Source organism: Ramlibacter sp., from assembly GCF_050250995.1.
Lineage (GTDB): Bacteria > Pseudomonadota > Gammaproteobacteria > Burkholderiales > Burkholderiaceae_C > Ramlibacter.
Map to the genome: position 1 here is coordinate 1 of NZ_JBFWNP010000019.1, position 56951 is coordinate 56951.

General features: G+C 68.7%; 46 protein-coding genes (1 of these 46 running past the window's edge). 28 read left to right on the top strand and 18 right to left on the bottom strand.

The genetic code is table 11. The features are described 5' to 3' along the window. Window positions 1-355: 355 nt before the first annotated feature. From AB7E83_RS13965 to AB7E83_RS13975, 3 genes are all read left to right on the top strand, one after another. A complete protein-coding gene (locus AB7E83_RS13965) occupies window positions 356-2041 on the top strand; it encodes a type I restriction enzyme subunit R domain-containing protein (protein WP_428570410.1) in 1686 nt (561 codons plus the stop codon). Between the two features lie 115 nt (window positions 2042-2156). Next, entirely contained in the window at window positions 2157-2633 is a 477-nt protein-coding gene (locus AB7E83_RS13970) for a Crp/Fnr family transcriptional regulator (RefSeq protein ID WP_428570412.1), read from the top strand. 119 nt (window positions 2634-2752) lie between these two features. Next, entirely contained in the window at window positions 2753-3529 is a 777-nt protein-coding gene (locus AB7E83_RS13975; RefSeq protein ID WP_428570414.1) for a hypothetical protein, read from the top strand. A 15-nt stretch (window positions 3530-3544) separates the two neighbouring features. Here AB7E83_RS13975 and AB7E83_RS13980 read toward each other — a convergent pair whose 3' ends face one another. Further along, window positions 3545-5530: a monovalent cation:proton antiporter-2 (CPA2) family protein gene (locus tag AB7E83_RS13980; protein ID WP_428570415.1), complete on the bottom strand. Its 1986-nt coding sequence runs from the start codon at window positions 5528-5530 to the stop codon at window positions 3545-3547. An 81-nt stretch (window positions 5531-5611) separates the two neighbouring features. Between AB7E83_RS13980 and AB7E83_RS13985 the strand changes: the two genes are divergently transcribed. The 4 genes from AB7E83_RS13985 to AB7E83_RS14000 all read left to right on the top strand — a co-directional run bounded on the left by AB7E83_RS13985 (window position 5612) and on the right by AB7E83_RS14000 (window position 8657). Continuing rightward, the gene (locus AB7E83_RS13985) at window positions 5612-6610 is read left to right on the top strand and encodes a KpsF/GutQ family sugar-phosphate isomerase (protein WP_428570417.1); all 999 of its coding nucleotides are present in this window, start codon (window positions 5612-5614) and stop codon (window positions 6608-6610) included. Between the two features lie 82 nt (window positions 6611-6692). Further along, a complete protein-coding gene (locus tag AB7E83_RS13990) occupies window positions 6693-7238 on the top strand; it encodes a KdsC family phosphatase (RefSeq protein WP_428570419.1) in 546 nt (181 codons plus the stop codon). A gap of 83 nt (window positions 7239-7321) precedes the next feature. After that, on the top strand, window positions 7322-7879 hold the full coding sequence (gene lptC, locus AB7E83_RS13995; RefSeq protein ID WP_428570532.1) for an LPS export ABC transporter periplasmic protein LptC: 558 nt from the start codon (window positions 7322-7324) through the stop codon (window positions 7877-7879). 4 nt (window positions 7880-7883) lie between these two features. After that, entirely contained in the window at window positions 7884-8657 is a 774-nt protein-coding gene (locus AB7E83_RS14000) for an SDR family oxidoreductase (protein ID WP_428570420.1), read from the top strand. 69 nt (window positions 8658-8726) lie between these two features. Here AB7E83_RS14000 and AB7E83_RS14005 read toward each other — a convergent pair whose 3' ends face one another. Both AB7E83_RS14005 and AB7E83_RS14010 read right to left on the bottom strand, forming a co-directional pair. Further along, window positions 8727-9224, bottom strand: a complete 498-nt coding sequence (locus tag AB7E83_RS14005; protein WP_428570422.1) for an RNA recognition motif domain-containing protein — start codon at window positions 9222-9224, stop codon at window positions 8727-8729. 259 nt (window positions 9225-9483) lie between these two features. Then, complete coding sequence (locus tag AB7E83_RS14010) at window positions 9484-10686, bottom strand: ammonium transporter (protein WP_428570424.1); 1203 nt, start codon at window positions 10684-10686, stop codon at window positions 9484-9486. Between the two features lie 263 nt (window positions 10687-10949). On the opposite strand from AB7E83_RS14010, the gene metX reads away from it, so the two are divergent. Genes metX through otnI form a run of 3 tightly spaced genes read left to right on the top strand, consistent with a single transcriptional unit; the run spans window position 10950 to window position 13460 of the window. Then, complete coding sequence (gene metX / locus AB7E83_RS14015) at window positions 10950-12080, top strand: homoserine O-succinyltransferase MetX (RefSeq protein ID WP_428570426.1); 1131 nt, start codon at window positions 10950-10952, stop codon at window positions 12078-12080. After that, window positions 12077-12661: a methionine biosynthesis protein MetW gene (gene metW, locus AB7E83_RS14020; protein ID WP_428570428.1), complete on the top strand. Its 585-nt coding sequence runs from the start codon at window positions 12077-12079 to the stop codon at window positions 12659-12661. The genes metX and metW overlap by 4 nt, the downstream gene beginning before the upstream one ends. Before the next feature lies 1 nt (window position 12662). Then, entirely contained in the window at window positions 12663-13460 is a 798-nt protein-coding gene (gene otnI, locus AB7E83_RS14025; protein ID WP_428570430.1) for a 2-oxo-tetronate isomerase, read from the top strand. Window positions 13461-13467: 7 nt separating this feature from the next. Here otnI and AB7E83_RS14030 read toward each other — a convergent pair whose 3' ends face one another. After that, on the bottom strand, window positions 13468-14256 hold the full coding sequence (locus AB7E83_RS14030) for a DUF72 domain-containing protein (protein ID WP_428570431.1): 789 nt from the start codon (window positions 14254-14256) through the stop codon (window positions 13468-13470). Window positions 14257-14332: 76 nt separating this feature from the next. On the opposite strand from AB7E83_RS14030, the gene AB7E83_RS14035 reads away from it, so the two are divergent. Then, window positions 14333-15805 carry a M20 family metallopeptidase gene (locus AB7E83_RS14035; RefSeq protein WP_428570433.1) on the top strand — a complete coding sequence of 491 codons (1473 nt, stop codon included), beginning with the start codon at window positions 14333-14335 and terminating at the stop codon, window positions 15803-15805. A gap of 55 nt (window positions 15806-15860) precedes the next feature. Next, entirely contained in the window at window positions 15861-16712 is an 852-nt protein-coding gene (locus AB7E83_RS14040) for an alpha/beta hydrolase (protein ID WP_428570434.1), read from the top strand. On the opposite strand, the gene AB7E83_RS14045 is transcribed toward AB7E83_RS14040, so the two are convergent. The 3 genes from AB7E83_RS14045 to AB7E83_RS14055 are packed head-to-tail and all read right to left on the bottom strand — an operon-like array spanning window position 16684 to window position 19668. After that, window positions 16684-17853 carry an MFS transporter gene (locus AB7E83_RS14045; RefSeq protein WP_428570436.1) on the bottom strand — a complete coding sequence of 390 codons (1170 nt, stop codon included), beginning with the start codon at window positions 17851-17853 and terminating at the stop codon, window positions 16684-16686. The genes AB7E83_RS14040 and AB7E83_RS14045 overlap by 29 nt on opposite strands. Beyond that, complete coding sequence (locus AB7E83_RS14050) at window positions 17850-18560, bottom strand: 16S rRNA (uracil(1498)-N(3))-methyltransferase (protein ID WP_428570438.1); 711 nt, start codon at window positions 18558-18560, stop codon at window positions 17850-17852. The genes AB7E83_RS14045 and AB7E83_RS14050 overlap by 4 nt, the downstream gene beginning before the upstream one ends. Before the next feature lie 7 nt (window positions 18561-18567). Further along, on the bottom strand, window positions 18568-19668 hold the full coding sequence (locus AB7E83_RS14055) for an aminoglycoside phosphotransferase family protein (protein WP_428570440.1): 1101 nt from the start codon (window positions 19666-19668) through the stop codon (window positions 18568-18570). 24 nt (window positions 19669-19692) lie between these two features. On the opposite strand from AB7E83_RS14055, the gene AB7E83_RS14060 reads away from it, so the two are divergent. Genes AB7E83_RS14060 through rsmA form a run of 3 tightly spaced genes read left to right on the top strand, consistent with a single transcriptional unit; the run spans window position 19693 to window position 24230 of the window. After that, window positions 19693-22053: an LPS-assembly protein LptD gene (locus AB7E83_RS14060; RefSeq protein ID WP_428570442.1), complete on the top strand. Its 2361-nt coding sequence runs from the start codon at window positions 19693-19695 to the stop codon at window positions 22051-22053. A gap of 19 nt (window positions 22054-22072) precedes the next feature. Beyond that, window positions 22073-23449: a peptidylprolyl isomerase gene (locus AB7E83_RS14065; RefSeq protein WP_428570444.1), complete on the top strand. Its 1377-nt coding sequence runs from the start codon at window positions 22073-22075 to the stop codon at window positions 23447-23449. A 1-nt stretch (window position 23450) separates the two neighbouring features. Further along, a complete protein-coding gene (rsmA, locus tag AB7E83_RS14070) occupies window positions 23451-24230 on the top strand; it encodes a 16S rRNA (adenine(1518)-N(6)/adenine(1519)-N(6))-dimethyltransferase RsmA (protein ID WP_428570445.1) in 780 nt (259 codons plus the stop codon). Window positions 24231-24466: 236 nt separating this feature from the next. On the opposite strand, the gene AB7E83_RS14075 is transcribed toward rsmA, so the two are convergent. The 3 genes from AB7E83_RS14075 to AB7E83_RS14085 all read right to left on the bottom strand — a co-directional run bounded on the left by AB7E83_RS14075 (window position 24467) and on the right by AB7E83_RS14085 (window position 27823). Next, on the bottom strand, window positions 24467-24895 hold the full coding sequence (locus AB7E83_RS14075) for a barstar family protein (RefSeq protein ID WP_428570447.1): 429 nt from the start codon (window positions 24893-24895) through the stop codon (window positions 24467-24469). Window positions 24896-24933: 38 nt separating this feature from the next. After that, a complete protein-coding gene (locus tag AB7E83_RS14080) occupies window positions 24934-25341 on the bottom strand; it encodes a ribonuclease domain-containing protein (RefSeq protein WP_428570449.1) in 408 nt (135 codons plus the stop codon). Between the two features lie 184 nt (window positions 25342-25525). Then, a complete protein-coding gene (locus AB7E83_RS14085) occupies window positions 25526-27823 on the bottom strand; it encodes an NADP-dependent malic enzyme (RefSeq protein ID WP_428570534.1) in 2298 nt (765 codons plus the stop codon). A gap of 256 nt (window positions 27824-28079) precedes the next feature. Between AB7E83_RS14085 and AB7E83_RS14090 the strand changes: the two genes are divergently transcribed. Continuing rightward, entirely contained in the window at window positions 28080-32888 is a 4809-nt protein-coding gene (locus AB7E83_RS14090; RefSeq protein ID WP_428570451.1) for an NAD-glutamate dehydrogenase, read from the top strand. 75 nt (window positions 32889-32963) lie between these two features. Here the strand turns inward: AB7E83_RS14090 and AB7E83_RS14095 are convergent, their stop codons facing one another. Beyond that, window positions 32964-33239, bottom strand: coding sequence for a hypothetical protein (locus AB7E83_RS14095; RefSeq protein WP_428570453.1), 276 nt, complete (start codon window positions 33237-33239; stop codon window positions 32964-32966). A gap of 183 nt (window positions 33240-33422) precedes the next feature. Here AB7E83_RS14095 and AB7E83_RS14100 point away from each other — a divergent pair, with 183 nt between their 5' ends. From AB7E83_RS14100 to AB7E83_RS14120, 5 genes are all read left to right on the top strand, one after another. After that, a complete protein-coding gene (locus tag AB7E83_RS14100) occupies window positions 33423-34460 on the top strand; it encodes an SPFH domain-containing protein (protein ID WP_428570454.1) in 1038 nt (345 codons plus the stop codon). An 82-nt stretch (window positions 34461-34542) separates the two neighbouring features. Further along, window positions 34543-36021 carry a DUF4178 domain-containing protein gene (locus AB7E83_RS14105; protein ID WP_428570456.1) on the top strand — a complete coding sequence of 493 codons (1479 nt, stop codon included), beginning with the start codon at window positions 34543-34545 and terminating at the stop codon, window positions 36019-36021. Window positions 36022-36033: 12 nt separating this feature from the next. Further along, entirely contained in the window at window positions 36034-36255 is a 222-nt protein-coding gene (locus AB7E83_RS14110) for a DUF350 domain-containing protein (RefSeq protein WP_428570458.1), read from the top strand. 92 nt (window positions 36256-36347) lie between these two features. Beyond that, entirely contained in the window at window positions 36348-37883 is a 1536-nt protein-coding gene (locus AB7E83_RS14115) for a polyamine aminopropyltransferase (RefSeq protein WP_428570460.1), read from the top strand. Beyond that, window positions 37862-39430, top strand: coding sequence for an FAD-dependent oxidoreductase (locus AB7E83_RS14120; RefSeq protein WP_428570462.1), 1569 nt, complete (start codon window positions 37862-37864; stop codon window positions 39428-39430). Before AB7E83_RS14115 ends, AB7E83_RS14120 begins: the two co-directional genes overlap by 22 nt. A 15-nt stretch (window positions 39431-39445) precedes the next feature. On the opposite strand, the gene AB7E83_RS14125 is transcribed toward AB7E83_RS14120, so the two are convergent. Genes AB7E83_RS14125 through AB7E83_RS14135 form a run of 3 tightly spaced genes read right to left on the bottom strand, consistent with a single transcriptional unit; the run spans window position 39446 to window position 41983 of the window. Further along, entirely contained in the window at window positions 39446-40843 is a 1398-nt protein-coding gene (locus AB7E83_RS14125; protein ID WP_428570464.1) for an aminopeptidase P N-terminal domain-containing protein, read from the bottom strand. After that, window positions 40840-41547 carry an N-acetylmuramate alpha-1-phosphate uridylyltransferase MurU gene (murU, locus tag AB7E83_RS14130; RefSeq protein WP_428570466.1) on the bottom strand — a complete coding sequence of 236 codons (708 nt, stop codon included), beginning with the start codon at window positions 41545-41547 and terminating at the stop codon, window positions 40840-40842. The genes AB7E83_RS14125 and murU overlap by 4 nt, the downstream gene beginning before the upstream one ends. A gap of 58 nt (window positions 41548-41605) precedes the next feature. Beyond that, complete coding sequence (locus tag AB7E83_RS14135; RefSeq protein ID WP_428570467.1) at window positions 41606-41983, bottom strand: S-adenosylmethionine decarboxylase family protein; 378 nt, start codon at window positions 41981-41983, stop codon at window positions 41606-41608. A gap of 107 nt (window positions 41984-42090) precedes the next feature. On the opposite strand from AB7E83_RS14135, the gene tkt reads away from it, so the two are divergent. From tkt to AB7E83_RS14150, 3 genes are all read left to right on the top strand, one after another. After that, window positions 42091-44127, top strand: a complete 2037-nt coding sequence (tkt, locus tag AB7E83_RS14140; protein WP_428570469.1) for a transketolase — start codon at window positions 42091-42093, stop codon at window positions 44125-44127. A gap of 20 nt (window positions 44128-44147) precedes the next feature. Next, window positions 44148-45146, top strand: a complete 999-nt coding sequence (gene gap, locus AB7E83_RS14145; protein WP_428570471.1) for a type I glyceraldehyde-3-phosphate dehydrogenase — start codon at window positions 44148-44150, stop codon at window positions 45144-45146. A gap of 273 nt (window positions 45147-45419) precedes the next feature. Beyond that, a complete protein-coding gene (locus tag AB7E83_RS14150; protein ID WP_428570473.1) occupies window positions 45420-46607 on the top strand; it encodes an AAA family ATPase in 1188 nt (395 codons plus the stop codon). Here the strand turns inward: AB7E83_RS14150 and AB7E83_RS14155 are convergent, their stop codons facing one another. Genes AB7E83_RS14155 through AB7E83_RS14165 form a run of 3 tightly spaced genes read right to left on the bottom strand, consistent with a single transcriptional unit; the run spans window position 46608 to window position 49336 of the window. After that, complete coding sequence (locus tag AB7E83_RS14155) at window positions 46608-47612, bottom strand: pirin family protein (protein ID WP_428570475.1); 1005 nt, start codon at window positions 47610-47612, stop codon at window positions 46608-46610. A gap of 36 nt (window positions 47613-47648) precedes the next feature. After that, window positions 47649-48125, bottom strand: coding sequence for an FKBP-type peptidyl-prolyl cis-trans isomerase (locus AB7E83_RS14160; RefSeq protein WP_428570477.1), 477 nt, complete (start codon window positions 48123-48125; stop codon window positions 47649-47651). Further along, window positions 48122-49336: an MFS transporter gene (locus AB7E83_RS14165; protein ID WP_428570478.1), complete on the bottom strand. Its 1215-nt coding sequence runs from the start codon at window positions 49334-49336 to the stop codon at window positions 48122-48124. Before AB7E83_RS14165 ends, AB7E83_RS14160 begins: the two co-directional genes overlap by 4 nt. A gap of 125 nt (window positions 49337-49461) precedes the next feature. Here AB7E83_RS14165 and AB7E83_RS14170 point away from each other — a divergent pair, with 125 nt between their 5' ends. After that, window positions 49462-51360, top strand: coding sequence for a DUF6600 domain-containing protein (locus AB7E83_RS14170; RefSeq protein ID WP_428570480.1), 1899 nt, complete (start codon window positions 49462-49464; stop codon window positions 51358-51360). Between the two features lie 60 nt (window positions 51361-51420). Here AB7E83_RS14170 and fusA read toward each other — a convergent pair whose 3' ends face one another. After that, window positions 51421-53475: an elongation factor G gene (gene fusA, locus AB7E83_RS14175; RefSeq protein WP_428570482.1), complete on the bottom strand. Its 2055-nt coding sequence runs from the start codon at window positions 53473-53475 to the stop codon at window positions 51421-51423. 258 nt (window positions 53476-53733) lie between these two features. Between fusA and AB7E83_RS14180 the strand changes: the two genes are divergently transcribed. The 3 genes in view from AB7E83_RS14180 to AB7E83_RS14190 are tightly spaced (at most 22 nt apart) and all read left to right on the top strand, a layout consistent with a single transcriptional unit that may run on beyond the window. Beyond that, window positions 53734-55092, top strand: a complete 1359-nt coding sequence (locus tag AB7E83_RS14180) for a glutamine synthetase family protein (protein ID WP_428570484.1) — start codon at window positions 53734-53736, stop codon at window positions 55090-55092. Between the two features lie 22 nt (window positions 55093-55114). Then, window positions 55115-56248 (top strand): iron-containing alcohol dehydrogenase, encoded by a 1134-nt coding sequence (locus tag AB7E83_RS14185; protein ID WP_428570486.1) that lies wholly within the window; start codon window positions 55115-55117, stop codon window positions 56246-56248. Next, on the top strand, window positions 56245-56951 hold the 5' portion of the coding sequence (locus tag AB7E83_RS14190) for an aldehyde dehydrogenase family protein (protein ID WP_428570488.1). The gene runs 673 nt beyond the window's last position; only the first 707 of its 1380 coding nucleotides appear in the window; its start codon is at window positions 56245-56247; the stop codon falls past the right edge of the window. The genes AB7E83_RS14185 and AB7E83_RS14190 overlap by 4 nt, the downstream gene beginning before the upstream one ends.

Sequence of the window (56951 nt, forward strand, 5' to 3'; positions counted from 1 at the left end):
ACGGGGGACATTCGCGGAAGGGGCCGCCCCTGTCCCGGTCCGGGGCGCGCCACCGCATTCAACGCCACAGCTTCAGAATCTGTGGAGAAGGGCGCGGGCTACCCTTCTGCCGCCCACACTCCTAGGCTGTGTTCCGACGCACTGGCAAGTGATGAGCTTGAAGCAAGTCGTAGCGATACCAATCACGGACGGTCCGCATGAGACGCCAGATGCATGTGCAGAGGGTGTTCCATTCGTCTCTGCCGAGGCCATTTCTTCTGGAAGGATCGACTTCAGCAAGATCTGGGGATTCATCTCCGAAGAAGATGACGCACGATTCAGCAAGGAGTATCGACCCCAGCGCGGGGACATCTTCATGGTGAAGTCCGGCGCGACCACCGGTGTCACGGCGATGCAGCAGGCGATCGAGGAGGGCTTCATCCTCGACGTGCTGCGCAACTACACCAGCTACGCCACGGCGCTGCGCCTGGGTACGCAGTTCAAAGAGGCCGACGACCGTCGCGTCGACAAGAAGGCGGCCGGCCGGGCGCTGGCCCGCTGGCTGAGCCTGCACCCGACGAACATCGGCCAGAAGGTGCAGCTGATCGTCGAGCACTTCCGTGCCAACGTGGCCCACCTGCTGGGCGGCCAGGCCAAGGCGATGATCGTGACGCCCTCGCGCGCGTCCGCGGTGAAGTACCACCTGGAGCTGCAGCGTTACTGCCAGGCCAACGGCTACAACAACGTGCATTCGATGGTGGCGTTCTCGGGAGACGTGACCAACCGCGACACGAAGGAAGACGGCTTCCCGGACGACCACGCCTTCAACGAGCAGAACCTGAACCCCAGGCTGAACGGGCGCGACATGCGCAAGGCCTTCGACACCCGGGACTACCGGGTGATGATCGTGGCCAACAAGTTCCAGACCGGCTTCGACCAGCCCAAGCTGGTGGCCATGTACCTGGACAAGAAGGTGTCGGGCGTGGAGGCGGTGCAGACCCTGTCGCGCCTGAACCGCACGATGGCCGGCAAGGACAAGACCTACGTGATCGACTTCGCCAACGAGGCCAAGGAGATCCTGGAGGCTTTCCGCACCTTCTACCGCGATGCCCAGGTGTCCGACGTGCAGGACACGAACATCGCTTACGACCTGAAGCAGAAGCTGGACGGGATGCTGCTGTACGAGACGGCCGAGGTGCGCAACTTCGCCGCCGCAGTGGTGGACCCGGGCGTGACGCACGAGCGCCTGTTCAGCCTGACGCAGGCGCCGACCGACCGCTTCAATGCGCAACTGAAGGCGCTGAACGAGGCGATCGACACCTGGGAGCTGGCCTGGCGCAAGGCGGACGAGGCGGGCTACGAGAAGGGCAAGACAGACGCCGACGCCCAGCGCGCCGAGCTGACCAAGCAGCGCGACGCGCTGATGATCTTCGGCGAGGGGCTGAGCAAGTTCGTCCGCACCTACGAGTACGTGGCGCAACTGGTGGACTTCGGCGATCCTGACCTGGAAGGCTTCGCCAGTTTCGCGCGGCTGCTGCGCAAGCGGCTGAAGGGGCTGACGGCCGAACAGGTGGACCTCAATGACCTGCGGCTGACCCACTTCAAGGTGAAGACCAAGGACCAGCTCGACGGAGTGAACAGCACCCGGGTGACCGCGAGCGAGGAACTGCGGATGCTGCACCCGATGACCGACAACGGCCTGCGCGAGGCCAAGGAACGCGAGAAGGCCTATCTGTCGGAGCTGGTCAAGCGGCTGAACGAGGCGCTGGGCAAGGAGATCAGCGACACCGACCAGGTGGCGCTGGCGGCGCACGTCACCGAGAAACTGCGCACCGACGCAGTGGTGATGGCCCAGGTGATGAACAACCCGAAGGATCAGGCGCTGAAGGCTGACCTACCTGGCGCGATGGTGCAGGCCATTGTCGGCGCGATGACGACGCACCACGCGCTGTCGACCAAGCTGCTGAGCGACGAGGCTGCGCGGGGGGTGTTCCTGGACGTGGTGTACGAGCTGCTGAAGCGGGGGCACGTGGATGGGATGTTCTCGCCTTCAGGCAGATAGACGCGGGTTTTCGGCTACGTTCTGCATCGGCTCGTCCGTATCAGGTGTAAGGCGTGCTTACAAGGCATTGCAGAGACGGCGGACGCCGTTTACCGTGAGCGGCATGAACGCGCCCATGAGAACCCTCCAGTTCGACGTGCAAGGCCTCGTGCGGGCGATCGCGCACAACCATTCGAACGATGTCTTCGCGCCCCGGCTCAAAGAGGACCAGTGGGCCCTACTCGGCGCCTACCTGCAGCCGCTGGCGCTCGCGCGCGGACAGAAGCTGATCGAGCAGAACGCAGAGGATCGCACCGTCTACTTCGTGGAGTCGGGCCAGCTCGCCGTGCATTTCGAGGACGAGAAGAAGCGCCTGCGCCTCGCGGTGGTCGACGCCGGCTCCGCGGTGGGCGAGGGCTCGTTCTTCACGCGCAACGTGCGCAGCGCCACCGTGCAGGCCGCGTCGGACTGCAGGATCTGGTCGCTCACGCCGATCCGCTTCACCGAGCTGACGAATCGCCAGCCCGCGCTCGCGCTGGAGATCGCGCTCGCGCTCGGCGCGCTGGTGTCGCGCCGTCTGGCCAACCGGCCGCGCCGTGTCGCGGTGACCTGAGCGCCAACTTTCTCACGACGCGCGCCGTTCGCGAAGCCGCGCGCACCGCTTGCGCAGTCGCGGCCTCTCGCCGCGCAAGCCGTCACTACACTGGATTCCGAACACCCAAGGAGCGCATCGTGAGCCTGCTGGACTGGTTGACGCCCTCGAAGAAGAAGTCTGCCGCGCGCGCGAACATGAATGCGAGCGATCATCCGCCGAGCTCCGGGCTGTCGCGGATCGACTCCACCCGGCCGTTCGAGGCGAAGCGGGGCATGAGCGCGAAGAATGCTCAAGGCGCCCGAAGCATGCGCAGTGCCGGGCAGGTACCGGGCCAGCCGGCGAGCCGCAAGCAGGAGCGCCTCGCGCGGCGCGAGTTGCTGTACGCGGTCGTGCGCGAGTGCATGGGCAACGCCGGCGTGCTCTCGGCGAGCTACAAGTTCAAGGTGCTGTCGCTGGACGCGCACGGCCTTCAGTTCCTGGTGATGGTGGACCTGGCAAGCGAGTTCGCGGGCGATGCGGCCCGCCTCTCGGAGATCGAGGTGACGATCGCCCAGGCCGCGAAAGCGCGCTACGACGTGCGGGTGACCGCGGTCTACTGGCGCAGCAACGAACACGTCGCGCTCGGCCACAGCGTCGAGGCGAAACCGCCGCAGGCGAGGGTTGCCGCGGCACCCCGGCGGTACGAGCCGCTGCTCGACGAAGAGGTCGCGGCCTTCAAGAAAGCGCTCGCGCATGGCGCCACGCCCACCGAGGCGCTGGGCGCGAATCGCCCCGTCGCGCGCGACCTTGAAGGCGCGATGAAGCAGGGGCCGCGCAGCTACACGCTGCTCACGGGCTTCGAGGACACGGAGCTGCCGGAGTCGGAGGCCCGCATGCCGGTGCTCTCGACATCCCAATACGGCGAGCTGCGTTAGGCGCTCCGGGCCGAACTAGGAACGCAGCAGCTTTTCCTCGGCCACCGCCAGCGTCTCGGGCCGGCCCGAGAGCACGAGCGTGTCGCCATCCTGCAGCAGCGGATCGGCCTGCGGGTCGGCCGGCCGCCCATGGGCGCGGCGCAGGCTCACCACGCGCACGCCGATCGCGTGCAGCGCGAAATGCGACAGCGACCGGCCGAGCGCCCCGGCGCCGAGGGGCAGCGTGACCGTCGTGAGCCGCTCCTGGTCGAGCTCGTCGGCGGTGTCGTCGTCGGCGCCGTGGAAGTAGCCGCGCAGCAGGTTGTAGCGCGCGTCGCGCTGGTCCTGCACGATGCGGATCACGCGGCGCATGGGCACGCCGACGAGCGCGAGGGCATGGCTCGCGAGCATGAGCGAACTCTCGAGCGTCTCGGGCACGACCTCGGTCGCGCCGGCGGCCTGCAGCTTCTCCAGCTCGCGGTCGTCCTGCGTGCGCACGATCACGGGCACCTGCGGCGCATGCGCGCGCGTGCTCGCAAGCACCTTCATCGCGCCGGGCACGTCGAGGTATGTCACCACCACGGCGCTCGCGCGCGCGAGCCCGGCAGCCATCAGCGCCTGCAGCCGCGCGGCGTCGCCGAAGACCACCGAGTCGCCCGCGGCCGCGGCCTGGCGCACGCGGTCGGGGTCGAGGTCGAGCGCCATGTAGGGAATGCCTTCCTGCTCCAGCATGCGCGCGAGGTTCTGCCCGCAGCGCCCGTAGCCGCAGATGATGACGTGCGCGTTGGCATTGATCGACTTGCGCGCGATCGTGGTCATCTGCAGCGACTGCATCATCCACTCGCTCGCCACGAGCTTCATGACGATGAAGTTGCTCCACTGGATGATGAGCGGCGTGGCGAGCATCGACAGCACCATGCTCGCGAGCACCGGGTGGATGAGCTCGGGCGGCACGAGGTTGCCGCGCTGCGCGAGCGTGAGCAGGATGAAGCCGAACTCGCCCGCCTGCGCGAGGTAGAGGCCGGTGCGCAGCGCCACGCCGGTCGTCGCGCCGAGCGCGCGCGCGAGCGCGGTCACCAGCGCGAGCTTGAAGAGCACGGGCGCCGTCACGAGCAGCAGCACCATGCCCCAGCGCTCGAACACCGGCCGCCAGTCGAGCAGCATGCCGATGGTGATGAAGAACAGGCCGAGCAGCACGTCGTGGAAGGGCCGGATGTCGGTCTCCACCTGGTGCTTGTATTCGGTCTCGGAAATGAGCATGCCGGCGATGAATGCGCCGAGCGCCAGCGACAGGCCCGCCAGCTCGGTGAGCCAGGCGAGCCCGAGCGTGACGAACAGCAGGTTGAGGATGAACAGCTCGTCGCTCTTGCGCCGCGCGACCAGCGTGAGCCACCAGCGCATCACGGCCTGCCCGCCGGTGAGCAGCAGCGTGATCAGCACGGTGGCCTTGAGCGCGGCGATTCCGAGCGCCGTCACGAGCTGCTCGGCCGGCGCGCCCAGCGCGGGAATCAGCACGAGCAGCGGCACGACGGCCAAGTCCTGGAACAGCAGCACGCCCATCACGCGCTTGCCGTGTTCGGACTCGAGTTCGAGGCGCTCGGACATCATCTTCACGACGATGGCCGTGCTGCTCATCGCGAGCGCGCCCGACAGCGCGAGCGCCGTCTGCCAGCCCATCTCCCAGTGCGCCGGCGCGAGCGCCGAAAGGATCAGCGTGCCGCCGGTCGCCAGCGCGATCGTCGAGACGACCTGGAACAGGCCGAGTCCGAACACGTGCTGGCGCATCGCGCGCAGCTTCGGCAGGTTGAACTCCAGCCCGATCACGAACATCAGGAACACCACGCCGAACTCGGCCAGGTGCTTCACCCACTCGGTGTCGCCGCCGAGCGCGAGCGCGTTGGGCCCGATCAACACGCCCGCGACGAGGTAGCCCAGCATTGGCGGCAGCTTGAGGAAGCGGAAGACCACCACGCCCAGCACGGCGGCGAGGAGGTACAGCAGCGTCAACTCGAGTGCGGACATTCCCTATGCTAGCTCGGCGCGATGGGAGGAGACGGAGGCGCTCGCTGCGCCGGGCGAAGGCGCTCGATAGAATCCGCGGGGATGGAGCCGCCCCGCGTCATGACCGCCGCCGACCGCGACCGCGCGCTGCGCCTGGCGCAGGAGACCTTCGACATCGAAGCCGCCGCGGTGCTGGGCCTCAAGGCGCGCACGGGCGAGGCCTTCGCGCAGGCCGTCGGGAAGCTGCTCGCCGTGCGCGGCCGCGTGGTCGTCATGGGCATGGGGAAGAGCGGACACATCGGCCGCAAGATCGCGGCCACGCTCGCCTCCACCGGCACGCCGGCGATGTTCGTGCATCCCGCCGAAGCGAGCCACGGCGACCTCGGCATGATCAAGCCCGTCGACCTCGTGCTTGCCATCTCCAACGGCGGCGAGAGCGACGAGATCATCGCGATCCTGCCCGTGCTCAAGCGCCAGGGCGTGACGGTCGTCGCGATGACGGGCAACGCCGCGTCTTCGCTCGCGCGGCACGCCGATATCGTGCTGGACAGCGGCGTCGAAAAGGAAGCGTGTCCGCTCCAGCTCGCCCCGACCGCCAGCACGACGGCCCAGCTGGCGCTGGGCGATGCGCTCGCCGTCGCGCTGCTGGATGCGCGGGGCTTTCGCACCGAGGACTTCGCGCGCTCCCATCCGGGCGGCGCGCTCGGGCGCAAGCTGCTCACGCACCTGTCGGACGTGATGCGCGCGGGCGACGCGGCGCCGCGCGTGGCCGCGGACGCGCCGTTCACGCAGTTGATGCGCGAGATGAGCGCCAAGGGCCTGGGCGCATCGGCGATCGTCGACGAGGCGGGGCGTCCCGTCGGCATCTTCACCGACGGCGACCTGCGGCGCCTCATCGAGCGGGGCGTCGATCTGCGGGCCGTGACCGCGCGCGAAGTGATGCATGCGTCGCCGAAGACGATTCGCGACGATGCGCTGGCCGCCGAAGCGGCCTCGCTGATGGAGCAGCACCGCATCACGAGCGTGCTGGTGGTCGACGCGCAAGGCCGTCTCTGCGGCGCCGTCAACACCAACGACCTGATGCGCGCGAAAGTCATCTAGAAATGGCCTCGCACGTCTTTTTCGCTTCACGTGGAGCGCTGCACGCCGAGGCGGCTGTCGCGCATCGGGACGGCCCGGCGGCATGACGGTGCCCGCGTTGACCTTCGCCCCCGAGGTCCTCCTTGCCGCGCAAGGCATACGCGTCGCGTTCTTCGACGTCGACGGCGTGCTCACCGACGGCGGCCTGCTCATGAGCGACGCCGGCGAGCAGGCCAAGCGCTTCAACATCCTCGACGGCCTCGGGCTGAAGCTGCTGCAGAAGGCCGGCATCACGCCGGTGGTCATTACCGGTCGCGATTCGCCGCCGCTGCGCGCGCGCATGGAGGCGCTCGGTGTCGCGCACGTCCACTACGGAACCGAGGACAAGCGGCCGGCCGCCGAGAAGTCGCTGGCCGAGCTTGGCTGCGACTGGTCGCGGGCCGCGGCCATGGGCGACGACTGGCCGGACCTGCCCGTGCTTGCCCGCTGCGCGTTTCCCGTGGCGCCGCCGAATGCGCATGCGGAAGTGAAGGCCGTCGCGCGCTACGTGACGCAGGCGGCGGGCGGCCACGGCGCGGCGCGCGAGTTCTGCGACGTGCTGCTGGTCGCATCGGGCCGCTACGCGCAGCTGCTGGAGGCTTACCGGTGAACGCGCCGGCGACCTCGGCCGCGATCGTGCGCGCCCGGCCCACCGGCTGGCAGCTCGTCGGACGCGCGTGGGACCAGCTGTCGATGTACATGCCCGTGATCCTCATGGGCGTGCTCGCGCTCGGCACGTACTGGCTCGCGCGCAACACGCCGGTGGCCGGCACGCCGCAGGCTGAGCGGCCGCTCACGCACGAACCCGACTACTACATGCGCGGCTTCTCGGTGAAGTCGTTCGACGCGGCCGGCCGCCTCAAGAGCGAGCTGCACGGCGAGGAGGCGCGGCACTACCCCGACACCGACACGCTCGAAGTCGACAAGCCGCGCATCCGCTCGTTCAATCCGCGCGGCGCGCTGACGGTTGCCACCGCCAATCGCGCGATTTCGAACGCCGACGGGTCGCAGGTGCAGTTGATCGGCAACGCGGTCGTCGTTCGCGAGGGAGCCGCCGATGCGCCGCGTCTGGAGATTCGCGGCGAGTTCCTGCACGCCTTCCTCGAGACCGAGCGCGTGACGTCGGACCGCCCCGTGGTGCTGCTGCGCGGCGACAGCCGGTTCAGCGCCGACAACCTTGCCTACGACAACCTCGAGCGCGTGCTGGAGCTGCGCGGCCGCGTGCAGGGCAGCTTCGCGCCTGCGCGCTGACCGGATGGACCGGCTCGCATTCGTCACGGGCGCATCGAGCGGCATCGGCCAGGCCCTCGCGCTGCGTTACCACCGGGCCGGATGGCGACTCGCCCTCGTCGCGCGCCGCACGGCCGAGATCGAGGCGTGGGCCGCGGCTCACGGACTGGCGAGGCAAACCTACGAGGTGCATGGCGCCGACGTCGCGGATACCGACAGCATCGTCGCTGCCGGCGCGGCCTGCATCGAACGGCAGGGACTGCCCGACGTCGTGATCGCGAACGCCGGCATCAGCGTCGGCGTGGACACGGGCGTGCGCGAGGACATCGACGACATCGCCAGGATCTTCGCGACCAACAACGTCGGTCTCGCGGCCACGTTCCATCCCTTCGTGCGCGGCATGCAGGCGCGGGGACGCGGCACGCTGGTCGGCATCGCGAGCGTCGCGGGGATCCGGGGGCTGCCCGGCCACGGCGCCTATTGCGCGAGCAAGGCGGCGGTCATCGGCTACTGCGAAAGCCTGCGCGTGGAGCTCGCGTCGTCGGGGGTGAAGGTGGTGACGATCAGCCCTGGCTACATCGACACGCCGCTCACGCGGCAGAACCGCTATCCGATGCCCTTCCTGATGAAGGCGGACGACTTCGCGGACCGCGCCTACCGCGTCATCGAGCGCGGTGCGAGCTATCGCGTGATCCCGTGGCAGATGGGCGTGGCGGCGAAGCTCCTGCGCGTGCTGCCCAACGCGGTCTTCGACCGTGCAGCGGCGCACCAGCCGCGCAAGCACCGTCGCGCACGCTGAAACGAAAACGCCCGGTGGGTTGCCCCACCAGGCGTTCACATGAAATTCCGAAGGCGAAAGAGCCTGCGATCAGTAGCCGCCACGGCCACCGCCGCCGCTGCCGCCACCACCGCGCGGGCCGCTGCCGTAGGGGCTGCGGAAACCGCCATCCTGGCCGCCGCGGCCACCGCCGCCGCCGCCACTGCGACCGCCGCCGCCGCCACCACCACCGTAGCCGCCACCACCGCCGCCGCCGTAGCCGCCGCCACCACCACCGCCGTAGCCGCCACCACCGCCGCCGCCGTAACCGCCGCCACCGCCACCGGTGCGGGGACGGTTTTCCATCGGACGGGCTTCATTGACGACCACGCTGCGGCCGCCCAGGGGCTGGCCGTTCATGCCGTTGATGGCAGCCTGTGCCTCGGCGTCGCTGCCCATTTCGACGAAGCCGAAGCCTTTGGAGCGGCCGGTCTCGCGCTCCATCATGACCTTGGCGCTGGTGACCTGGCCGAACTGGCCGAAGGCCTGTTCGAGGTCGCTGTCGCGCATCTGGTAAGGCAGGTTGCCGACGTACAGTTTATTGCCCATTCAAGGGACTCCTTCGATAACACATTGATTCAGCGGAGTCCTGGAAACGCATACAACCGAAAAATCGACGCGAAAAGACCTGTACACCGCACCCGCTCGCCGACGCATGCCGGCTTGCTTTTCCATTATGGAGCAGATATCGCCCGGCTTGGCAAGCGTCGAGGGCCTCACGGTGTTCAAGGAAACCCTGAAGCGCCGCTGTCCGCATAAGCCATTGGTTCACAAGAACGTATCGAACTGTTGTTCGGCGTGGACAGTCCTACCAGTTCACGTCCCGATCCGGCGTGGAGCCGATGCGGTGGACGGCGAGATCGGCGCCTTCGAATTCTTCTTCGGCACTCAGGCGCAGGCCCATCACCACACGCAGGACGCCGTAGACGACGAAGCCGCCCAGGAGCGCCCACGCGACGCCGAGCACGCTGCCGATCGCCTGCGCGCCCAGGCTCACGCCCCCCAGGCCGCCCAGCGCCTTGCTGCCGAAGATGCCGGCCGCGATGCCGCCCCAGAGACCGCAGAGGCCATGCAGGGGCCACACGCCGAGCACGTCGTCGATCTTCCAGCGGTTCTGCGTGAGCGTGAACATCACGACGAAGATCGCGCCCGCCACGCCGCCCACCACGAACGAGCCGAGTGGATGCATGAGGTCGGAGCCCGCGCACACCGCGACCAGCCCCGCGAGCGGCCCGTTGTGGACGAAGCCCGGGTCGTTGCGCCCCAGCGCGAGCGCGGCGAGCGTGCCGCCCGCCATCGCCATCAGCGAGTTCACGGCGACCAGACCCGAGATCTTGTCGATCGTCTGGGCGCTCATCACGTTGAAGCCGAACCATCCCACGGTGAGGATCCACGCACCGAGCGCCAGGAAGGGGATGCTCGAGGGCGGATGGGCCGACATCGCGCCGTCCTTGCGGTAGCGGTTGCTGCGCGCGCCCAGCAGCAGGACGGCTGGCAGCGCGAGCCAACCCCCGACGGCATGCACGACGATGGAGCCTGCGAAATCATGGAACTCTTCGCCGGTCGCCGCCTTGATCCAGGCCTGGATGCCGTAAGCCTGGTTCCAGGCGATGCCTTCGAAGACGGGATACACCCCGCCCACGATGACGGCGGTGGCGAGCAGCTGCGGCCAGAAGCGTGCGCGCTCGGCGATGCCGCCCGAGATGATGGCCGGCACGGCGGCGGCGAAGGTGAGGAGGAAGAAGAACTTCACGAGTTCGTAGCCATTCTTCGCGACGAGCTGCTCCGCACCGACCAGGAAGCTCGTGCCGTAGGCCACGCCGTAGCCGACGAGGAAATAAACGACGGTGGAGACCGAGAAGTCCACGAGGATCTTCACGAGCGCGTTCACCTGGTTCTTTTTGCGCACGGTGCCCAGCTCGAGGAAGGCGAAGCCCGAATGCATGGCGAGCACCATGATTGCGCCGAGCAGAATGAACAGCGTGTCGGAGCCCTGTTTTAGTGCTTCCATGAAACCCTCTGGTGGATGTGTTGCGGTGAATTGCCGGTTATTGGTGCGTTCTCAGCGATCACGCCCTCGAACGCACCAGCGACAAGCAAAAAGCGCGCCACGAAGGTGCGGCGCATCGGGCGATAGGGCGCGCCTCGACGGCGACGCTATACTTCCCGCACAGCGCCGATTTGCCTCGCTTGCGGGCGCTCAATAAATGCCGCTAAAGATGCTGGACGAACCCGGCCCGCTTTGGCGGCGCCGGGTTTTTCGTTTCTGCCGCCATGACCTTCATCGCCACGCCACGGTCCATGCAGTTCGACGCGCCGCTTGCGCTGCAAAGCGGCGCCTCGGTGCGCGACTACTCGCTTGCCTACGAAACCTACGGAACCTTGAACGCGGAGCGCAGCAACGCCGTGCTGATCTGCCATGCGCTCAATGCGTCGCACCATGTCGCGGGCGTGTACGAGGGCCAGGAGAAGTCCGAAGGCTGGTGGGACACCATGATCGGCCCCGGCAAGCCGGTGGACACCGACCGCTTCTTCGTGATCGGGGTGAACAACCTCGGTTCGTGCTTCGGCTCCACCGGGCCGATGCACGTGAATCCGGACACGGGCCGCGTGTGGGGCGCGGACTTCCCGGTCGTCACGGTCGAGGACTGGGTTCACGCGCAGGCGCTGCTGCTCGACGGCCTGGGCATCCCGACGCTGGCCGCGGTGATGGGCGGCAGCCTCGGCGGCATGCAGGCGCTTTCGTGGACGCTGCAGTATCCCCACCGCGTGCGCCATGCGGTGGTGGTAGCGAGCGCGCCGAACCTGAACGCGGAGAACATCGCCTTCAACGAAGTCGCACGCCGCGCGATCGTCACCGATCCCGACTTCCACGGCGGCCACTTCTACGAGCACGGCGTCGTGCCCAAGCGCGGCCTGCGCATCGCGCGAATGATCGGCCACATCACCTACCTGTCCGACGACGTGATGAACGAGAAGTTCGGCAGGCAGCTTCGGGAAGGCCTCGCGCTGAAGTACTCGACGCAGGACATCGAGTTCCAGATCGAGAGCTACCTGCGCCACCAGGCGGACAAGTTCAGCGAATACTTCGACGCCAACACCTACCTGCTCATCACCCGCGCGCTCGACTATTTCGATCCGGCGCGCGCGCACGGCGGGCGGCTCGCGAAGGCGCTCGCGGCGGCGACGGCCAAGTTCCTGCTGGTGAGCTTCACGACCGACTGGCGCTTCTCGCCCAAGCGCAGCCGCGAGATCGTGAAGGCGCTCCTCGACAACGGACGCGACGTGAGCTACGCCGAGATCGACGCGCCGCACGGGCACGACGCGTTCCTGCTGGAAGACCCGCGCTACATGGCGCTCGTGCGCTCTTACTTCGAGCGGATCGCGAAGGAGGCCGCCGAATGAGCGATACCGCCACGCTCGCCTCGATCGCGCGGCTCGTGCCCGAAGGCTCGCGCGTGCTCGACCTCGGCTGCGGCGACGGCGCGCTGCTCGACCTGCTGCAGCGCGAGCGCGGATGCACGGGCTACGGCGTCGAGATCTCGGACGCCAACCTGCACGCCTGCGTCAAGCGCGGCGTGAACGTCATCCAGCTGAACCTCGACGAGGGCCTGTCGATGTTCGAGGACGACGGTTTCGACGTCGTGCTGCAGATCGACACGCTGCAGCACCTGCGCAATGCCGAGACCATGCTGCGCGAGACCGCGCGGGTGGGCAAGCTGGGCATCGTCGCGTTCCCGAACTTCGCGCATTGGCCGAACCGGCTGTCGATCCTGCGCGGCCGCATGCCCGTGACGAAGCGGTTGCCCTACCAGTGGTACGACACGCCCAACATCCGCGTCGGCACGTTCAAGGACTTCGAGGTGCTTGCGACGCGCAACCGGCTCGCCATCCTCGATGCGTTCGGCCTGCAGGAGGGGCGCGAGCGGCGGGTGCTGCCCAACCTCATGGCGGGCACGGCGGTGTTCAAGTTCGAGAGGGGCTAGCATGCCGCGCTTCGCCGCCAACCTGTCGCTCATGTACCCCGAGCGCGAATTCCTCGACCGCTTCGAGGCCGCGGCGCGCGACGGCTTCGAGGCGGTGGAATTCCTCTTTCCCTACGAGTACGCGCCGAACGAACTCGCGGCGAGGCTGAGGGCCAACGGGCTGCAGCAGGTGCTGTTCAACGCGCCGCCGGGCGATGCGGCCGCGAACGAGCGCGGAATCGCCTGCCTGCCGGGGCGCGAGGACGAGTTCCGCCGCGGCATCGAGGAGGCGCTGCGCTACGCGGACGCCCTCGCGTGTCCGCGCATCCACGTCATGGCGGGGCTCATCCCATCGGGTGCGGAACGTCCGGCGTTGCGCGCCGCCTACCTCGACAACCTCCGCTGGGCGGCCGGCGTCGCGACCCGGCACGATGTCCAGCTGATGATCGAGCCGATCAACCGGCGCGACATCCCCGGCTATTTCCTGAACCGGCAGGACGATGCGCACGAGATCGTGCAGGCGTGCGGATCGCCCCACGTGAAAGTGCAGATGGACCTCTACCACTGCCAGATCGTCGAGGGCGACGTCGCGACGAAGATCCGGCAGTACCTGCCCACCGGCCGCGTCGGCCACTTCCAGATCGCCGGCGTTCCGCAGCGCCACGAGCCCGACCTCGGGGAACTGAACTATCCGTATCTCTTCGACGTGATCGACGAGGTGTCCGCGCAGTGCGGCTGGCAGGGCTGGGTCGGCTGCGAGTACCGACCGGCCGCGGGCACCTCCGCCGGGCTCGGATGGCTGCGGCGGCTTCGCGCCTGAAGCACGCTCAGCGGCGGCCGAGCTTCTTCAGCAACGCCATCGCCGCGGCCGGCGCACGCTCCTTCGCGCCGCTGATGAAGAAGGCGAAGACTTCGCGCTTCGGGCCTCCCGCCACCCAGGCCTCGCAGCCTTCGGCCCAGCGCGCGATGTCGCCCGGCGCGTAGCCCGTTGCGCGTTCGGGTTCGGTGCGCATCAAGCGCAGGTATGCCAAGTCCGAATCCGGGTCCGCGATGCTCGGGTACTTGTCGGTGTCCGCATGCACGGTTGCAACGCCATAGCGGCGCGCGAGGTCGAGGTACTCGCGGCACACGAAACTGTCGTGGCGTGCTTCCAGCACGTGGCGCAGGGGCCGCCCGTCGACTTCCTTCGGCAGAAGGCGAAACAGCGCCTCGATGTTCTGCCGAACGAAGGCCGTGCTTGGCATGAGCTGCCACAGGATCGGGCCGAGCTTGTCGCGCAACTCGGCCAGGCCGCTGCCGACGAAGCGCTCGATCGACTCCGCCGCCGTGGCGAGGTCGCGGCGGTGCGTGGTGAAACGGTTGGCCTTCACCGCGAACACGAAGCCCTCGGGCGTCTCGTCGCGCCACTTCGCGAACTGCGCGGGCTTGAAGGTGCTGTAGAACGTGCCGTTGATCTCGATGGCGGTGAGCTGCCGGCTCGCGTAGTGCAGCTCCTGCCTGTGCGGCAGGCCCTTCGGATAGAAGTTGTCGCGCCAGGGTTCGAAGGTCCAGCCCCCCACCCCGACGCGAATACGGCGGGACGCGCTATTCCCCATATGGATGCGTTCCAGGCTCATCCGCCCCATGCTAGCAGCGCCCGCGCGACCGGCGTACAGTGGCGGCTGCTCCTCCTGCCGTATTCCGGAGACCTCCATGAACGCACCCCTGCACCGCGAACTTCCCCCCACCGTCCTCGACAGCGCCAAGGCACTTGCCCAGGTCACCGCGCAGTGGGACGACGACATCGTCCGCCAGCTCACCGACTACATCGCCATTCCCGCGAAGTCGCCGAACTTCGATGCCGACTGGGCCTCGCACGGCTACCTCGAAACCGTGCTGCGCAACGCCGCGAGCTGGGTCGAGGCGCAGAAGGTCGAGGGCCTGAAGCTCGAAATCGTGCGCCTGCCCGGGCGCACGCCGGTCATCTTCTTCGACGTTCCCGCCACGCGCGCCGACAGCCGCCAGACGATCCTGATGTACGGCCACCTCGACAAGCAGCCCGAGTTCACGGGCTGGCGCAACGACCTCGGACCGTGGACGCCGAAGTACGAGGACGGCAAGCTCTTCGGCCGCGGCGGCGCGGACGACGGCTATGCCGTGTACGCGAGCATTGCGGCCGTGCAGGCGCTCAAGGCGCAGGGCAAGCCGCACGCGCGCATCGTGGGCCTCATCGAGACCTGCGAGGAGTCGGGCTCCTACGACCTGCTGCCCTACGTCGATGCGCTGCGTCCGCGCCTGGGCGACGTGGGCCTCGTGATCTGCCTGGACTCCGGTGCGGGCAACTACGACCAGCTGTGGCTCACGACCTCGCTGCGGGGGCTGGCCGGCGGCATGCTGAAAGTGCAGATCCTCACGGAGGGTGTTCATTCCGGCGACGCGTCCGGGCTCGTGCCGTCGAGCTTCCGCATCATGCGGCAGGTGCTCGACCGGCTGGAAGACAGCAAGACGGGCCGCCTCCTGCCCGCGAGCTTCCATTGCGAAGTGCCCGCCGAGCGCCTGGAGCAGGCCAAGGCCACGGCGGCCATCCTCGGCGACGAGGTCTACAAGCGATTCCCCTGGGCGCACTGGGATTGCAACGGCTCGACCGCGTTCGCGCTGCCCACCACGACCGATCCGGTGCAGGCGCTGCTCAATCGCACCTGGACGCCGACGCTCTCCGTGACGGGCGCCGACGGCTTCCCCGCGCTCGAGGACGCCGGCAACGTGCTGCGTCCCTACACCGCGTTCAAGCTCTCGCTCCGCCTGCCCCCGCTGGTCGACGGCGCGAAGGCGGTGGAGGAGCTCAAGACGCTGCTGGAGGACAACGCGCCCTACCAGGCCAAGGTGACATTCGAATCCCAGGGCGCCGCCACCGGCTGGAATGCCCCGCCCACCGACGCCTGGTTCGCCCGTGCGCTCGACGCCGCCTCGCAGGCCCACTTCGGCGCGCCGGTCGGCTACATCGGCCAGGGCGGCACGATTCCGTTGATGAGCATGCTGAGCCAGGGCTTCCCGACCGCGCAGATGATGGTCTGCGGCGTGCTGGGGCCCCGCAGCAATGCGCATGGACCCAACGAGTTCCTGCACGTGCCCTACGCCAAGCGGCTGACCGCCGCCGTGGCGGAGGTCATGGCGCAAATGCCCTGAAGCCCCGGTCGGACCCATTGCGCCCGCCCGCGAGGGGCGCGATGATCGCGCCTCCATGACGGATCTCGCGCAGGAGTCGACGCTTTCCACCTTCACTGCCAGCGACGGCGACAACCTCGCCGTGCAGGACTGGCCGCTGGCCGAAGGCGCCGCGCTGCGCGGCGTCGTCATCGTCGTGCATGGCCTCGGCGAGCATGCGGGGCGCTACGACCACGTGGCGCGCCGACTGAACGGGTGGGGCTATGCCGTGCGCGGCTACGACCAGTACGGTCATGGCGAATCGGGCGGCGTGCGGGGCGCGCTGCCGGTGACCAGCCGCTTCCTGGACGACCTGGGCGACATCGTCGACAGCACGCGCGTGCGCATGGACCCGAAGACGCCGCTGCTTCTGCTGGGGCACAGCATGGGCGGATTGGTGGCTGCATCCTTCGTCGCGCAGCTGCGCCGGCCAATCGACGGCCTCATCCTCTCCTCACCCGCCCTGAACCCCGGCCTGAACGCATTCCAGCGCCTGCTGCTGGCGGTCATGCCCCGCTTCGCGCCGAACATGACCGTGGGCAACGGGCTCGATCCGGACCTGATCTCGCACGACCCGGCCGTGGTCGCGGCCTATCGCAACGATCCGCGCGTGCATGACCGCGTGTCGGGCCGGCTTGCGCGCTTCATCGCGGATGCGGGGCCGTGGGTCATTTCGCAGGCCCCGCAATGGCAGGTGCCCACCTTGCTCCTGTACGCGGGCCAGGACCACCTGGTCGATCCCGCGGGCAGCCGCGCGTTCGCCGCCGCTGCGCCGAAGGAACACGTCACCGCGCGGTGCTTCGACGACCTTTTCCACGAACTGTTCAACGAGGTCGAATCCGAGCCCGTGTTCGAGGCGCTCAGGCAGTGGCTGGACGCGCGTTTCTGAGCGCGAGCCAAACCAGCGCCAGGCCCGTGAGCGCGACCGGCAGCAGCGAGCCGTAGTTCAACCAGTCCCAGCCCTTCCCGGTGACGAGCACGCCCGAGGCGAACGAGGTGACGGCGAGCGTCGCGAGCACGAAGAAGTTGAGCGCGGCCTGCGCGCCGTCCTTTTCCTCGGGACGGTATGCCGACAGGGACATCGTGGTGCTGCCGGTGAAGAGCAGGTTCCAGCCGAGGCCGAGCAGGAACGACGCGATCAGGAACTGGTGCAGCTCGATCCCCGACAGCGCGATGGCGATGCAGGCAACGTAGACCGCCACGCCGACCGCCATGACCGGCATCGCGCCGAAGCGCTTGATGATGTGCCCCGTGAAGAAGCCGGGCGCGAACATGCCGATCACGTGCCACTGCAGCACGAAGGCCGCATCGGAGAACGGGAGACCGCATTGCTGCATGGCGATGGGCGTCGATGCCATCAGCAGGTTCATCACGCCGAAGCTCAGCGCGCCGGTCGACGCGGCAACGATGAAGGTCGGCTGCCGAATGATTTCGCGCAGCGGTCGGCCGCCGGCCTTCGGGCCCTGCGCGGGCGCGGGCGGGAACTCGATGAACGCGAGCAGCACCGCCGCGAGAACGGCCACCACGGCGAGGGCGAGATACGCGCCGGCGAAGGGCACGCTGAACATGTCGCGCGTGCGCGCCGCGAGGTTCGGCCCGACGACCGCGCCGAGCAATCCGCCCGCCATCACCAGCGACACGGCTTTCTCGCGCACGCCCGGCAAGGCGAGTTCGGCGGCCGCGAACCGATAGAGCTGTGCGTTGGCGTTGTAGTAGCCGGCGATCACGGTGGCGAGACACAGCAGCCAGAAGTGCCGCCCCGCAGCGGCGTAGGCGCACAGGAGCGCGGAGCCGAAGGCAACCGCCACGCCCCACTGGAAGGCGCGCTTGCGGCCGAACGCCGCCTGGGAGCGGGCCACGAAGCCGGTGGAGATGGCTCCGCCCACCACGTAGCCCATGACGGGCAGGGTTGCCATCCATCCATACGGCGCGATCGAGAGGCCCACGAGGCCGTTGATGGCGATGAAGACGACGTTGTTGGTGAGGAAAAGGCCCTGGCAGGCTGCAAGCAGCCAGAGGTTGCGGTTCATGCGACGAGTGTAAGCACAACCAGCGCGGCGAGCGGCGCGGTGTCCGCGCGCAGGATGCGCGGCCCGAGCGAATGGCGCTGGAATCCGGCCGCGTCGGCGCGTTCTTCCTCGACGGGGGCAAGGCCGCCTTCGGGTCCGCTCAGGACACACGCGGCATCGGCGCCAGGCGCGATCGCGTTCGGCGCGGGCGCGCCCGGCGACAGCAGCACGCGTGCGGGCGCGAGGCCGCCGCGCGCGATCCAGGCATCGAAGGTCGCCACGGGATGGATGGTCGGCACGCGGTTGCGCCCGCACTGCTCGCAGGCCGACACGGCGATCGACTGCCAGTGGGCCTGCTTCTTCAGCGCGCGTTCGCCGGAGAGTCGCAGCACGCTGTGCTGCGTCACCAGCGGCTGGATGCTCGCGGCCCCGAGTTCCGCGGCCTTTTCGACGAGCCAGTCCATGCGGTCGTTGGCGGGCATGCCGAGCGCAAGATGGACTTCGCGCGCCGCTTCCCGCTCGACGGCGCGGTGCGCGCCGACCTCGACCCGCACGTCGCTGCGGCCCATGTGCGAGACGGTCGCGTCGAATTCGCCGCCCCGGCCGTCGAAGAGCGTGAGGCCGTCGCCCGGTTGCATGCGCAGGACCTGCACGTGGCGGGCCGCGCCGGCGGGCAACTCGAGGAGGGCGCCGGTCGCGAGCGGCGTGGCGCAGTGGATGCGGGGCACGGCGGGCTCAGATCCGCCCGAAGGCGTAGCCGGTCGCGGCTTCGGCGCCTTCGATGCCATCCACCAGCCGCGCCAGCGGCGCGAGCTCGCGATAGCGCGAGGCCGTGGCACGGATGTAGCCGATGAAGCGCGGCGCGTCGGCCAGGTACTTCGGCTTGCCGTCGCGCAGCGTGAGCCGCGCGAAGATGCCGGCGACCTTGAGGTGGCGCTGCAGCCCCATCCATTCGACGGCGCGGTAGAACTCGCCGAAGTCGTCGCCCACCGGCAGGCCGGCCTGCTGAGCCTTCTTCCAGTAGCGGATCGTGATGTCGAGCACGAACTCCTCGTCCCACGACAGGAACGCGTCGCGCATCAGGCTGGCAATGTCGTAGGTGATCGGGCCGTGGACCGCGTCCTGGAAATCGAGGACGCCCAGGCGTGTTTCGCCGAGATTCGCCGCCGGGCCGCCTCGCGGGATCATCAGGTTGCGCGGCATGAAGTCGCGATGCACGTAGACCGCGGGCGACGCGAGGTTGTGCCGCACGATCAGTGCGAACTGCTCGTCGAGCGTGCGCCGCAGGTCGCCCTCGACGGGCACGCCCCGGTGCCGTGCGATATACCAGTCGGGGAAGAGCGAGAGCTCGCGCGCCAGCAGCGCCTCGTCGTACGGCGGCAACTCGCCGGGCTTCGAGGCGAGCTGCCACGCGATGAGCGCGTCGACCGCGCGCAGGTAGAGGTCGCGGTTGGCGTGCGCGTCGTCGCGGTCCACGACCTCGATCATCGTCTGCGTGCCCAGGTCGTCCAGCAGCATGAAACCGAGCGCCTCGTCCCACTCGAGGACGCGCGGCACGTTCAGCCCGGCATCGTCCATCATGCGCGCGACCTTCACGAAGGGGGCGCAGTTCTCCTTGTCGGGCGGGGCGTCCATGATGATTCGGGTGGACCCATCGCCATCCAGGCGGAGATAGCGCCGGAAGCTCGCGTCGGCCGACGCGAGCCGGACGGTGGACGGCTTGAGTCCGTGCTTCGCGGCGATGCCGTCGAGCCAGCGATGGAAGGCCGCTTCGCGCTGCGGATCGGCCCAGGAAACGGGCAAAGGTGGGGGGGCGGCTGCCTCGGTATCGCTCATGGATAATCGATTCTACAAATCACGATGCATTGCAAGAGACCCGAGCCCCCGGCTGCCCGCTTCGTCCTGACGCCGGTGGCGTTCGTCGCCGCCGCCCTGCTGCAGCCCGCGCTCGTCCGCGCGCAGGACATCCCGTCGCCCGCGCTGAAGCCGACGCCCATGTTGTCGGAGCAGATCCCCGCGGCGGCGCGGCCGCAGTTGCCCACGTTCGTGAGCGGCGATCGCATCCAGGGCCGCACCGACATGGAGACCATCGTCGAGGGCGGCGCCGAGATGCGGCGCGGCGACACGATCATCCGCGCCGACCGGCTCGAGTACTGGCAGCCCGATGATCTGGCCCGCGCGCGCGGCAACGTGCGCATCAACAAGCAGGGCAACATCTTCGAGGGCCCGCTGCTCGAACTGAAGGTCGATGCCTTCACCGGGTTCTTCAACGAGCCGCGCTACCAGTTCCTGCGCAACGGCGCGTATGGCGAAGCGGAGCGCGTCGACTTCATCGACGAGAAGCGCGCGATCATTCGCAACGCGACCTACACGACCTGCCGGCGCAATCCGGGGCCGGACTGGATGCCCGACTGGATCCTGCGCGCGGCGAGCATCCACCTCGACAACGAGGAAGAGGTCGGCCGCGCCACGGGCGCCGTGCTGAGCTTCAAGGGACTGCCGATCCTGCCGGTGCCCTCGATGAGCTTCCCGCTGACGGACAAGCGAAAGTCCGGCCTGCTGCCGCCCACCATCGGCCTGGACAACGTGAGCGGCCTCGAGCTGACGCTGCCTTACTACTGGAACATCGCCCCGAATCGCGACGCCACGCTCTACCCCACGCTGATGTCGAAGCGCGGGGTCGACCTGGCCGGCGAGTTCCGCTATCTCGAGCGCGACTACGCCGGCACGGCACGCGCGAACTACATGCCCGGCGACAGCCTGCGCGACCGCGACCGCTGGGGCCTCGCGCTGCGGCACGACGGCGCGTTCGGCCTGCCCGCGCTCGGGCCGGTGGGCGTGAGCCTCAACGTCAACCGCGTGAGCGACGACAACTACTGGCGCGATTTCTCGCGGACCAGCGCCTCGCTCACGCAGCGCCTGCTCGCGGGCGACGGCATCATGGCCTGGTCGCGCGGGCCGCTGTCGCTCACGGCGCGCGTGCTGAAGTGGCAGACGCTGCAGGACCCGGCATCGATCATCGTGCCGCCCTACGACCGCGCGCCGCAACTCGTCGCGCGCTACGCGAATACCGAGCTGCCCGGCGGCATCGACGCGTACGCCGAGGCCGACCACACGCGCTTCGTGTCCGACCGCCTGCTGACGCAGCAGCCCAATGCGCGGCGCAGCTTCAGCCAGTTGCAGATCAGCCGGCCCTGGCAGTCGCCCGCCGCCTTCGTGATCCCGAAGTTGCAGCTGCATGCGACGAGCTACGATTTCGACGCGCCCATCGCCACGGGCTCGCGCAGCGCGAACCGCACGGTGCCGACGTTCAGCATCGACAGCGGCCTGGTCTTCGAGCGCGACACGCAGCTGTTCGGCCGCGCCTTCCGCCAGACGCTGGAGCCGCGCGCCTTCTACGTCTACACGCCGTTCCGTGCGCAGAACCATCTGCCCAACTACGACTCGGCGCGCAACGACTACAACTTCGCGACGATCTGGACGGAGAACGCCTTCGGAGGCCACGACCGCATCTCCGACAACAACCTGCTGACGCTCGGCGCCACGAGCCGCCTGCTCGATCCCGACACGGGCGCCGAGGCCGCGCGCTTCGGCGTCGCGCAGCGCCTGCGCTTCGAGGACCAGCGCGTCACGCTGCCGGGGGAGCCGACGGTGAGCGAGCGCCTGTCCGACCTGCTGTTCGGCGCGTCGGTCTCGCTGTTCCCGAAATGGACCGTCGACGGCACGGTGCAGTACAACCCGAAGACGGGCCGCTCGGTCCGCTCCACGCTCGGCGGCCGTTACAACCCCGGCAACTACCGGGTGGTGAGTGCCGCCTACCGCCTGCAAAGGGGCCTGAGCGAACAGATCGACGTCGGCTGGCAGTGGCCGCTGAACGACCTCTGGGGCGACCGGGACGAGAACCTCGCGCGCGGCATGGGCCTGGGCGAGGGCCGCTGGTACAGCGTGGGGCGGCTCAACTTCAGCCTGAAGGACCGCCGCGTGGTGGATACGGTGGTCGGGCTGGAATACGATGGCGGCTGCTGGGTCGGCCGGGTGGTGCTGGAGCGGCTGCAGAGCAGCACGTCCAGCTCCAACAAGCGGATCCTGTTCCAGCTCGAGTTCGTGGGGTTCACGCGCCTGGGCTCGAACGCGCTGCAGACGCTCAAGGAAAATATCCCCCGCTACCAGTTCCTGCGCGAGCAGGTCACCACGCCCAGCCGCTTCGGCAACTACGACTGACGACAGACAGACACACGCCATGAAAGCCCTTCCCCTGGCCCTCGCGCTCGCCTTCGGCGCGCAGCTCGCCGCGATCCCCGCGCCGGCCGCCGCCCAGGGGCTGCGCTCCGCGCCGCAGCTCGGGACCAGCCGGCCCGCGTTCCGCGCGAGCGACGATTCGCCCCGCGCGGCCGACTACATCGTGGCCGTCGTCAACTCCGAGCCGATCACCAACAACGAGGTGCGCGCACGCATGCTGCGCTTCGAGCAGCAGCTCGCCCAGCAGGGCTCGCCCATGCCGCCGCGCGCGGAACTCGCGCGTCAGGTGCTCGAGCGCCTGATCTCCGAGAAGGCGCAGCTGCAGCTCGCACGCGAATCGGGCGTGCGCGCCGACGAGGCCATGGTCGACCTGGCCGAGCTCAACGTGGCGCGGCAAAATCAGATCGACGTGCCCGAGCTCCGCCGGCGCCTGCGCGCCGACGGCATGGACGCTGCCAAGTTCCGCGAAGACCTGCGCAACCAGATCCTGCTGCAGCGGCTGCGCGAGCGCGACCTCGATGCGCGCGTGCGCGTGAGCGAGGCGGACATCGACCAGTTCCTGCGCGAGCAGCAAGGCGGCGGCGACCTGTCGAATGTCGAGCTCAACCTCGCGCACATCCTCGTGGCCGTGCCCGAGAACGCCACCGAGGCGCAGATCGCGCCGCTGCGCGCACGCGCGGCGCAGCTGCAGGCGCGCGCGAAGGCGGGCGAGGACTTCGTCAAGCTCGCGCGCGAGAATTCGCAGGCGCCCGGCGCGGCGGCCAATGGCGGCGTCGTAGGCGTGCGCACCGCCGACCGTTACCCGCCGCTCTTCGTCGAGGCGACGGCGAACCTGCGCCCGGGCGACGTGAGCGAGGTCGTGCGGTCCGCCGCCGGCTTCCACGTCGTGAAGGTGCTCGAGAAGCGGCAAGGCGGCGTGCCCGGCGTGAACGTCACGCAGAGCCATGCGCGCCACATCCTGCTGCGCCCCGCATCCGACCTCACCGAAGCGCAGGCGAAAGCGCGCCTGGCCGACTACAAGAAACGCATCGAGGCGGGCCAGGCCGACTTCGCCGAGCTCGCGAAGCAGTTCTCGCAGGACGCCAGCGCTCGCAACGGCGGCGATCTGGGCTGGGCGGGTCCGGGCCTGTTCGTGCCCGAATTCGAGGACACGATCAATTCCCTCGCGCCCGGGCAAATCGCCGAGCCGCTCGTGTCGCGCTTCGGCGTCCACCTCATCCAGCTGCTCGAGCGCCGCCAGCACACGCTCAGCCAGCGCGAGCAGCGCGATATCGCGCGCAATCTCGTGCGCGAGAAAAAGCTCGACGAGGCCTATGCGACGTGGGCGCAGGACGTGCGCGGCCGCGCCTACGTGGAGATGCGCGAGCCGCCGCAGTGACGTGAGACACGTCCCGAAGAAGCGCTTCGGTCAGCATTTCCTGTCCGACGCGTCGATCATCCACCAGATCGTTCGCGAGATCGACCCGAAGCCGGGCCAGCCCATGGTCGAGATCGGCCCGGGCCTCGCGGCGCTCACGCAGCCGCTCGTGGAGCGTGTGGGCCGTCTCATGGTCATCGAACTCGACCGCGACCTCGCGGCGCGGCTGCGCCAGCATCCGCAGCTTGACGTGATCGAGAGCGACGTACTCAAGGTCGACTTCCGCGCGCTGGCGGCGGGGCGCAAGCTGCGCGTGGTGGGCAACCTGCCCTACAACATCTCCTCGCCGATCCTCTTTCACCTGCTCGACTTCGTCGATGCGGTGGAGGACCAGCACTTCATGCTGCAAAAGGAAGTGGTCGACCGCATGGTGGCCGCGCCCTCGACGAGCGACTACGGGCGGCTGTCGGTGATGCTCCAGTGGCGCTACGCGATGGAGGACGTGCTGTTCGTGCCGCCCGAGTCGTTCGATCCGCCGCCGCGGGTCGACAGCGCCGTCGTCCGCATGGTGCCCCTGGCGCAGCCGCCGTCGCTCGACGCGAAGCTGCTGTCCGAGCTCGTGCAGGTCGCCTTCAGCCAGCGCCGCAAGCTGCTGCGGCATTCGCTGGGCAAGTGGCTGGAGCAGAAGCGATTCGCCGGTGATTTCGACGTACAGCGCCGTGCCGAGGAAGTGCCGGTACACGAGTACGTCAGCCTTTCGCAGGCGGTCGCGCCGATCCCGACGCCGCCATCCGCGCGATGAAAAAAGCCCGTCGCAAGGACGGGCTTCTCATCGTTCGGACGACGGGACGGATCAGGCTGCCGTGAGCCAGTATCCCGAGTTGAACGGGCTGCTCATGCGCAGCGCCTGGGGCGTCACGTCGAGCAGCTTGTCGGTCGGCAATTTCTCGCCTTCCGCCGGGGGGACGGCAATGCTGGGGGCAGCAACGCCTTGAGCCTCGTTCGCCCGTTCCGCTTGGCTGTTTTGCGCGGAACGGGCTACCGAAAAGAATAGAAGCAGCGGAACGGTACCTTGCGGTCCGCCCAGAAGTCCGCGGTGTCCCGGAAGATGTCGAGCAGCTGCTCGCGCGCTTCCTTGTCGAACTTGCCGTTGGCCGGAATGTGTTCCAGCACCACGATGAAGCCCGGCTGCGGCCCCGACTTGTGCAGCGGGTCGGTCATGCAGTCGTACAGCGCGTCGAAGTTCTTGCCGAAGTGGGCGGGCAGCATGAATTGCTGCGCGATCAGGTCGAGCACGTCCTGCTTGCTCTGCGCGGTGGCGAGGTTGGCGTACAGGAAATGGTGGCCGAGGGCCGTGGCCGTTTCCTGCAGGTCCTGCACGCGAAAGGCGCGGATCGACTGCACGATATTGCCGCGCACGCCTTTCAGCTGCGTTTCGCTGAGGTCCTTACGAAGTGGCGTATCCATCTCCGTGTCTTTCTCTGTAGTCAAAAAAACATCCCGGCTCATTTTTCGGGTTTCTCCACGATCTTGCGAAAACTGGCGTAGTGGTCGGCCGTGTACCAGCAGGCGTGCGGTACTTTCTGCGGCCCTCCACACACGATGCGCCGGGCCCCCCGGTCGCGCGATCCTGGTGTCTTCACGGTGTATTCGCGGTAATAGCCGCGCTTCTCGCGCGGCAACAGCCGCTCGCGATTGCCGAACACCGTGCCGTCCTTCTCGAAAGGGAACGGGCCGCCCGCGCGGATGCGTTCGTAGGTCTCCCGGCCCTGGCGGGGCAGCTCGGCCAGCGTGATCGTGGCCGGGGCGGCGCCAGGGTCCGGCGACACCCTGGCATGCACCAGGGTGGGGCTCGGAATCGCGAAAACCAAGATGCTAGTAAGCGCAAACTTGACCGCCGCAATGCGGGCCATATGGACCTTCTGAGTGACCTCTTTTCGAAAGAACATCTCCGGGTAAACCCGGAAATTCACGCCGGCTAGTGTGCAGCATGTGCCACCAAAACGCAAGCGGCTGCCCACTTTTTGGGCAGCCGCGCTGGGGGCTTTGTGAGCCGAACGAACTAATGCGAGTTAGTGCCTGCTCTCTATTAAACCTTTATCGTCCGGCGTTGGCGTCCGCGACGGTCAGCGCCGTCATGTTCACGATCCGGCGCACCGTGGCACTCGCTGTCAGGATGTGGACCGGCTTCGCGGCCCCCAGCAGGACCGGGCCGATGGCGATGTTGCCGCCGGCCGCCGTCTTCAGCAGGTTGTAGGAAATATTGGCAGCGTCGATGTTCGGCAGGACCAGCAGATTGGCGTCCCCGGTCATCGAGCTGCCCGGCATGATCAGCTTGCGTGCATTGCCGTCGAGCGCCACATCGCCGTGCATTTCGCCGTCGACTTCGAGCCAGGGCGCCTGCCGCTGAAGCAGCCCGAGGGTCTGGCGCATCTTCACGGCGCTCGGCTGGTTGCTCGATCCGAAGTTGGAGTGGCTGAGCAGCGCCGCCTTCGGCTTCAGGCCGAAGCGCATCATTTCCTCGGCCGCCATGATCGTGATCTCGGTCAGCTGCTCCGCGCTCGGGTCGTAGTTGACGTGCGTGTCGACCAGGAACACCTGCCGGTTCGGCAGCATCAGCCCGTTCATGCAGGCATAGGTATTGACGCCCTCGCGCTTGCCGATCACCTGGTCGATGTAGTGCAGGTGGATCGCCGTCGTGCCCCAGGTGCCGCAGATCATGCCGTCCACCTCGCCCTTGTGCAGCAGCATCGCGCCGATGAGCGTGAGGCGCCGGCGCATCTCGATCTTGGCCATCTGGGCCGTGACGCCCTTGCGCTCGGCCATGCGGTGGTAGGTCTGCCAGAAGTCGCGATAGCGCTCGTCCTGCTCGACGTTCACCACATCGTAGTCGCGCCCCTCCGCCAGGCGCAGGCCGAACTTCTCGATGCGCTGGGCGATCACGGCCGGGCGTCCGATGATGGTGGGCCGGGCGACGGATTCGTCCACCACGATCTGCGCGGCGCGCAGCACGCGCTCTTCCTCGCCTTCGCAGTACGCGACCCGCTTCTTCGTGGCGACTTTCGCGGCCATGAAGATCGGCTTCATCGTCGTGCCCGATGCGTACACGAAGGTCTGGAGCTTGTCGCGGTACGCATCCATATCGGCGATGGGCCGCAGCGCCACGCCGCTTTCCGCCGCCGCCTTGGCCACCGCGGGCGCGATCTTCATCATCAGGCGCGGATCGAACGGCTTCGGAATGAGGTACTCGGGGCCGAAGGCGAGCTGCTGCCCCGCGTACGCGGCGGCGACGACCTCGCTCTGCTCGGCCTGCGCGAGTTCGGCGATGGCGTGGACGGCCGCGATCTCCATCTCCACCGTGATCGTCGTCGCGCCGCAGTCGAGCGCGCCGCGGAAGATGTAGGGGAAGCACAGGACGTTGTTCACCTGGTTCGGATAGTCCGTGCGGCCGGTCGCCATGATGCAGTCGGCGCGCGCGGCCTTCGCATCCTCCGGCGCGATCTCCGGATTCGGGTTCGCGAGCGCGAGGATGAGCGGACTCGCCGCCATCTTCTTCACCATCTCGGGCTTGAGCACGCCGCCGGCCGACAGGCCGAGGAACACGTCGGCATCGGCGATCGCCTCGGACAGCGTGCGCTGCGAGGTCGGCTGCGCGAACTGGATCTTGTCCTCGTCCATCAGCTCGGTGCGTCCCTCGTAGACCAGGCCGGCGAGGTCGGTGACCCAGATGTTCTTGCGGGGAATGCCCAGTTTCACCAGCAGGCCCAGGCAGGCGAGCGCGGCGGCGCCGGCGCCTGAGGTCACGAGCTTCACCTCCGACAGCGACTTGCCGACCACCTTGAGCCCGTTGAGGATGGCCGCGCCGACCACGATGGCCGTGCCGTGCTGGTCGTCGTGGAAGACCGGGATCTTCATGCGCTCGCGCAGCTTGCGCTCCACGTAGAAGCAGTCCGGCGCCTTGATGTCCTCGAGGTTGATGCCGCCGAAGGTGGGCTCGAGCGCCGCGATGACGTCGACGAGCTTGTCGAGGTTCTCCTTCTCCGCGATCTCGATGTCGAAGACGTCGATGCCGGCGAACTTCTTGAACAGGACGCCCTTGCCTTCCATCACCGGCTTGGCTGCGAGCGGCCCGATGTCGCCCAGCCCGAGCACGGCCGTGCCGTTGGTGATGACGGCGACCAGGTTCCCGCGCGCCGTGTACTTGAAGGCGTTGACCGGGTCCTTGACGATTTCCTCGCACGGCGCCGCGACGCCCGGCGAATACGCCAGCGCGAGGTCGTGCTGATTGAGCAACTGCTTGGTGGCCGCGATGGCGACCTTGCCCGGCGTGGGGTACTGGTGGTATTCCAGCGCGGCCTGGCGCAGCTCCGCGCGTTTTTCTTCCGTGTTCACCATGGGCATGTGTCGAAGTCTCCTGGGCCCGGTTATGCCATGCCGGCGGGCCGTTGTCCGGCGAAAAGGTCCGCGATTGTAGAGCCGGTTTCGGGAAAACCCTAGTACGAGGATGTGCGTATGAGCGCAGCGTGCATTGAGCGGAACGCGGCACCCTCGCGATTCGACATCATGCGGCTTGTGCATGGGGCGGGCCCGATACGGCATTGGACCGCGACCCCGCGGCCGCACTACAGTGCGCTCGCCAGAGGAGAACGACATGGACGCATCCACCGAAACCGCACGGGGCGAGCGCATCGCGGCGGTACTCGCGCTCGCCGCGGCGCGGCTGCCCACCGACGAGCGACTGCGCATCGAGCCTTTCGCGCGCGACTACTTCCATCAGCTCGACGCGCGCGACCTCGCCGAGCGCACGGCCGAGGACCTGCTGGGCGCGCTGCTGTCGCACTGGCAGCTCGGCGCGGTGCGAGCGCCCGGCGTGCCGAAAGTGCGGGTGTTCAGCCCCTCCCTCGGCGAGGACGGCTGGGGCTCGCGCCACACCGTCGTGCACATCGTCAACGACGACATGCCCTTCCTGGTCGACTCGGTCACGATGGAGATCAACCGGCAGGGTCTTACGCTGCACCTCATCGTGCATCCGATCTATGCGGTCGAGCGCGATGGCCAGGGCCGGATGCAGGCGATTCACTCGCGCGAGGACGCGCCGCAGGCCCCGCGCGAATCGTGGATGTCGATCGAGGTCGACCGCATCGTCGAGCCCGAGGTCCGCGCCCGGCTCGCCGCGGGCCTCGAGCACGTGCTGGCCGACGTGCGCGCTTCCGTCGCCGACTGGAAGGCGATGCTCGCGCAACTGGAGGCCGCGACCGTGGCGCTGGACCACGTGCCGGCGTCCGTGCCGCCGGCGGCGATCGCGGAGGCCCGGCACTTCCTTCGATGGCTGGCCGACGATCACTTCACCCTGCTCGGCTACCGGCAGCAGGACCTCGTCGAGGTCGATGGCCAGACGGCCCTGCGCACCGTTGCCGGCACGGGCCTGGGCCTGCTGCGCGAGCGGGCGGACACGATGTCGGCGAGCTTCGCCGCGCTGCCCGCGTCCGCGCGGGAGCTCGCGCGCGCGCCGCTGCCCCTGCTCGTGGTCACCAAGGCCAACACGCGCTCGACCGTCCACCGCGACGGCTACACCGACTACATCGGCGTGAAGCGCTACGACGCGAACGGCACCGTGGTCGGCGAGCACCGTTTCATCGGCCTCTTCACGTCGAGCGCGTATTCGTCGCGGGTGGCCGAGACGCCGTTGCTGCGCGGCAAGGTCGAAGCCATCGCGCGCCGCGCCGGACTGCCGCCCGGCGGCCATCTCGCCAAGGCGCTGCAGCACATCCTGGAGACCTATCCGCGCGACGACCTGTTCCAGATCCCCGACGACGAGCTGTACGACACGGCGCTGGGGATCCTCGCGCTCGGCGAAAGGCAGCGGCTGCGCCTGTTCACCTGGAACGACCCGTTCGGCCGCTTCGTGTCGTGCCTGGTGTTCGTCCCGCGCGAGGCGTTTTCCACCGAGCTGCGCATCAAGTTCCGCAACATTCTTCTGCAGGCGTTCAACGGCACGGGAGCGGACTTCGACGTGCTGCTCTCGGGCACGGCGCTCGCGCGCATCCACTTCACGATCCGCACCACCACAGGCCAGATTCCCGCGGTCGATCGCAACGAACTCGAGCGAAAGCTCGCGGCCGCCGCGCGCCGCTGGGACGACGAGTTGCGCGATGCGCTGGTCGAGGCCGAAGGCGAAGCCCGCGGCCTCGCGCTGTACCGCCGCTGGGGCGCGGGCTTTCCGGCGGCCTATCGCGAAGGCGTGTCGGCGCGCGCGGCGGTGCCGGACGTGCGAAAGATCGAGTCGCTCACGCCCGAGAACCCGCTCGCGCTGTCGCTGTACTGGCCGCTCGGCGCGCCCGCGGGCTCGCTGGGGCTGAAGGTGTATCGGCTCGGCCGGCCCGTGATCCTGTCGGACAGCCTGCCCATGCTCGAACACATGGGCGTGCGCGTGCTCTCGGAGGCGAACCACCGCATCGCCGGCGAGAACGGCCGCAGCGTGTCGTTCCACGATTTCGAGCTGCAGGCGCGGCCCGACGAAAGCGCGGAGCCCGAGACGCTCGCGCGCCTGTTCGAGGACGCGTTCGCGCGCGTCTTCCGCGGCGAAGTCGAGAGCGACAGCTTCAACCGCCTCGTGCTGCTCGCCGCCCTCTCGGCCGAGGAGATCGTGCTGCTGCGCGCGTACACGAAGTACCTGAAGCAGATCGGCTTCGCGCAGTCGCTCTCCACCATTTCCAACACGCTCGCGGCGCACCCGCGCATCGCGCGCATGCTCGTGGCGCTGTTCCGGCTGCGCTTCGATCCGACCGCGCACGACGAGGCCGGCGAGCGGGCGCAGGTCAACGCGATCGAGGCCGCGCTCGAAAAGGTGAGCAACCTCAACGAAGACCTCGTGCTGCGCCAGCTGCTCGCGCTGGTGCAGGCGACCTTGCGCACGAACTTCTGGCGCACGGGCGTCGGCCACAGCGGGGCGCCCGGGCCGCGCCGCGCCTTCCTCAGCTTCAAGCTCGACTCGGCGCAGGTGCCGGGGCTGCCGCAGCCGCGGCCGCTCTACGAGATCTTCGTCCACTCGCCGCGCTTCGAAGGCATCCACCTGCGCGGCGGCAAGGTCGCGCGCGGGGGGCTGCGCTGGTCGGACCGGCCCGACGACTTCCGCACCGAGGTGCTGGGGCTCGTGAAGGCGCAGATGGTGAAGAACACGGTGATCGTGCCGGTCGGCTCCAAGGGCGGCTTCGTGCTGAAGAAGGCGCCGCCCGCGAGCGACCGCGAGGCGTTCATGAAGGAGGGCGTGGCCTGCTACCAGGACTACCTGCGCGGCCTGCTCGACCTGACCGACAACCTCGTGGGCGGCAAGACCGTGCCGCCGCCGCAGGTGGTGCGCAAGGACGGCGACGATCCCTACCTCGTCGTCGCCGCCGACAAGGGCACGGCGAGCTTTTCGGACTTCGCCAATGCGGTCAGCGCCGAATACGGCCACTGGCTCGGCGATGCGTTCGCCTCGGGCGGCAGCGTCGGCTACGACCACAAGGCGATGGGCATCACCGCGCGCGGCGCGTGGGAGAGCGTCAAGCGCCACTTCCGCGAGCTCGGCATCGACACGCAGAGCACGGACTTCACCGTCGTGGGCATTGGCGACATGTCGGGCGACGTGTTCGGCAACGGCATGCTGCTGTCGCCGCACATCCGCTTGGTGGCCGCGTTCGATCACCGGCACGTCTTCATCGATCCCGAGCCCGATGCCGCGAGCTCGTTCGAGGAACGCAAGCGCCTCTTCGCCCTGCCACGATCGTCCTGGGCCGACTACGACATGCAGCGCGTCTCGGCGGGCGGCGGCGTCTGGGCGCGCTCGGAGAAATCGGTGCCGCTGTCGCCGCAGGCGCGCACGGCGCTCGGGATCGCTGCGGAGAGCCTCACGCCCGCCGAACTGGTCACGGCGATCCTGAAGGCGCCGGTGGACCTGCTCTACAACGGGGGCATCGGCACGTACGTGAAGGCGTCCGACGAATCGCATGCGGACGTGGGCGACCGCGCGAACGACGCCGTGCGAATCGACGGCCGCGACTTGCGCGTGAAGGTCGTCGGCGAGGGCGGCAACCTCGGCTTCACGCAGCTGGGCCGCGTGGAGGCGGCGCTGGCCGGCGTGCGCCTGAACACCGATGCCATCGACAACTCGGCGGGCGTCGATACGTCCGACCATGAAGTCAACATCAAGATCCTCCTGGGGATCGCCATCGCCGACGGCGAGATGACGGAAAAGCAGCGCCTCGCGCTGCTGCCGCAGATGACCGACGACGTCGCGGCGCTGGTGCTGCGCGACAACTATTTCCAGACGCAGGCCTTGTCGGTCGGCAAGCGCCTCGCCGCGAAGCAGCTCGACGAGCAGGCGCGCTTCATGCGCTTCCTCGAGAAGCAGGGGCAATTGAACCGCGCGATCGAATACCTGCCCGCGGACGAGGAGATCGCGGAGCGCCGCGCCAAGGGCCAGGGCCTGACCTCGCCCGAGCAGGCCGTGCTGCTCGCGTACGGCAAGATGTGGCTGAACGAAGAGCTCATCGCCTCCGACCTCGTGGAGGACCCCTGGGTCGCGACGGCGCTCGAGCGCTATTTCCCCAAGGTCCTGAAGGAGCGGTTCGCGGCCTACATTCCGCGGCATCCCCTCAAGCGCGAGATCATCGCCACGCACGTGCTCAACAGCATGGTCAACCGCGTGGGCCCGACTTTCGTGCACCGGCTCTCCGAGATCACCGGTGCGACCGCGCCGCAGATCGTGCGCGCCTACCTCGCGACGCGCGAGGTCTTCGGTCTCGTGTTCATGTGGCAGGAGATCGAGGCACTCGACAACGTCGTGCCCGATGCATTGCAGGCGGAAATGGTGATCGAGCTGCGCGGCCTGGTGGGACGGGCGACGACGTGGTTCCTGCGATCGCGCCGGCTGAACGAGCCGACCGAGCAGCAGGTCAGGCGCTTCACGCCGGCCGTGCAGGCCTTGCGCGAAGGCCTGGAGAGGCAGGATAGCGTGTCGCCCCGCGCCGCCTCATGGATCGAAGCGGGTGTGCCGAGCGAACTGGCGCGGCACGTGGACATCGCGGGCGTGCTGTTCAACGCGCTCGACATCGCAGAGATCGCGGACAGCACGCAGCGACCCCTGGGCGCGACGGCGCTGGTGCACGCGGGTGTCGGCCAGCGCCTGGGCCTCGACCGGCTGCGCCAGCAGATCGACATGCTGCCGGCCGATGGTTACTGGGCGACGCTTGCGAAGCTCGCGCTCGGCGACGACCTCGCGGACCTTCAGCGATCCATCGCGCTCGAGGCCGTGAGCCACCATGAAGGAGAGGCGGCAGCCGTGCTGGATGGTTGGGAGCACGACAACCGGCAGGCGCTCGAACGGGCGCAACGGCTGCTGGCCGAAACCGCCGAAGCCGGCGGCGGCGATCTTGCGATGCTGTCGGTGGCGCTGCGGGAACTGCGCAACCTGGGGTAAGGAGCGGGGGTGAAAAGCGCGGGGCGGTCGCGAGAAGGGCGCTGCCTGTGCCGAAGGGCGTTGCCTTTCTTTTCCTTACCCGCCCTTTGAATCTCTGGCGCCTTCGGGGGCGCCCGACGATCCGCCGCCGCCACGATGGCTGGTGCGCTGGCGTTCCTGTGTCTGCAGCTTGGCGAGCGCCGATGCCGCGCCCTCGCCGGACGTGGGTTCGGGGGCCGTGCGGTCGATGCCGCGCGTGTCGCCGGCATTCGGGGCTGGGTGTTCCGGGGGAGCCTGAGTCTGCATGTTCTGAACGTCTTGCACCGGGTCGTCGTCGTCGCTCGGCGCTGTTGGTTCGGGAATATTGATCACGGATGAGCAGCCAAAATGTAGGAAGGCCGTCCAGCCGACGGTAGGACGAGCCTTGCGGCCCCGCTTCTCCGCACATTAGATGTTAATCGCTGCCGGGTCTGTAGGACACGCGCCTACGGAGACCAAGGTCTGATCCCACAGGGGCGTATCATGGCCGCGCCGCTTCCCGGCCGAGGAGAGACCATGGCGCTGATGGATTTCATCAAGAAGCAGTTCATCGACATCATCCAGTGGACCGAGGCGGACAACGACACGCTCGCCTGGCGGTTCCCGATGCGGGACATGGAAATCCAGTACGGCGCGTCGCTCACGGTGCGCGAGTCGCAGATGGCGGTGTTCGTGAACGAGGGCAAGATCGCGGACGTCTTCGGCCCCGGCATGTACAAGCTGACGACGCAGACGATCCCCGTCCTCACCTACCTGAAGAACTGGGACAAGCTGTTCGAGTCGCCCTTCAAGAGCGACGTGTACTTCTTCAGCACCCGCCAGCAGCTCGACCAGCGCTGGGGCACGCCGCAGCCCATCACGATCCGCGACAAGGACTTCGGCGCCGTGCGTCTGCGCGCCTTCGGCAACTACGCCTTCCACATCGCGGATCCGAAGCTGTTCCACCAGCAGATCTCGGGCACGCGCGAGGCCTACAAGGCGAGCGAACTCGACGGCCAGTTGCGCGGCATGATCCTGCAGCACATCTCGGATGCCATCGCCGAGAGCGGCATCCCCTTCCTCGACCTCGCGACGAACCAGATCGAGTTCGCCAACGCGTTGCGCAAGGAAATGGAGCCGGCCTTCGCGGCGATCGGGCTCGCGCTCGACGGCATGACGGTGCAGAACCTTTCGCTGCCCGAGGAGCTCCAGAAAATCCTGGACCAGCGCATCGGCATGGGCATGGTCGGCAACGACATGGGCAAGTTCATCCAGTACCAGACGGGGCAGGCGATTCCCGAGATGGCGAAGGGCGCCGCGAGCGGCGGCGGCGGCGTCGTGGGCGATGCAATGGGCCTCGGCGCGGGCGTGGCGCTCGGGCAGGTGCTGGCGCAGAACCTGCAGCAGGGTTTGCAGCAGCGGCCGACGGCGGCGGAAGCCGCACCTGCCGCGCCCACCGTGCGTGCCGAAGACGTCATGGCCACGCTCGAAAAGCTGGGTGAGTTGAAGACCAAGGGCATCCTCACCCAGGAAGAGTTCGACGCCAAGAAGGCGGAACTCCTGAAGAAATTGTGAGCCCCCACGCTCCCCACTCCGTGTGGTCGCTGCCCCCCAAGGGGGCGGGTCCGCCTTGGGGCGGCCCTGCGGCGGACCGGACTTGACCGAACGCGCCTATCGCGCCGCCTGCCCCGGCTGCGGAGCGCCGGTCGAGTTCCGCGGTGCGCAGTCGGCCTACGCCGTCTGCAGCTATTGCCAGAGCACCGTGGTGCGGCAGGGCGACACCCTCTCGCGCATCGGCAAGATGGCGGAGCTGTTCGAGGATCACAGCCCGCTGCAGCTGCAGGCCCGGGGCAGCATCGACTCGCGCGCCTTCACGCTCGTGGGGCGGCTGCAATACAAGAGCGGCAGCGGCAACTGGACGGAGTGGGTCGCCCTGTTCGACGACGGCTCGACCGCGCTGCTGGCCGAGGACAACGGCGCCTACGTGTTCGCGCGCCAGGGCAGCGTCAGGCGCGCGCTGCCCGAGGCTTCGCAGTTCCGCATCGGCGCGACCACCGCGGTCGAGGGCAAGTCCTTCCAGGTGACGCTGAACGAGGAGACCTCGCTGGTCTCCGCGCAGGGCGAGCTGCCCCGCCTGCCGCCGCTGAACCAGTCGTTCCCGATGGTGGAGCTGCGCAGCGCCGACGCCGAAGTGCTGTCCATCGACTTCGGCGCGCAACCGCCGCAGGTCACGCGCGGCCGCGCCGTGACGCTCGACGAACTGCGCATGTCGGGGCTGAAGGAGGAGAGCGCGAAGGAGGAGACGGGCCGTCAGTTCGCCTGCCCCAACTGCGGCGCGCCGGTGGCGCCGAAGCTCTCCCTGAGCCGCAGCATCGTCTGCGCCTCCTGCAATTCGGTCATCGACCTGCGGCAAGGCATCGGCGGTGAACTGGCGCACGCGGAGCAGCATGAGCCGGTGCGGCCGCTCATCGCGCTGGGCAGCACGGGGCAGCTGCAGGGCGCCCAATGGCAGGTGGTCGGCTACCAGCACCGCATGGGCTGGGAGCCGGGCGAGGACGACGAGCGTTTCGGCTGGGACGAGTACCTGCTCTACAACCGCAAGCGCGGCTTCATCTTCCTCGTGGACGCCACCGACGGCTGGAGCGTGGTGAAGCCGACGACGGGTGCGCCGAAACTGTCCGACTCGGCGCAGGAGGCGACGTACCTCGGCAAGACGTACACGCTGCAGTACGGCTACCACGCCGAAACGAATTACGTGTCCGGCGAGTTCTACTGGCCGGTGGAACGCGGGCAAAAATCCTTCAACCGCGACTTCGCGAGCGGCAACGCCTTGCTGTCGATGGAGGAGACGCCGCGCGAGCAGACGTGGTCGGCGGGGAGCAAGATCGCGAGCGAGGCCGTGGCGAAGGCCTTCGGGCTCGAGGACAAGCGGGACCTGCTCAAGCGCGGCGACGCGGGGCCGGTCACGGCCGCCGGCAATGGCGTCGGATGCGGATGCGCGACGATCCTGATCATCCTCTTCGTCGTCCTCGTGCTGGTGGTGCTGGTCAAATCGTGCGAGGACGACAGCCGCACGGGCGGCGGCGTCTATCGCGGGTCGACGGGTGGATTTTCGAGTGGCGGCAGCCACAAGTAGAAGGAGAGCGAGATGGGAATCGAGTGGCTGAGACCGGGGGCCTTCTTCGGCTCCATCCTGTACGCGCTGATCGGCGTGGCCATCTTCTGGCTGTGCTTCGTCATCATCGACAAGCTCACGCCCTACGACCTGTGGGGCGAGATCGTGGAGAAGCAGAACGTGGCGCTTTCCATCGTGGTGGGCGCGATGTCGCTGGGCATCTCGATCATCGTGGCGGCGGCCGTGCATGGCTAGAAAATGTTGACCCCCACGCTCCCCCACTTCGTGTGGGTCGCTGCCCCCCGAGGGGGCCCAGCCGCCTTGGGGCGGCCCGGCGGCGGCTGAGAATGTCCACCGGCGTGCTGCGTGCGCAGCCGCGCCCCCTCGAGGTGGCGCTGCTCGCGTCCGTCTTCGTGGTGGCGGCGTGCGGGCTCGTGTACGAGCTCGCCGCGGGCGCGCTCGCGTCGTACGTGCTCGGCGACTCGGTGCTGCAGTTCTCCACGGTGATCGGCACCTACCTGTTCGCGATGGGCGTGGGCAGCTGGCTCTCGCGCTTCTTCGAGCGCCAGCTGCCCGCGCACTTCCTGCGCATCGAACTGCTGGTCGCGCTCATCGGCGGCGGCATGCCGGCGCTGCTGTACGTGGTGAACGCCTGGCAGCCGGCCGCGTTTCGCGGGCTGCTCTACGGCCTGGTGCTGCTGGTGGGCACGCTCGTGGGGCTGGAGATTCCGCTCGTGATGCGCATCCTGAAGCGCAATATCGCGCTGCGCGAGCTGGTCTCGCAGGTGCTGACCTTCGACTATCTCGGCGCGCTCGCCGTCTCCATCGCGTTCCCGCTGCTGCTGGTGCCGCAGCTCGGCCTGATCCGCACGGGCCTCGTGTTCGGCTTGCTGAACGCGGCCATCGCGCTGTGGGCGCTGTGGCTGTTCCGGCACGAACTGCGGCGCGCCGTCGCGCACCTCGCGGCGTGCCTGATCACGCTGGCCGTGCTGGCGCTGGCGCTGGCACAGGCCGACCGCATCACGAGCTTCGCCGAGGACCGCTTCTACCAAGACCCCATCCTGCTCACCGAGACCTCGCCCTGGCAGCGCATCGTCGTCACGCAGGGGCGCACGGGCGTGCGCCTCTACCTCAACGGCAACCTGCAGTTCGCGCAGAGCGACGAGTACCGCTATCACGAGGCCCTGGTGCATCCCGCGATGAGCGCGCACGGCGCGCCGCGCAAGGTGGCGGTGCTCGGCGGCGGCGACGGCATGGCGGTGCGCGAGGTGCTGCGCCATCCGCAGGTCGAGAGCGTAACGCTGGTGGAGCTCGATCCGCACATGACGCGCCTGTTCTCCTCGCATCCGGCCCTGGCGCGCCTCAATGAAGGCGCCCTCGCCTCGCCGAAGGTGCGGATCGTCCATGCCGATGCGTTCAAATGGCTGGAGGAAGGCACGGAGACCTTCGACGTCGTCGTTGTCGACTTCCCGGACCCGACGAACTTCTCGATCGGGAAGCTTTACACCAACTCCTTCTATGCGCTGCTCGACCGGCGGCTCGCGGCCGGCGGCTACGCGGTGATCCAGACGACGTCGCCGCTGATCGCGCGCGAGAGTTTCTGGACGGTCGCGACGACCGTCGAATCGGTGGGGCTTCGCACCGCGCCGTATCACGCCCACGTGCCGAGCTTCGGCGAGTGGGGCTTCATCGTCGCGAGCCGCCGGCCGTTTCGCATGCCGCCGCAACTGCCGGGCGGCCTTCGCTTTCTCGACGCCGCGCAGCTTGCGTCACTCTTCGAGTTCCCCCGCGACATGGCCCGCGTGCCCGCGGAGGTGAACCGGCTCTCCAACCCCGTGCTCGTGACGACCTACGAGCGGGAATGGGGCAAGGTCCATCCTTGAGGCGGCGCACTTTTGTTGCCGCCGCCGCGTCCGCCGCGCTCGCGGGTTGCGAACGCGATGCGACCGTGCAGGTGCAGGGCGGCTTCACCTCCGCATCGCACGAGCTCGGCCATCTGCTGCGCGACACGCGCGAATGGCCCGCCCCGCACACGAGCCGGCGCACGCAGGTGATCGTGGCCGGAGCCGGCATCGCGGGGCTGGCCGCGGCGCGCGCCTTGAGGCAACGCGGCATCGAAGACTTCGCCGTGCTCGATCTCGAGGCCGAGCCGGGCGGCAACAGCCGCGCGGGCGAGATCGACGGCATCGCCTGTCCGCTCGGTGCGCACTACCTGCCGCTGCCGGGCGACGACGCGCCCGAGTTGCAGGCGCTGCTCGAAGAACTCGGCCTGCGGCGCCGGGTCGGCGGCCACTGGCGCTACGACGAGCGCCACCTCGTGCATGCGCCGCAGGAGCGGCTGTGGTTTCGCGGACAGTGGCAGGAGGGCCTGCTGCCGGTGCAGGACGTGCCGGCGTCGACGCTCGAGGCCTATCGCGCATTCGGCCGGCGCATCGAATCGCTGCGTCGCGGCGCGCGCTTCGCGATTCCGATGGCCTTGCGGCCCGACGCGCGCCGCCATCCCGAACTCGATGCGCTGACCTTCGCGGCCTGGCTCGCGCGCGAGCGCTTCGACGACGAGTTGCTGCGCGGTTATCTGGACTACTGCTGCCGCGACGACTACGGCGCGGGAATCGATACGGTCTCGGCCTGGGCCGGCGTGCATTACTTCGCCGCGCGCCACGGCTTCCATGCCCCCGGCAGCGGAGATGTGGACAGCGCGCCGCCGCTCACCTGGCCGCAAGGCAACGCCCATCTGTCACGGGCGCTCGCCGCGCCGCTGGAGGACCGCTTTCGCGGCGGACGGCTCGTGACGCGGATCCAGGAGGCGCCCCACGGCGTCGAGCTCGATGCGTACAACGCGGCGACGCGTGCGGTCGAGCGCTGGCAGGCCGTGCACTGCATCGTGGCGCTGCCGGTGTTCGTCGCGGCGCGCGTGCTGGCGACGCCGTTCGACTTCGTGCAGCGCAAGCTCGCGGGCACGCGCTGGGCGCCGTGGCTGGTGGCGAATCTTCATCTGAAGACGGCGCTGGCGCAGAAGGAGGGCGCCGCGCCCGCCTGGGACAACGTGATCCACGGCGCGCGCAGCCTGGGGTACGTCGATGCGACGCACCAGTCGATGAACCCCGCGCGCGAGGCAACGGTGCTCACCTGGTACCTTGCGCCCGGCGAGGCCGCGCGCAAGGCCGTTCTGGCGCGGCCCTGGAGCGAGTGGCGCGACGAGATCGTGACGGAGCTGTCGACGCCCCACCCGGATCTGCGTCGCCAGTTGACGCGCATCGACGTCACGCGCTACGGCCACGCCATGGCGATCCCGACACCGGGGACGCTGGCGCTGGCCGGTGCGCCGCCGCGCACGGCGCGGCTCTCGTTCGCGCATGGCGACTGGGCGAGCTATTCGATCTTCGAGGAGGCTTTCACGCTCGGCCACCATGCGGGGCGATCCGCCTGAGGCCGCGGGGGCGCCCTACTCGCGCATCAACGCCTCGATCTCGTCCGCGGCCACCGGGACGCCGCGCGACATCAGCTCGCAGCCCGCCTCGGTCACCAGCGCATCGTCCTCGATGCGGATGCCGATGTGGTGGAAGCGCTCGGGCACGCCCGGCCCCGGGCGCACGTAGAGGCCCGGTTCGAGCGTGAGCACCATGCCCGGGCGCAGCACGCGGCTGGGCCGCCGCTTCACGATCTCGCCCGAGAGCGGGTCCTTGCGCTCGGTCACGTCGTTCAGCTGCGCGGGCTCGAGGTAGCTGCCGCAATCGTGGACATCCATGCCGAGCCAGTGGCTCGTGCGGTGCATGTAGAACGGGAAGTAGGCGCGGCTTTCGATCGCGTCGTCGACCGTGCCGACCTTGTCGCGGTCGAGCAGCCCCGTGTCGAGCATGCCCTGCACGAGCACGCGCACCGCCGCATCGTGCGGATCGTCGAAGCGCGCGCCGGGCTTCGTCGCGGCCACCGACGCTTCCTGCGAGGCATGCACGATGTCGTAGAGCTCGCGCTGCGCGGGCGTGAATCGGCCGTCGGCGGGAAAAGTGCGCGTGATGTCGCTTGCGTAGCCGTCGAGCTCGCAGCCGGCGTCGATCAGCACGAGTTCGCCGGCTTTCACCGGCGCGGCATCGGCGGCGTAGTGGAGCACGCACGCGTTCGCCCCCGCCGCGACGATGGAGGCGTAGGCGGGATACTGCGATCCGCCCATGCGGAACTCGTGCAGCAGTTCGGCGTCGAGGTGGTATTCGCGCAGGTCGCGGCCTTCGCGCAGCGCGCGCGCCGACGCCTGCATGGCGCGCGCGTGCGCGCGAGCACTGATGGCGCCCGCGCGCCGCATGATGTCCTGCTCGTGCGGGTCCTTCACGAGCCGCATCTCGTCCAGCACCATGCACAGGTCGCGCTGCTGCTCCGGGCACAGCGCGCCGAAGCGGGAACGCGCTCGCACCTTGTCGAGCCAGCCTGCGACGCGCGCCTCGATGCCGTCGTGAACGGCGAACGGAAACCACACGATGTCGCGGTTCTCCAGCATGCGCGGCAGACGGGTTTCGAGTTCCGTGGCGGCGTGGGCGGCGTCGATTCCGAGCGCGCCTGTCGCGGCCTCGGGGCCGAGCCGGTAGCCCGTCCAGATTTCGTGCTCGATCTCCTTGGGCTGGCAAAAGAGCGTGCTCTTGCCATCGCTGGCGATGACGAGCCAGGCATTCGGCTCCTTGAAGCCGGTGAGGTAGTAGAAGTAGCTGTCGTGCCGGTAGAGGTAATCGCTGTCGCGGTTGCGCGGACGCTCCGGCGCGGTGGGGACGAGCGCGATGCCGTCGGGGCCGAGCTGGGCCGCGACCTGCGCGCGGCGCTGCATGTAGACGGAGGGGGTCACGACGGAATTCATTGCAAGGATTGTCGGCTGTTCAACGCCGCCAGCCGCTGCGGCGTGCCGACGTCGGTCCACTCGCCCTCGTACAGCTCGCCGGTGACCTGTCCGTCCGCCATCGCCGCGCGCAGCAGAGGCGCGAGCGCGGCCTTGATGCCTGCGGGGTTGCCGTGCGGAATCGAGGCGAAAAGCGACTGCCGATACAGCCCGATCGTCGAATAGGTGAACTGCTCGTCCGCACGGCTGAGCACCTGCGCGTTGGCGGCCAGGCCGAAGTCGCCCTTCGGGTTGTGATCCGGGTTGCGGACGAGGTAGAGATGCGCGAGCTTGCCGCTGCGCTCGAAGCGTCGCAGCGCGTCTGCGGAAAATTCGAAGCCAGGCACGAACACGTCGCCGGCCACGACCCAGAAGCACTCCGCGAGCAGCGGCAGCGCGCGCGCGATTCCGCCCGCGGTCTCCAGCGCGCCGCCGAAGTCGCGGCCTTCGTGCGAATAGCGCAGTGCCGCGCCGGCGTGCGTGGCGCCGAATCGGGCTTCGATCTGCTCGCCGAGCCAGGCCGTGTTGATCGCGATGGAGTCGATGCCCGAGCGCGCGAGCGCGTCGAGGTGGTACTGCATGAGCGGACGGCCGCGCACTTCCAGCAACGGCTTCGGAGAGGTGTCGGTCAGCGGCCGCATCCGCTCGCCCCGCCCCGCCGCGAGGACCATCGCACGCGCGTTCATTCGAAAACCTCCGTGCTGCGCCCTGCGGTGCGAACGCCTTCGGGCGGCCGTGCGGCGTTCATGCTTCATCCCCCCGGTCCAGCGAGCGCTGCTCCGTCCACTGCGGCTGGAAGCGGTTCACCAGCGCATACATCAGCCCGCGCGCCTTGGCGGAATGGTCCGCGCCGAAGTTGCACACGTAGACGTCGCAGGTCACGGCTTTCTGCTCGGGCCAGGTGTGCAGGCAGACGTGCGACTCCGCGAGCAGCACGGTTGCCGTCACGCCGCCCGGCGCATCGCCGGTGCCGGGAAACGCGTGGAAGAGTTCGTCCACCACCTGCAGGCCCACCGCCTCCACCGCCTCGCGGCACCAGCGGCCGAGCTTCTGCGCATCGGTGAGCCAGGACGCGTCGCAGCGGCACTGGTAGCAGTCGGCGGTGAGGTGCAGGCCCTTCATGGCCCGACTGTAGTGCAGGGCCGCTCGGCGCAGCGGCGGCGCCCCGGCGGGGTGACCCTTTAAAATCCGGGGTTTCCCCCGACTCAATCCCCCGGAGCTGCCTTCTGATGGCCAACGAATCACTGATGGCGAACGCGATCCGCGCGCTTGCCATGGACGCCGTGCAACAAGCGAACTCGGGCCACCCGGGCGCGCCCATGGGCATGGCCGACATCGCGGTGGCCCTGTGGCACCGGCACCTGAAGCACAGCCCCGCCAATCCGCAGTGGGCCGACCGCGACCGCTTCGTGCTGTCCAACGGCCACGCGTCGATGCTGCTCTACTCGCTGCTGCACCTCACCGGCTACGACCTGCCCATCGGCGAGCTGAAGGGCTTCCGGCAGATGCATAGCAAGACGCCGGGCCACCCCGAGGTCGACGTCACCCCCGGCATCGAAACCACGACCGGCCCGCTCGGCCAGGGCGTCACCAACGCCGTCGGCATGGCGCTCGCCGAAAAGCTGCTCGCCGCCGAATTCAATCGCGACGGCCATGCCGTCGTGGACCACCACACCTACGTGTTCCTCGGCGACGGCTGCCTGATGGAAGGCATCAGCCACGAGGCCTGCGCGCTCGCGGGCGCGTGGAAGCTCAACAAGCTCGTCGCGATCTACGACGACAACGGCATCTCCATCGACGGCCAGGTCACGCCCTGGTTCATCGACGACACGGCGGCGCGCTTTCGCGCCTACGGCTGGAACGTGATCGGCCCCGTCGACGGGCACGACGTCGAAGCGGTCGGCCGCGCCATCGCCGACGCGAAGGGCAGCGCCGAGCGGCCGACGCTCATCGTGGCGAAGACGCACATCGGCAAAGGCTCGCCCAACCGCGCCAACACCGCCAAGGCGCACGGCGAGCCGCTCGGCGCCGACGAGATCGCGCTCACCCGCACCGCGCTCAAGTGGGAGCACACGCCGTTCGAGCTGCCGCAGGCGGTGTACGACGAATGGAATGCGCGCGCGAAGGGCCGCGCGGCCGAGCAGGCCTGGGATGCGCGATTCGCCGCGTATCGCGCGGCTCACCCTGATCTCGCCGCCGAATTCGAGCGTCGCATGAAGGGCGAACTGCCCAAGGGCTTCACGCAGGTCGCAGTGGACGCGACCATCGGCGCGCACGCCAAGGCGGAGACGGTCGCTTCGCGCAAGGCGTCGCAGATCGCGCTCGAGGCCTTCACCGCCGCGATGCCCGAATTGCTGGGCGGCTCCGCCGACCTCACCGGCTCGAACCTCACGAACACCAAGAGCACCGCGCCGCTGCGCTTCGACCAGGCGGGCGACCCCGTGCGCGGCGAGGACGGCACGATCGGCCGCCACATCAACTACGGCGTGCGCGAGTTCGGCATGGCGGCCATCATGAACGGCATTGCCCTGCATGGCGGCTTCATTCCCTACGGCGGCACCTTCCTCACGTTCAGCGACTACAGCCGCAACGCGATCCGCATGGCGGCGCTGATGAAGCGGCGCGTGATCCACGTGTTCACGCACGACTCCATCGGCCTGGGCGAAGACGGCCCGACGCACCAGTCGGTCGAGCATGCCGCGAGCCTGCGGATGATCCCCGGCCTCGACGTGTGGCGCTCGGCCGATACGGCCGAAACGGCGGTCGCCTGGACCGTCGCGCTGCAGAACAGGAACCGGCCGACGGCGCTGCTGCTGTCGCGCCAGAACCTGCCGTATGCGCCCAAGCTCGCGCTCGACGAGATCACCCGCGGCGCCTATGTGCTCGCGGACCCTCAGGAGGTCGGCATCGCGCGCCGCCCGCAGGCCGCGATCATCGCGACCGGCTCCGAAGTGCAGCTCGCGCTGAAGGCGCAGGAGCTGCTCGCGCAGTCGGGCATCGCGACGCGGGTCGTCTCGATGCCGAGCACGACGACCTTCGACCGCCAGGACGCCGACTACAAGCAGGACGTGCTGCCGCCCGGCCTGCCGCGCATCGCCGTCGAGGCGGGCGTCACGGATTTCTGGTGGAAATACGGCTGCGCGGCGGTGGTGGGCATCGACTCCTACGGCGAGTCCGCGCCCGCCAATGTGCTGTTCAAGCATTTCGGTTTCACGCCCGAGAACGTGGCGGACACGGTTCGCGCCGTCCTCGCGCGCAAGGTTTGATTTTTCAGGAGTAGACGAACATGACGATCAGAGTGGGCATCAACGGCTTCGGCCGCATCGGCCGCAACGTGCTGCGTTCCGCGGTCGCGAATTTCAACGACATCGAGATCGTGGGCATCAACGACCTGCTCGAGCCCGACTACCTCGCGTACATGCTGCAGTACGACTCGGTGCATGGCCGCTTCAAGGGCACGATCGCGGTCGAGGGCACGACGCTCGTCGTGAACGGCAAGAAGATCCGCCTGACCGCCGAGAAGGACCCCGGCGCGCTGAAGTGGGGCGACGTCGGCGCCGACGTGGTGATCGAATCCACGGGCATCTTCCTGTCGAAGGACGGCGCGCAGAAGCACCTGGACGCCGGCGCGAAGAAGGTGATCATGTCGGCCCCGTCGAAGGACGACACGCCGATGTTCGTCTTCGGCGTGAACGACAAGAAGTACGACGGCCAGAAGATCATCTCCAACGCCTCCTGCACGACCAACTGCCTGGCGCCGCTCGCGAAGGTGATGAATGACAAGTGGGGCATCAAGCGCGGCCTGATGACCACCGTGCATGCCGCCACGGCGACGCAGAAGACGGTGGACGGCCCGTCCAACAAGGACTGGCGCGGCGGCCGCGGCATCCTCGAGAACATCATCCCGTCGTCGACGGGCGCGGCCAAGGCCGTGGGCGTCGTGATCCCCGAGCTGAACAAGAAGCTGACCGGCATGTCGTTCCGCGTGCCGACTTCGGACGTGTCGGTGGTCGACCTCACGTGCGAGCTGAACAATGCGGCGAGCTTCGCCGACATCTGCGCCGAAATGAAGTCGCAGAGCGAAGGCGCCCTGAAGGGCATCCTGGGCTACACCGAGGACAAGGTGGTCGCCACCGACTTCATCGGCGACACGCGCACCTCGATCTTCGACGCCGACGCGAGCATCCAGCTCGACCCGACCTTCGTCAAGCTCGTGTCCTGGTACGACAACGAGTGGGGCTACTCGAACAAGTGCCTGGAGATGGTGCGGGTGGTGGCGAAGTAGACGGCCGCTCGCGGAGTCCAAAAAAAGCGCCGCAGGGCGCTTTTTTTTGGCCGTGTTGGCGAAGGACTGCAGATGCGGTGCGAAGCGGTTACAGATGCCATGCGTCGGCGGCCGGCCAGTGCTTGACGCGCAAGTGGATTTCCCTGCGGTCAGGATCATGTCGCGGCAGCCCCGGAAAGCTGCTCTCGGGGTAGCCGTGTCGAGCCGCCAATTATTGACTTTTATCCCAATCATGATAATTTATCGGAATTGCAATAAAAAGGGATAATTAAGTTGATTTCCTTTCCGCGCACAGCTCTTGCTGAACAGCTGGTTCAAGCGCTGCAAGGCCGTGCGTTCCTCGGCGACGTCCACAACGGATTGTTCCTCGCTGCCCCGCGCCGCACCGGCAAGAGCACCTTCCTGCGGAGCGACCTGCAGCCCACCCTGGAGTCCGCGGGCGTCACCGTGGTGTACGTGGACCTTTGGGCCGATCCGCGGCGCGATCCGGGTGCTCTGATCGCCGAGGCCATCGGCGGCTCGCTCGACCTTCACCTCGGCGCCGTGGCGCGCGCGGCGCGACGCACCGGTCTCAAGAGCGTGAAGCTGGCCGGGACGGTGGAGATCGATACCAGCCGCATCGGCCATGTCGATGGCCTGACGCTCGTCGATGCACTGCGAGCGCTGCACGAACGCGCCGGCAAACCGGTGGCACTGATCGTCGACGAAGCCCAGCACGCGCTCACCAGCGAGGCAGGCGAAGCGGCAATGACGGCTTTGAAGTCCGCGCGCGACCAATTGAACAAGCCCGGACAAATCAACCTGATGCTGGTCATGTCGGGCTCCGACCGCGACAAGCTGTTGCGTCTTGTCGTAAGCGCCAGCGCACCCTTCTATGGCTCGCAAATCCAGCCGCTGCCGCCGCTGGACGCAGACTTCATCGCGCACGTTGCCGACCTCGTAGAGGCGCAGCGGCCGGACCTGCGCCCCGTCGACCGGCCCGCGCTAAATAGCGCATTTGCCGTCTTCAATCACCGACCGCAGTTTTTCATGGCCGGCCTCGGCGCGGTGCTGAGCCCGTTGGCGGCCTTGACCGGCCGTTTTGAACCGGCCTTGCTCGAAGCCGCACAGGATCGTCTTCGCGAGGACGAGTCGCAGATGGAGTCGGAATTCCTTGGCCTGAAGCCGACGGAGCAGGCGGTCCTGTGGCGCATGCTGGAACAGGGGCCACGCTTTCGTCCCTACGATTCGGAGGCGCTGCGTTTCTACCGCGACAAGACCGGGCACCCCGTCAACGCCACGCAAGCCCAGCGCGCGCTCGAATCATTGCGCCAGCGCATGCCGGCGCTGGTCTGGAAATCCGCGAGAGGCGAGTACTCCGTTGAAGACGCGGCGATGTATCGCTGGTACGAAGCGCGCCGCGGCGCGAACCTGTGGCCACCCCTGCCACCGCAAGGGCAACTCCCACTCGAAGACGACTGACTACGGCGCGTCCCGTCGCCCACCCGGATGCAGCGCGAACCGCGCCGGCTCCCGGCCATGCACCGGCGCCGTGTCGGGGAACGGCCAACCGCCGAACTGCGTGCGGCGGTAATCCTGCATCGCCTGGTGGATCTCGGCCTGCGTGTTCATGACGAACGGGCCGTACTGCGCCACGGGCTCGGCGATGGGCCGGCCCTGCAGCAGCAGGAACTCGGCCACTTCACCCTCGGCGGACAACTCGACCGCAACGTCGGCGAGCAAGGAAATCGCCACCGGCGCTTCGACGCGCTGCCCCGCCACGACGGCAGTCCCGCCCTTGAAGAAATACAAGGTGCGACGCGTGCCTTCGCCTCCTGCCGCAGGCAAGGTCCATCGGGCGCCGGCCGCAAGGCGAACCGTCCAGATCGCGACGTCGGCCTCCGCGCGCGCGGCCCACGAATCCGGCGGCGGCGCGGGCGCGCGCGTGTCGCCGAGCGCGCCGGCAATGACCGCGACTTCGACGCCATCCTCGGTCACGCGAGGAATCGCCTCGTTCCAGAACATCGTGAAGTGCGGCTTCGCCATCTTGTTCGCCGCCGGCAGGTTCAGCCAGATCTGGAACAGCTCCAGCGGATTCTCTTCCTCCTGCTTCAGCAGGGGAAACATCTCGGAATGCACGATGCCGCTGCCGGCCGTCACCCACTGCACGTCGCCACCGCCGAAGCGCGCGGTGGCGCCCAGCGAGTCGGAGTGATCGATCAGGCCGCGCCGCACGATGGTGACCGTCTCGAAGCCGCGATGCGGATGCGCGGGAAAGCCCGGCACCGTCTCGCCGTGGTACATCGAGAAGCCGTCCTTGCGGCTGAAGTCCGAGCCCATTTCGCGGCCCGCCAGCGACACCGCGGGCGCCATGTCGGCGTTGCCGCGCGGGTAGTGGTCGTCGTGGTAGGCGCAGAAGAGGAAGGGGTCCGCGGTCTCCCAGGGGAAACCGAGCGGACGGATGCCGAGGACGGGAGAAGTGGCCATGGCTTCAGATGCGGGCGCGGCCCGCGCTTTCAACTTTCAATGGTGATGGCCGCCCGCGCCGTGGACGTGGCGGTGCTGGATCTCCTCGGCCGTGGCCGCGCGCAGGTCGACCACCTTCAGCGTGAACACCAGGCGCTTGCCGGCGAGCGGATGGTTGCCGTCGAGGTGGACCTCGGGTCCCTTGATCTTCATCACGTGGAAGACGTGCGGGTCGCCCGCATCGGTGCGGCCCTCGAGTTGTCCGCCGACCTTCACGCCGGGCGGGAATTCGCTCTTGGGGATCACGCGCACCAGCGACTCGTCGCGCGTGCCGAAGGCGTCCTCGGGCTGCAGGTCGAGCACGACCTGATGGCCCTTCTCCTGGCCGTCGAGCGCGGCCTCGATCTTCGGCAGCGTGTTGTCGTAGCCGCCATGGAGGTAGACCATGGGTTCGCGGCTGGCTTCGATGAGCTTGCCGGTGGGCTCGGCCACCTTGTACTGCAGGCTGACGACGGTGTCTTTCTCGATCTTCATCGCTCGATTGTGCCCTGCGGCGCGGGCAACAGGCGGCAGGCCGCCGCGGCAACGGCCAGGAAGCCGGCGATGGCGATGAGCACGGCGAAATATGCCTCGACGCCGGCGGCCAGCGCGGCCGTGGCGATGGCGCCCGTGAGCCACTGCATCAGCGCGACGCCGAGGAACATAGACATCGTGAACACGGCCATCGCGCGGCCGGTCATCTCGGCCGGGTAGGCATTGCGCACGTCGGCGTACTGCAGGACGATGAAGCCGGACAGCACGCCGACCGCAAGCCCCAGCGCGACGTCGAGCCAGGCCGAGGTGCTGAACGCCATCGTCGCGAACACCACCGCACAGGCCACGGTGAAGCCGGTGATCCACACGCGGCGGCGCTTCGGGCCGGGGTCGAGCCGCCCGAAGAGCGGCGGCCCCGCCATGCCGACGACGGAGACGAACAACGCGACGTTGCCGGTCTGCACGAGCGTGAACTCGTGCCGGTCGATCAGGAGCGGGCCCAGCCAGAGGCCGCGCAGCGACAGGAAAGCCGCGTAGGTGAACAGTCCGAGCAGCAGGATGCCGGCGGTGTGCGGCAGACGGAACAGCACGCCATAGCCGCCGAGCGCTTCGCGCAGGCGCATGCGCTTGCCGCCCGCGTGCTCGCCCGACTCGCGCACGAGCACGAAGATCGCGAGCCAGGCGAAGGCGGCGCATGCAGCGAGCGCCAGATAGCCCGCGCGCCACGAAGTGCGCTCGACCAGCCACGCGAGGGGCGTGCCCGTGAGCAGGAGGCCGACCGAGCCGATGCCGAGCGCCAGCCCCGACACCGACGCGAAGCGCTCCGGCTCGAAGCGCCGCGCGATGAAGACCGTGCAGACGAGGAAGGCCGGCGCGCAGCCGATGCCGATCAGGGCCTGCCCGACCACCAGCGTGCCGAAGCCGCCCGCATTCGCGCACACCAGCGCCCCGGCCATGGCCGAGGGGAAGGCGACCAGCACCGTGCGCCGCACGCCGTGCATGTCGATGGCGATGCCCATCACGAACTGCAGCAGGGCGAAGGAGAAATGGAACGCGCCGGCATAGATGCCGAGCGCGGCGGGCGACAGGCCGAACTCGCGCGCGAGCGGCGGCGCGAGGATGGCGGCGATGGTGCGAAACGCCTGGCTGAGGGCGAACGCGCTCATGAGCGCACCCAGCATCACGACGCGCGAGGGGGCGAGGGAAGGCATGCCCAGGCAACTGTAACGGCAGCGCCATGTCCGGCTTTACACAAGGTCAACCCCGGCTTCGCAAGCGATTGCAGTCTTTACCTTAAGTTCGACGCACGAACTTCCAACCGAGCGTTCAAAGACCCATGAGCCGTACCGTCTTGCCCCGCTTCCTCGCGCGACTGGGATTCGCGCTCGCCTTCGCGATGGGCGCCGCCGCCGCTCCGGCGCAGGAGGCCGACCCGCCCGGCCGCGTGGCCGCGGTGACCGAGCGCAGCGGCTCGGTCGTGTTCGCGCCGGCCGGCGACACCGAGTGGGTCGAGCTGCCGGTCAACCGTCCGCTGACCCAGGCCGACCGCCTGTGGACCGACGACGGCGCGCGCGCCGAGGTGCACCTCGGCACGGCCACGTTGCACGTGGACGACCTCAGCCACCTCGGCTTCGTCGTGCTCGACGACAGCCAGTCGCACATCAGCCTGACGCAAGGCACGGTCAACGCCCGCGTGCGCGAACTGCGCGCCGACGAGAACTTCCGGATCGAAACGCCCAACGTGACCGTGCAGGCGGCGGCCGCGGGCGATTTCCGCATCGATGCCGATCCCGATGCGGGCACCACGCGCGTGACGGTGCGCAGCGGCAACGTATTCGTCTCCGGCGAAGGCGGCCGCACACTGACGCTGAATGCGGGACAGCAGCAGACCTTCGCGGCGCGCGATCTCGGCCGCGTCGAGTCGACGCGGCAGGCGCGCGACGCGTTCGATGCCTACGCGTCGGAGCGCAATGAGCGCGAGGACCGGTCCATCGCGGCGCGCCATGTGCCGCGCGAAGTCGTCGGCTATCAGCAGCTCGACCCCTACGGCACCTGGAGCCAGGATGCGGCCCATGGCTCCGTCTGGTATCCGGCGAACGTGGCGGCCGACTGGGCGCCGTACCGCGACGGCCGCTGGGAATGGGTGCCGCCCTGGGGCTGGACCTGGATCGACGCGGCGCCGTGGGGCTTCGCGCCCTCGCACTATGGCCGCTGGGCACGCATCGGCCCGCGCTGGGCGTGGGTGCCGGGCGATCTCGTGCGGCCCGTGTATGCGCCCGCAGTCGTCGCGTTCGTCGGCGGCAACGGTTCGGCCAGCTTCTCGTTCAGCATCGGCTCGAGCCCCGGCATCGCGTGGTATCCGCTCGCGCCCGGCGAGTACTGGCAACCCTACTACCGCACGAGCGCGGTGTACGTGCGCAACTTCAACCGGCACATCCATGACGTGCCCGGCGCGTGGGCCACGCACTGGCATCGGCGACATGGTCACGGCGTGACTGCGGTGCGCGTCGACGATTTCAACCGCGGCCGCGGGCTGCGGGGAAACTGGCACCGGCTCGATTCGAACGTGATCGCCCGGGCGCCGCTTCTCACGGGCTTCGCGCGGCCGGACGATCGGGGTCGGGTCCGTGTCGACCGTGAAGCCCCGCGCCTGCGCCATCTGCCGCGCGAAGGCGCGGCGGTCGGCGGCATGCCGGCGTGGAACCTGAACGGGCGCAACGACCCTCGCACGGCGCCGGCCGTGGGCGGCGGGGCGACCGCGCAGCCGCGCGATGCACGCGATGTGCGCGATGCGCGCGTGGGGCGCCGGGACCACGAAGGGCGCGACGGGCGCGATGGACGTAACGGCGGGGAACGCCAGCGCGACGCCGACCGCGTGCAGCGCGAACAGCGCGAAGCGCAGGTGCAGCAGCGCGAGGCCCGGGAGCGCCAGCGCAGCCAGCAGGAAGCGCAACAGCGGGAAGCGTGGATGCGCCAGCGCGAACAGCAGCAAGTCGAGCAGCGCGAACAGTGGCAGCGCCAGCGCGAGCAGCAGGTCCGGCAACGCGAGCAGCGAGAGCAGCAGCGTGAACAGTCGCGTTCGCAACGCGCGCAGCAGCCGGCGCAGGTCGCCGTGCCACAGCGCCAGGTTGCGCCGGCCGCGGTCGAGCGGGAGCCGCAGATGGGAGGCGGTGGCGGCAGCGGCTGGCGCGGACCGCGTGGCGGCGATTCCGGACAGCGCGGCGACGGCAGCTGATCCGAAACCGGGAAGCTGTCACTCCCTCTCCCGCTTGCGGGAGAGAGGGAGGGACGACCGTCAATCCGCGTCGTGGACCTTGTGCTGCGACATCAGGTTCTGCTGCACCGTCGGCGGCACGGGTTCGTAGTGGCTGAAGGCCAGGGTGTAGCGTCCCTGCCCGCCCGTCAATGAATTCAGGCGCGACTGGTAACTCGACAACTCCGACAACGGCGCCTGCGCGAGCACCGTCAACGCTCCGTCATTAGCGGCGCGCGTGCCGCTCACCTGTCCGCGCCGCGATGCGAGGTCGCCCGTGATGTCGCCCATGTTGTGTTCCGGCGCCGCGATCTCGACGTCCACGATCGGCTCCAGCACGCAGGGCCGCGCGCTCTGCACCGCGGCCATCAGCGCCCTCTTGCCCGCCTGCACGAACGCGATCTCCTTGCTGTCGACGGTGTGGTGCTTGCCGTCGTACACGACGACTTTCAGGTCCACCACCGGATAGCCCGCGATCACGCCTTGCTCCATCGCGAGGCGGATGCCCTTCTCCACCGCCGGCATGAAATTGTGCGGGATCGCGCCGCCCTTCACCTCGTCGACGAATTGAAAGCCGCCGCCGCGCGGCAGGGGCTCCACGCGCAGGAACACTTCGCCGAACTGGCCCGCGCCGCCGCTCTGCTTCTTGTGACGGTGATGGCCTTCGGCGGGCGACAGGATCGTCTCGCGGTAGGCGATGCGCGGCGGCCGCGTCTCCACCTGGCAGTTGTGGACTTCGGTCAGGCGCTCCAGCAGCGTGCGCGTGTGCAGCTCGCCCAGGCCGTACACCACGGTCTCGTTCGTGGTCGCCACGTGCTCGACCTTCAGGCAAGGATCCTCGCTCACGAGCTTCTGCAGGATGTCGTGCAGCCGCTGCTCGTCGCCGCGCCGCTTGGGCAGGATCGCCATGCCATGCACGGGCACCGGAAACTCCAGCGGCTTCAGGTGGATGTGCGAGTCCTCCGCGGCGTCGTGCAGCACGGCGTCGAAATGCAGCTCCTCCACCTTCGCGATCGCGCACAGGTCGCCCGGCACGGCTTTCGGCACTTCCTTCAGCTCCTTGCCCTGCAGCATGAACAGGTGGCCCACCTTGAACGGCCGGCGGCCGTCGCCCACGTAGAGCTGGCTGTCGCGCGTGATGGTGCCCTGGTGGACGCGCAGCACGCCCATCTTGCCGACATAGGGGTCTTGCGTGATCTTGAAGACGTGCGCGAGCACGTGCTTGCCCGAGTCGACCTGGGCCTGGATCGGTCTGGCGCCGTCGCCCTCGCCTTCGAGGAACGCGGGCGGATTGCTCTCGGTTGGATCGGGCAGCAGCTTCTCGATGATCTGCAGCAGCTCCGCGACGCCCGCGCCGGTGCGCGCGGAGACGAAGCACACCGGGATGAGGTGGCCTTCGCGCAGCGCCTGCTCCAGCGGCGCGTGCAGTTCGGCGGGGTCGACGTCGCCTTCGTTCAGGTAGCGCTCGACGAAGGCGGCATCGACCTCGACCACCTGCTCGACCAGCTTGCGGTGCGCCTCCTCGACCGAGGAGAAGTCGGGCGCGGGTCCGTCCTTGCCGAGGTTGTAGAAACAGTCGACGACCGCCGAGCCGCCGTTGGCGGGCAGGTTCACCGGCAGGCATTCGCGGCCGAAGGTCGCCTGGATCTGCTCCAGCAATGCAGGCAGGTCCACGCCCTGCGCGTCGATCCGGTTGACGACGATGATGCGGTCCCGCTCGCGCTGCGCGGCCCACTCCATCATGCGCACGGCCATCGGCTCGATGCCGGTGGCGGCGTTGAGGACGACGGCGGCCGTCTCCACCGCTTCGAGCGCGGGCAGCGACTGGCCGAGGAAGTCGGACGCGCCGGGCGTGTCGATCACGTGGCTCGTGATGCCCTCGTGCGTGAAGTGGACGAGCGAGGAGTTGAGCGAGCGCAGCGCGCGTTTCTCGAGCGGATCCCAGTCGCTGACCGTGGAGCCGCGCTCCACGCTGCCGGGCGCGCCGATCGCGCCGGCTTTCGCCAGCAGCGCCTCGACGAGGCTCGTCTTGCCCGCGGCCGCGGGGCCGACGAAGGCAATGGTGCGCCGAGACGCAATGTCGCGATGTGTAGCCAAGACGTTCCTCCCAGCAGATCTCTGACCGCCCCAATATAAGGTGATCCTTGGCGCGCGGCAATTCGCGCATGTGCCCGGTCCCGGGCAATCTCGATGCTCGACCGTAGGTCCGAAGTGTGATTGCACGCCTCCGGTCACCCCACGCCGCCCGGCTTTTGTCGTAGGCTGGTGGACATGACCCCCACGCTTGTCACTTCGTGTACTGCGCTGCCCCCCGAGGGGGCTTCAGCCTCCTTGAGGCGGCTCGGCGGAGGCTGAATGTCCAGCAACGTACATCCGGCGCTCGCCGCGCTGCGCCAGTCGGGCGCCTCCAAGGTCAAGGTGGCCGCCGCCGACATCGACGGCATCCTGCGCGGCAAGTATTTGCACCGCGACAAGTTCGAGGGCGCGGCCGAGTCGGGCTTCGGCTTCTGCGACGTCGTGTTCGGCTGGGACAGCAGCGACGTCACCTACGACAACACGCAGGTCACCGGCTGGCAGCACGGTTTTCCGGATGCGCTGGCGCGGATCGACCTCGACACCCTGCGCCGCGTGCCGTGGGACGGCAACGTGCCGTTTTTCCTCGGCGAATTCGTCAACGCCGACGGCACGCCCTATGCGGTGTGTCCGCGCCAGACGCTGCGGCGCGTGCTCGCGCGCGCCGAGCGCATGGGCCTGAAGGTGATGTGCGGCTTCGAATTCGAATGGTTCAATTTCCGCGAGACACCGCAGAGCTGGGCCGCGAAACAGGGCGTGGCGCCGGAGCCGATCACGCCGGGCATGTTCGGCTATTCGCTCCTTCGCGCGAATGCCCACCGCGAGTATTTCAATGCCTTGATGGACGAGATGCTCGCGTTCGGCGTGCCCATCGAGGGGCTGCACACCGAAACGGGGCCGGGCGTCTATGAAGTCGCGATCGCGTTCTCGGAAGCGCTGGAGCAGGCCGACCGCGCCATCCTTTTCAAGGCTGGCGCCAAGGAAATCGGCGCGCGCTTCGGCATCATGCCGAGCTTCATGGCGAAGTGGAGCGCGCAGTATCCGGGCTGCAGCGGCCACATCCACCAGAGCCTGTCGGACGGCGAGAAGAACCTGTTCCACGACGCGGATGGACGCGGCAGGATGAGCAAGCTCTTCGAGAGTTATCTCGCGGGCCAGGTCGCCTACCTCATGGAATTCGCGCCGATGTTCTGGCCGACCATCAACAGCTACAAGCGCCTCGTCGACGGCTTCTGGGCGCCGGTCAAGCCGACCTGGGGTTTCGACAATCGCACCGCGAGCTTCCGCGTGCTGGCCGGCAGTCCGAAGAGCACGCGGCTGGAGACGCGGTGCCCCGGCGCGGACGTGAATCCCTACCTGGCGATGGCCGCCGTGGTCGCGGCGGGCCTGCAAGGCGTCGAGCAGCAGCTCGAACTGAAGCAAGCCCCGGTGACGGGCACAAACGAGGGCTCGGACGACATCCCCCGCGCGCCGCGCACGCTCATCGAGACCACGCGGAACTTCCGTCGCTCGGACACCGCGCGCGACTGGTTCGGCGATGCCTTCGTCGATCACTTCGCCGCGACGCGCGACTGGGAGTGGCGTCAGTGGCTCGACGCCGTGACCGACTGGGAAATGAAGCGCTATTTCGAAATCATCTGATTCACCTGGAGCGCACCGGCCCATGAGCCTCAACAGTTTCTCGTTTCCCACGGCCATCCGTTTCGGCGCCGGCGCACGCAAGGAAGTGGCCGCGCATCTCGTGCAGCACGGCTTCAAGCGGCCCTTGCTCGTGACCGACCGGGCGCTCGCCGAGCTGCCCGTGCTCGACGAGTTCAAGTCGCACCTGGGCGCGCTCGATGTGGCCGTGTTCTCCGGCGTGCAGGGCAACCCGACCGCCAGCCAGGTGATGCAAGGGGCGGCGATGTTCAAGGCGCATGCGGCCGACTGCGTGATCGGCTTCGGCGGCGGCGCGGCGCTCGACGTGGCGAAGGTGGTGGGCCTGGCGGCGACGCACGAGGGCGACATCATCGAATACGCGTGGGATCATCCGAAGGCGCGCGCGATCGAGGGGGACCTGCCGTACTTCATCGCGCTGCCCACGACGGCCGGCACCGGCTCGGAGGTGGGCCGCTCCTCGGTCATCAGCGAGGACGACACGCACCTCAAGCGCGTGATCTTCAGTCCGAAGGTGCTGGCCCGGATCGTGTTCGCCGACCCCGAGCTGACCTTCGCGCTGCCGCCGCACGTGACCGCCGCGACCGGCATGGACGCGCTCACGCACAACATCGAGAGCTACCTCTCGCCCGCGTACCACCCGCTGTGCGACGGCATCGCCCTGGAGGGCGCGCGGATCGCGGCACGCGCCCTCGTGCGCGCGGTCGCGGAGCCCACCAACCTCCAGGCGCGCAGCGACATGATGATGGCGTCGATGATGGGCGCCATCGCATTCCAGAAGGACCTGGGCGCGGTGCATTCGTGCGCGCACGCGCTGGGGGCCGTGTGCAACCTGCACCACGGCCTGGCGAATGCGCTGATGATCGACACGGTGCTGGCGTGGAACCACGAGTCCGAGCCCGAGAAGTTCGACGAGCTCGCGCAGGCCTGCAAGGTGCCCGAAGGCGGCCGCGGCCTCGCCGCATGGCTGCGCGCGCTGCGCGAGCGCGTCGGCATCCGCGGCACGCTCGCCACGCACGGCGTGACGCCGCAGCAGATCGACAAGCTCGCCGACATCGCCTGGGCCGACATCTGCCACAAGACGAATCCGCGCGAATGCACGCGCGCCGACTTCGTGCGCTTCTTCGAAGGCGCGATGTGAGCGGCGCCCGCCTCCCGGTCGACAATCCCGCCACGGGCGAGCGCATCGCCGAGCTCGAATGCGACGACGCGCCGTCGCTCGCCATGAAGGTGGAGCGCGCCCGCGCCGCGCAGCAGCCGTGGGCCGCCACGCCGCTTGCGGAGCGCAAGGCCTGCATCGTGCGGTTTCGCGATGCGGTGGTGCGCGAGCTGGAGCCGCTCGCGCGGACCATGACGCGCGAGACCGGCAAGCCGATTCGCATGTCGCGCAACGAATTGAACGGCCTCTTGCCGCGGCTCGACTTCTTCCTCGACGAAGTCGACCGCGTCATCGCCGACGAGACCGTGTGGCAGCAGGACGGCATGACCGAGCGCATCGAGCACCGGCCGCTCGGGCTCGTGGCCAACGTCTCGGCCTGGAACTACCCGTGGTTCGTCGGCTGCAACGTGCTCGTGCCCGCGCTGCTCGCGGGCAACTGCATCCTCTACAAGCCGTCGGAGTTCTCCAGCATGACGGGCCTCGACATCGCGCGCCTGCTGCACGAGTCGGGCGTGTCGCGCAACGTGCTGATCCCCGTCATCGGCGCGGGCTCCATCGGCGCGCACCTGGTCGACCAGCCGGTGGACGGCGTGTTCTTCACCGGCTCGCATGCGACCGGCGTGCGCATCGCGCAGGCGCTCTCGGGCCGCTTCGTGAAGCTGCAGCTGGAGCTCGGCGGCAAGGA

What these genes read in the sequence shown, in the direction of transcription:
- AB7E83_RS13965 (WP_428570410.1), top strand. Translation starts at nt 356, where the DNA reads ATGGTGAAGTCCGGCGCGACCACCGGTGTCACGGCGATGCAGCAGGCG.
- AB7E83_RS13970 (WP_428570412.1), top strand. Translation starts at nt 2,157, where the DNA reads ATGAGAACCCTCCAGTTCGACGTGCAAGGCCTCGTGCGGGCGATCGCG.
- AB7E83_RS13980 (WP_428570415.1), bottom strand. Translation starts at nt 5,530, where the DNA reads ATGTCCGCACTCGAGTTGACGCTGCTGTACCTCCTCGCCGCCGTGCTG.
- AB7E83_RS13985 (WP_428570417.1), top strand. Translation starts at nt 5,612, where the DNA reads ATGGAGCCGCCCCGCGTCATGACCGCCGCCGACCGCGACCGCGCGCTG.
- AB7E83_RS13990 (WP_428570419.1), top strand. Translation starts at nt 6,693, where the DNA reads ATGACGGTGCCCGCGTTGACCTTCGCCCCCGAGGTCCTCCTTGCCGCG.
- lptC (WP_428570532.1), top strand. Translation starts at nt 7,322, where the DNA reads ATGTACATGCCCGTGATCCTCATGGGCGTGCTCGCGCTCGGCACGTAC.
- AB7E83_RS14000 (WP_428570420.1), top strand. Translation starts at nt 7,884, where the DNA reads ATGGACCGGCTCGCATTCGTCACGGGCGCATCGAGCGGCATCGGCCAG.
- AB7E83_RS14005 (WP_428570422.1), bottom strand. Translation starts at nt 9,224, where the DNA reads ATGGGCAATAAACTGTACGTCGGCAACCTGCCTTACCAGATGCGCGAC.
- AB7E83_RS14010 (WP_428570424.1), bottom strand. Translation starts at nt 10,686, where the DNA reads ATGGAAGCACTAAAACAGGGCTCCGACACGCTGTTCATTCTGCTCGGC.
- metX (WP_428570426.1), top strand. Translation starts at nt 10,950, where the DNA reads ATGACCTTCATCGCCACGCCACGGTCCATGCAGTTCGACGCGCCGCTT.
- metW (WP_428570428.1), top strand. Translation starts at nt 12,077, where the DNA reads ATGAGCGATACCGCCACGCTCGCCTCGATCGCGCGGCTCGTGCCCGAA.
- otnI (WP_428570430.1), top strand. Translation starts at nt 12,663, where the DNA reads ATGCCGCGCTTCGCCGCCAACCTGTCGCTCATGTACCCCGAGCGCGAA.
- AB7E83_RS14030 (WP_428570431.1), bottom strand. Translation starts at nt 14,256, where the DNA reads ATGAGCCTGGAACGCATCCATATGGGGAATAGCGCGTCCCGCCGTATT.
- AB7E83_RS14035 (WP_428570433.1), top strand. Translation starts at nt 14,333, where the DNA reads ATGAACGCACCCCTGCACCGCGAACTTCCCCCCACCGTCCTCGACAGC.
- AB7E83_RS14040 (WP_428570434.1), top strand. Translation starts at nt 15,861, where the DNA reads ATGACGGATCTCGCGCAGGAGTCGACGCTTTCCACCTTCACTGCCAGC.
- AB7E83_RS14045 (WP_428570436.1), bottom strand. Translation starts at nt 17,853, where the DNA reads ATGAACCGCAACCTCTGGCTGCTTGCAGCCTGCCAGGGCCTTTTCCTC.
- AB7E83_RS14055 (WP_428570440.1), bottom strand. Translation starts at nt 19,668, where the DNA reads ATGAGCGATACCGAGGCAGCCGCCCCCCCACCTTTGCCCGTTTCCTGG.
- AB7E83_RS14060 (WP_428570442.1), top strand. Translation starts at nt 19,693, where the DNA reads ATGCATTGCAAGAGACCCGAGCCCCCGGCTGCCCGCTTCGTCCTGACG.
- AB7E83_RS14065 (WP_428570444.1), top strand. Translation starts at nt 22,073, where the DNA reads ATGAAAGCCCTTCCCCTGGCCCTCGCGCTCGCCTTCGGCGCGCAGCTC.
- AB7E83_RS14075 (WP_428570447.1), bottom strand. Translation starts at nt 24,895, where the DNA reads ATGGATACGCCACTTCGTAAGGACCTCAGCGAAACGCAGCTGAAAGGC.
- AB7E83_RS14080 (WP_428570449.1), bottom strand. Translation starts at nt 25,341, where the DNA reads ATGGCCCGCATTGCGGCGGTCAAGTTTGCGCTTACTAGCATCTTGGTT.
- AB7E83_RS14085 (WP_428570534.1), bottom strand. Translation starts at nt 27,823, where the DNA reads ATGGTGAACACGGAAGAAAAACGCGCGGAGCTGCGCCAGGCCGCGCTG.
- AB7E83_RS14090 (WP_428570451.1), top strand. Translation starts at nt 28,080, where the DNA reads ATGGACGCATCCACCGAAACCGCACGGGGCGAGCGCATCGCGGCGGTA.
- AB7E83_RS14100 (WP_428570454.1), top strand. Translation starts at nt 33,423, where the DNA reads ATGGCGCTGATGGATTTCATCAAGAAGCAGTTCATCGACATCATCCAG.
- AB7E83_RS14110 (WP_428570458.1), top strand. Translation starts at nt 36,034, where the DNA reads ATGGGAATCGAGTGGCTGAGACCGGGGGCCTTCTTCGGCTCCATCCTG.
- AB7E83_RS14115 (WP_428570460.1), top strand. Translation starts at nt 36,348, where the DNA reads ATGTCCACCGGCGTGCTGCGTGCGCAGCCGCGCCCCCTCGAGGTGGCG.
- AB7E83_RS14120 (WP_428570462.1), top strand. Translation starts at nt 37,862, where the DNA reads ATGGGGCAAGGTCCATCCTTGAGGCGGCGCACTTTTGTTGCCGCCGCC.
- AB7E83_RS14125 (WP_428570464.1), bottom strand. Translation starts at nt 40,843, where the DNA reads ATGAATTCCGTCGTGACCCCCTCCGTCTACATGCAGCGCCGCGCGCAG.
- murU (WP_428570466.1), bottom strand. Translation starts at nt 41,547, where the DNA reads ATGAACGCGCGTGCGATGGTCCTCGCGGCGGGGCGGGGCGAGCGGATG.
- AB7E83_RS14135 (WP_428570467.1), bottom strand. Translation starts at nt 41,983, where the DNA reads ATGAAGGGCCTGCACCTCACCGCCGACTGCTACCAGTGCCGCTGCGAC.
- tkt (WP_428570469.1), top strand. Translation starts at nt 42,091, where the DNA reads ATGGCCAACGAATCACTGATGGCGAACGCGATCCGCGCGCTTGCCATG.
- gap (WP_428570471.1), top strand. Translation starts at nt 44,148, where the DNA reads ATGACGATCAGAGTGGGCATCAACGGCTTCGGCCGCATCGGCCGCAAC.
- AB7E83_RS14155 (WP_428570475.1), bottom strand. Translation starts at nt 47,612, where the DNA reads ATGGCCACTTCTCCCGTCCTCGGCATCCGTCCGCTCGGTTTCCCCTGG.
- AB7E83_RS14160 (WP_428570477.1), bottom strand. Translation starts at nt 48,125, where the DNA reads ATGAAGATCGAGAAAGACACCGTCGTCAGCCTGCAGTACAAGGTGGCC.
- AB7E83_RS14165 (WP_428570478.1), bottom strand. Translation starts at nt 49,336, where the DNA reads ATGCCTTCCCTCGCCCCCTCGCGCGTCGTGATGCTGGGTGCGCTCATG.
- AB7E83_RS14170 (WP_428570480.1), top strand. Translation starts at nt 49,462, where the DNA reads ATGAGCCGTACCGTCTTGCCCCGCTTCCTCGCGCGACTGGGATTCGCG.
- AB7E83_RS14180 (WP_428570484.1), top strand. Translation starts at nt 53,734, where the DNA reads ATGTCCAGCAACGTACATCCGGCGCTCGCCGCGCTGCGCCAGTCGGGC.
- AB7E83_RS14185 (WP_428570486.1), top strand. Translation starts at nt 55,115, where the DNA reads ATGAGCCTCAACAGTTTCTCGTTTCCCACGGCCATCCGTTTCGGCGCC.